Raw genomic sequence first — 45,882 nt, 5'->3', positions numbered from 1 at the left:
CAACTTTCGTTCGTGTGCCCGGGGCTTAAAGAACACATACGAAGCAGAAACGAGATTTACTTGGCAAAATCAGCTCTTCAAGAAATATCATCGCTTTCCAATTTGGAAGCTGTCTGGAAGGAAATGTTTTCGAGCATTCCTAAGAAAAAAAGGCACAGCTCTGGTTTTGATGATATCTCAGCAGAATATTTTGAAAAAAATAAGAAAACCTTTCTAACCAATATTAGCCGTCTTTTACTTACTAAAGATTACAAACCCCTCCCTCTTGTTGCTTATTTCATTCCCAAAAGCAGCGGAAAAGACAGAGTTATCTGCGTACCCACTATAACAGACAGACTAGTCCAGCGAGCGGTCTTGAGCTACCTGAATGAAAAAGGTTACACCCTAGACAATAAAATCAGCTTTGGCTTTATCAAAGGCTCAGAGAATGGCGTGAAGCCCTCCTTAAATAAAGCTATAGAGTTAAGGAATAGCTCACGGTGGGCATACAAAGCGGATATTAGTGCATTCTTCGATACTGTAGATAGAGACTTACTTAAACGGGCTATTACCAAAAAAATAAGAGCAGCTTCGATTCGTGAGCTAATTTGCAGCTTTGTTGATACAGAAGTAAAGGTGAGAAATTCATCTGAAAAGAACAAGCTAAGCAAAAACGGGATCAACGATGGAATAGGGCTTAGACAAGGCATGCCAATTTCGCCTTACTTGGCAAACTTATTCTTAGGGGACTTCGACAAACTTATTATTAAGAAAAGGATTAAAATGGTTCGCTATGCAGACGATCTCATTGCGTTTGCAGAAAGCCGCAAGGACTGCGAAAGCATTCACACCCTTTGCAAAGCGAAGTTGAGTTCACTAGGACTCAAAATACATGATATCGCCCCTGGCAGTAAAACAGAGATTAAGGAGCCAAACGAGACCGTAGAGTTTTTGGGCGTTGGACTAGAAGATACCCCCACGGGGAAATATCACTTAACAATTCCACATTCGAAAAAAAAGCTAATCAAGAACGAACTCTATAAGTACAAAGATATATCTTTCTGTGTAAAGCACGGCTTAAATATATCGAAGCTCCAATCATTAATGTTAAACAAAATTGACGGGTACTTGGAAGCTTACAATCATTGTAAGAACGTCCAGTCACTAGATAACTTTCTGACTGACACCTATCGACAAATTATGCATGCCATATTGCTTGACGAATACGACATCGATCTGAATTCTCTGTCGAAAAAGCAGATAGCCTTCTTAAGATTGACAATCAAGTAGCGCCGAAAAATTGCTACACATTTGCTACATATTTCAAAAAAAGAAATTTTAAAAAGGAAAGAATAAGGCTACAGCCCTTTAAAAAAAGGACACTCAGCAAAATTTGAACACGAGACCCCTGCCTCCGGAGTGAAAAGCCATTGCTCAGCTTTTCATGGGTTACTCTCAATCGCCCTATCAAAGCTTTTAATGTTGTCGAAATAAAGCTGGCTCAGCCGGCTTTTCTTTATTTGGTATGTCGCACTGGCAAAGGCTAGCGCTTTTAAAGCTACTAAACTCTTCGTCAAACACCTCACACTGCGATTTTGCCACCCGCTTTTTTTTAACACGCTAATTATTGGCGCGAATTGAGTTTATAATAGCGGTCAAACAGTTTTAGAATTACATCGACCAACTTGAGTAGAACATGGCCCATAAAGTACGTTATAAGTTTAAAGGTGTGGCAAAAGAGATAAACTTTTCTTACAGCCGCCATCAAAATATGCATGAAGCCGTGGCCGAAGCTGAGGGAATAGACCTTTCCCAGTTCCTGCAAACTGAACAGCAACTTGCCGCTATCAGTAAAGATAAAAAGACCGTAAGAAACTTCAGAGATACCGAATTTGCAAAAATGGGGTTTTCTGATTTGTATTTTTTAAAAAACGGGCAAGAATGATGGTTGCGCCCTTTCAACACATACTAGGCCTTTGAACTACTTTGCTTTTGGGGATTAACGGCCAAACCTTAAAAAATGGAGGGCTTTATAGTGTTCGAACCTCTGACTCCGAAGTGCAAAGCCACCAATCAGCGCTTTATGGGTTACCCTCAACTAGCCCATGAAAAGCCTCAATCGCCCTATCAAAGCTTTCGTCATTATCGAAATAAAGCTGACTTAGTCGGCTTTTCTTGATTTTGTAGGTAGCGCTGGCAAAGGCTAGCGCTTCTCTAAAGCTGCTAAACTCTTCGTCGAACACTTTAAACACCTCGCGCTGAGGTTTTGCCACCCGCGTAATACTCCCATTCACTTCATAATCGAACCCTGCAAATTGAAGACGGGAAAGGGTTTCTTTGCCTAATCGCAAGCCGCCTTTTAGGCTTATTTGAAATGCCGCGTCCATTTCTTCAATTTCTTCTATGCTCCAGTGGTTAAACACCCGAATGGCCTTTTTGTACTTTTCCGCCAACCGCTTTTTTAACACGGTTATTCTGGGTTCTAGCGTGGCGTTGTTTTCATTTTTTAAAAGATCAGTGCATTCGTTGCATGCAGGCACGGAAATAAAATCGGCCTGTAGGTGTCCGTCTTGCCAGTCGTGAATGAATTTTATGGGTGGAATAAAGTCTTGCCGTGCAGCTTCGCAGCCGCAGTAAATGCAGCGATTAAAATTAGCCGAATGTACCGCGTTTAGTGGCTGATAGAATTTCTGATAATTCTTAACTGACATTCTGCTACATACGTAAAGTTGAAAGGGTGCAAACGGTGATTACAGTACCACAGTCGCTTTTTTAGGGTACGCTAATTGTGCTCAGCTAATACAAACGCATACAAACGCCGCCCTTGTGCGGCGTTTGTTTCATTCAGATACGATAAAAGCTACAACCGCGACGGTCTACTGTGCGGGTCGCCCTCAACGTGGCCTTTTGGCGGTCTTTGTTTAGGCTTTGCAGCAATAGGTGTTTCGCCATCACTCTCTTCGCCCTCTTCATCAATATCCCATGTACCTTCTTCGCTCCACGGGTCGTCGTCGGGGAATTCCCCTATATTGATTTCTTTTACCGAGTAATCGGGCTGATAACGCATGTCGTAATTGGCCGCCCGCACTATGGCAATACATAACATTAAGGCCACAGCTAATAGCGGAACGCCCCCGATTATCGACGCCGTTTGAAGCGTTTCTAACCCACCAACAAACATAAGCACTATAGGCATAAACGATAGCGCGAATGCCCAGAACAAACGGTTCCAGCGCAATGGCTCTTCGTCTACTTCTTTTTGCACTACAGCTGCCAGAATGTAAGAAATGGAGTCGAAGGTAGTTGCGGTAAATATTAGCGCTAACAAGGTGAATACAAAAATGACTATGTAGTCCAATGGCAGCGTGTGTAGCATGGCGAAAATAGCGGCCGTAGGGCTTTCTTGGTTAAGAATACTCACCACGTCTAGTTCACCCGAAAGCTGCAAATACAAGCCATAATTCCCCATTACCATGAAGAATAAAAAGCAGCCCATGGTGCCGAAGAACATGGAGCCCGCCACCATAGTGCGAATGGTGCGCCCCCTTGAAATGCGCGCGATAAAAAGCCCTACGCTTGGTGCAAATACCAGCCACCATGCCCAGTAGAATATGGTCCAGTCTTGAGGGAAATGCGTGTTTTGAAAGCCATTAAATTCAGCAAAAGGCTCTAGCCAGGTAGCCATTTTAATGATGTTGCTAAGTACTCGGCCCAAAGCATCTAGGCCGGTATTGGCCATAAACAACGTAGGTCCCACAACAAATATAAATAGTAGCAATCCTATGGCCAGCCAAAAGTTAATGTCTGACAGCAGCTTAATGCCCTTCTTTAAACCTACATACGCGCTGTAGCCAAAGATAGCTGTACAGGTTACTAGCACCAGAACTTGGGTGGTAAGTGATTTAGGCACGCCGAATAGTTCGTGCACCCCTTCGTTGATCATAGGCGCAGCCAAACCTAACGTGGTCGCCCCGCCGCCTAACATTCCGAAGATAAAGCTGATGTCGATAATTTTACCCAGCCAGCCGTGAGCCATTTTCTCGCCAATAACCGGCATGAGTGCTTCAGATATTTTAAGAACGCTGTGATTGCGCACATAGTAGAAGTACGCAATAGGTACGGCGGGAATGAGGTAAATTGCCCAGGCAAGCGGGCCCCAGTGGAAGATACCGTAGGCTGCAGCCCATTTTGCGGCTTCGGGGGTTTCACCTTCTATGTGAAACGGTGGCGCTTGGTAGTAGTACACCCATTCAATCATGGACCAATACAAAATAGACGCGCCTATGCCTGCACAAAACAGCATGGCAGCCCATGATACTGGCGAGAACTCGGGTTTCTCTTCCGGGTCGCCTAGTTTTATTTGTCCAATGTCGCTGAACATGATGTAAACCATGAACCCACCAGCGCCAACGCCAAGCAAGAGATATAAAACACCTAGTTTACTGGTTACGAAGTCTTTTGCGGCTGCCACCCACTGTGCGCCTTGGTCCGGCCAAATAATTAGGGGAATGGTGACAGAGAGAAGAAGAATAAGAGAGCCAAAAAAAGTGGGCTTGTCGATTACGCTAAACGCGCCTTCCTGTTTAATAATGGCCTTGGAGGAGGCCGCATCTCGGGTATTACTACTCATACACGATCCTTTGTTTTGTTTTTATAGATGCCCTATACGTTTGGCTTTAAACGGGCGATCTTAAAAAACAGTTTATCAAAATTGTGTTAGCTATTGGGCTGCTTCAAATCGGTGTGCGTTTATTCATTCGTGCTTTGGTTGTTAGCATGCCCATGCCCAATGCGGCCATGGATACCGCAATAACGCCGTTTAGATAGTTGAAGAACGCGTAGGGCACGTAATCGAGCACGTTAACGCCCAGGGTGGCAGAGTAAAACGCACCCGCCGTTGTCCACGGAATAAGGCCTGTGGTCATAGTGGCACCTTCTTCTACCGACCGAGATAGCACAGCGGGGTCAAGGTTCTGCTGTTCATATTTCGGTTTAAACAGCTGGCAATTCAAAATGATAGAGATATAGGCCTCGCTCATGGCCACATTGCCTAGAAAACCAGACGCAATGGTCACGGCAATTAGGGTTGCTGTGCGTTTTACCCGTTCAATAATGCCTGTCAGTAACGCAGCTAGAAAGCCTGCACCGTGCAGTATGCCACCCAATGCGATTGCCATTAAGGCGAGGAGCAACGTCCAGCTCATACTGCTGATGCCGCCTCGTCCTAGTAAGGCATCTAAATTTGCGATACCCGTATTTTGAGGGGTGTTTTCCCACAATGCGTTAAGCACGCTAATGGTATTGGTGTCTTGGTAGAAAATAGCAATGATAACGGCAAGCAGAATACTGCACGACATGGTTACTTCAGCCGGCACTTTTTTAATGCTTAGTACTGTAAGCAATACTAGAGGTAACAGTGTTACATAGGGTGCAAGGTTATAGTGGTTGGCAAGCGCTTGTTTAATTTGAACTATCTGTTCAACATCTATATTCTGGTTTGCGTAGCCGAACCCTATTAATAAGAAAATAACGAAGGTGAGAAGAAAGCTAGGCAGTGTAGTTAGCAGCATGGCGTACATATGTCGATACAGGTTGGTACCCGCGCTCATGGATGCGAGGTTGGTGGTATCAGACACCGGGGACATTTTATCGCCAAACGTCGCACCACATACCACCATGCCCGCCACAATGGGGAGTGGTATGTTCATGGCAGCACCAATACCCATCAGCACTACACCCATAGTGCCCACCGTACCCCACGATGTGCCTGTAGCCACCGACATTACCGCACACAAAATTAATCCCACCGCCAGGAAGATACTGGGGTTTAGCCAACTTAAACCGTAATAAATTAGCGTTGAGATAGTGCCGCTTTGCATAAAGCTGGCGATAACCATACCAATGAGAATAAAAATATAGATTGCAGGCATGGCCCGGGTTAATGCGCTGGTCATTAAATCGCGGATTTGCAGGTACTTGTACCCCAAGCTAAAGGCATTGATACCAGCCCATAGCAAACACAGAAATAGTAATGCATGCAGGCTAATGCCCAGACCAAATAATCCGCCTGCTATCAGTGCGACAATAACACCAAAACAAAGTAGTGACTGAGGAAAGCTCGGGCGTTGAATAGACTGTGGCGACATTATTGGCACGTTGATACGCTTAAAAATGAACTAGTAAAAAACAGTATAACGACTTTGCTATGCGTTGGAATGACTTTGATGTTGCATTGGATTGGGCGTTAGAGTTGCAGCCACGTCTAAGGTAGGCGTGCCCGATTCTGATATAGAAAGGCTGAAGGGGATTATTCCTTCATAGATCACTAAAAAAGGAAATGGCCCGCCCTAGAGGATTCGAACCTCTGACCTCGGCCTCCGGAGGGCCGCGCTCTATCCAGCTGAGCTAAGGGCGGATCGTGCTACGGTTGTAATAACCGTGTACGTTCGCAAAGGAAAAATACGCAGTTAAATGTACGCTGCAAACGGGGCGTAATAATACTTACGCGGTGGGTTGGCTTCAACTCATTTATTAAAATCTCTTTAGGTGGCTTGGAACAAGTGTTAAAAATCCTTACTTTTTATGGGTAATTGGCTTCAAATAGTTGTTCAACACCAATTAACCGTTATAATCTGGCCAGTTATATTTTAAACAAATTCATCATTGCCTGGAGACAGATGTGAAATTAAAGACTTGGTTAACTGTTGCTGCTACTGCGCTAACTGTTTTTGCAGCACAAGCACAAGAAATGAGTAACGATGAAATTGCCGATCGCATTAAGCCGGTAGGTCAGGTACACGTTGCAGGCGCAGCGGCTGAAGGAAGTGCTGGCGCAGCTGGCGGTGCAAAGTCTGGTGAAGACGTTTACAACTCTGCATGTGTTGCATGTCACTCAGCAGGCGTTTTAGGAGCTCCTAAAGTTCACGTTGCAGCAGACTGGCAACCACGTCTAGACGAGCGCGGTCTTGATGGCGTATGGCAAAACGCATTAAACGGTATTAACGCTATGCCTCCTCGTGGTACATGCGGTAACTGTTCTGATGACGAAATTAAAGCTGCAATTGAGTATATGATTGAAGGTATCTAATACCCGCTAAATCGTAACAACTTGATGGAAAAAGTAGCGTTTTACCCTCTAATCGGGTAATTTAACCCTTTGGGGAAACGTTACTTTTTTACTGGCGAGCGGGATGTCACAAGATTCGACGCAACATGAGTTGACGGAAGAAGAACTGCGCGAACTTATACCGCAGCTTCAGCAACTCACTGACAAGTACAAGCGCGCTGAACGTGTTCAGAAGGCGCTTTTCGACATTTCTGAACTTGCCAGTTCTGTAAGTCACCTTAATCGCCTTTATTCCGCTATTCATGAAATCATTGCCGATTTTATGAATGCCGATAACTTCTTTGTCGCCTTTTACGAACCCGACAGTAACGTTGTCGATTTCGCTTACTTCATTGACGAATTCGACGAACAAACCGTTCGCCAGCTCCCCGCTGAATCGTTAATGGACGGCATGACCGGTTACATTCTCAAAACCGGCGATCATCTATTTTACAAACGTGACGACGAAGAAAACTTTGCCTCTCAGCATGATATAAAGCTAGTTGGCTCACAGCCGTTTGAGCTGCTGGGCGTGCCCCTTAAACGAGGAAGCCAAGTCATAGGTGCCATGGTAGTGCAAACTTATGATGAGGGTGTGCACTATACGCAAGAAGATTTAGAAGTACTGCTGTTCGTTTCTCAACACATTGTTACCACGGTTGATAGAGTAAAAAACCGTGAGCTCACTGAACGCACCATCCGCGAACGCACCCGCCAACTGCGAAAAATTAACGACGACCTTCAAGAAGAAATATTAGAGCGCCAAAAAGTAGAGTCGCTACAGCAGGCTTTATTCGAGATATCTGAGCTGGCGGCTAACCTTGAAGGCGATATGGATGTGTTTTACTCCAGTCTGCACGAAATTTTAGCCAGGCTAATTAGCGCACCTAACTGTTACATTGCCATTCTTGACAAGGAAAAAGAGCTACTCGCATTCCCGTATTTTAGTGACGCACAAGAAAAGAACATAAGTTCAAGGCCTTTGGGGCTTGGTCTAACTGAATTCGTATTGCGAACGGGGCAAGCTGAGCTGGTTAACCCGCCCAGAGTATTGGAGCTTGCAGAGTCTGGCGATTTGGATGTGTCTGTTGCGCAAACTATGCTAAACAGTGCGAACTCGTGGTTAGGTTCGCCGCTTGTTGTAGATGGAGAAATTGCAGGTGTTATTGCCGTACAAACTTACGGTAAACACGCTAAATATAATTCTCGCGACCAAGAGCTTTTGCGCTTTGTATCACACCATATCGCGGTAGCCATTGAGCGTAAGCGCAATACCGAGTCGATGCAGCGCTATAACGTTGAGCTTGAAGAGCGCGTTAAAGAACGCACAGCCGAGCTAAACCGTGCTAATAAGTTCTTAAAGCAACAAATTGAAGAGCGTAAAGAGATTGAGCTTAAGCTTATTCACGATGCGCATCACGACTCGTTAACTGATTTGCCTAACCGCGCCATGTTCACTAGTCGCCTAGAGCTGGCTATAGCCAGTAAGCAGCGTTACAGCGAAAACATGTTTGCGGTGCTGTTTATCGACCTAGACCGCTTCAAAGTTATTAACGATACCCTAGGTCATCACGCCGGCGATGAGTTCTTAATTGAAGTAGCTAGACGTATTGCGCTGTGTATTCGTGGTCACGACCTGTTAGCGCGCTTAGGCGGCGATGAGTTTGTTGTACTGCTTGATAACTTTGAAGATGAAGCAGACGTAGAAGAAGTAGCTAGCCGTATAATTTCATCTATTTCCGAGCCGTTCTTGCTTGATGGTCGGGAGATGTATTCAGGTGCAAGTATCGGTATTGCGCACTTAGAAACCTACTATCGCGCCGCAGATGAAGTGCTTCGTGATGCCGATGCCGCTATGTATCAAGCGAAAACGCTAGGCCGCGGACGCTTTGTTATGTTCGACAAGAGCATGCGCGACAGGCTTATTGAAGAACTTGAGCTTGAAAATGAGTTCAGACGTGCACTGCGTGAAGAAGAGTTCGATTACTTCCTACAGCCCGTTATAAAGCTTAATGACGACAGCACACTGTATAAAGAGATGTATATTCGCTGGTCGCACCCTGCCTACGGCAAGATTGCCAGAGAGCAGTTTAGACAAGTGGCAGAACATAGTGGCCTTACGCTAGATTTAGACCTATTCCAGCTAACCAAAGCCTGCGAGCTGTTAAACCATTATAAAAACACCGACGACCCGATAAATAAAATAGCGGTTAACGTTTCAATTAATCATCTACTACAGGCTTCTATGGTGAACCAGATGATTAATGTGATTGAAACATCAGGTATTACGCCTAGCCAGCTGGTATTTGAGTTTGATGAAAACGACTTAAATCGCCGCTCTCAGTTCATTCTTCCTGCTATTAAGAAGTTAAAACGTGCGGGCGTAACTTTGGTACTGGATAACTTTGGAAGCGGATTGGCTTCATTAAGTTATTTGTTTGCCTACCCCTTCGACTTCATCAAAATTGATCATCGCTTTGTTAAGTCACTGCCTCGCTCTCAACGAAACTTAAAGCTTATTCAGTCTGTCATGCTTATTTCAGAACATTTGAAGTTTCAGGTTATTGCTGAAGGCGTAGACTCACAGGCGCAGCTAGATGCACTTAATGAAATTGAATGCATTTATGGCCAAGGCAAAGTATTGAAGCACGCCAAAGTGCTGGATATGACGTCGCTAGCAAGCTGATAATTAGTACTTACTTGCTAGCATAAGCTCGTCTCAAATAGCAGGCTACTTTTTCCCTAGAATATCTCGTAGATTAGCAATTCCCACCTGCGCCTTTTGCTGGCGCTCTTCTTTTGTCGCCTTCGGTTTCTGATTTTCCCACTGTACATCGTCAGGCGGCAGTTCGAACAGAAAGCGGCTTGGCTCTGGGTTAATCACTTCACCAAATTGTCGACGCTCTTTAGCAAGGCTGAATATAAGCTCGCGCTGGGCGCGAGTAATTCCCACATAAGCAAGTCGGCGCTCTTCTTCTACGTTGTCTTCGTCAATGCTGCTTTGGTGCGGCAATAAGCCTTCTTCCATGCCCACTAAAAATACAATAGGAAATTCCAAACCTTTTGAAGCGTGTAGCGTCATTAATTGAACTTGATCCCCTTCCCCGTCGTCTTCGCCGCGCTCCATCATGTCGCGCAATATCAGACGGTTCACCACTTCGGTTAAGGTCATGGGTTGGTCTAGGTCATTGCCTTCCAGCATATCGTTAACCCAACCGAATAAGGTACTTACGTTGGCCATGGCCATTTCGGCGGCTTTGGGGCTGGCGCTAGTTTCATATAGCCATTCTTCATAGCCCATAGTGCGGATCATGGTACGAACCGCGTCAGCGGTATTGCCACGCTCGGCATTGTCCGACAACTCCACTACCCAGCGGGCAAAGGTGGAAACAGAGTGAAAAGCTTTGTCGGGCAGCACGCTGTTTAAGTTAGGGTGCGTTGCCGCTTCGAACATAGACACGCCCAAACTATTAGCAAAGTTACCCAGTTTTTCCAGCGTAGCGCGGCCTATACCGCGCCCTGGCGTATTAATAATGCGAAGCAAAGCGTTATCGTCGTCCTGGTTCACTAACAACCGTAAATACGCCATGATGTCCTTCACTTCAGCACGGCCAAAGAACGACATACCGCCGCTAATTTTGTACGGAATGCGGTTACTCATTAACAGCTTTTCAAAAATACGGCTTTGGTGATTCCCACGATACAATATGGCGTAGTCTTTAAACTGGGTGCGGTTCATGAACTTATGCGCCAGCAGTTCGGCCACCACGCGCTCACCTTCATGCTCTTCGTTCTTCGCCTCTATTACTTTTAGCGGCTCGCCGTACTGCAGCTCTGAGAACAGGGTTTTATCGAACAAATGCGGATTGTTCTGAATAAGAATATTCGCGCAATGCAGAATACGGCCTGACGAGCGGTAATTTTGCTGTAGCTTAATGACGTTTAAGCGCGGAAAGTCTTGCTGTAACAGGTGCAAATTCTGCGGCTTAGCGCCACGCCATGAATAGATAGACTGGTCATCGTCGCCCACCACGGTAAAGCGCGCACGCTCACCTACTAATAGCTTTACCAACTCGTACTGACTGGTATTGGTATCTTGGTACTCATCCACCAGCAAGTAGCGAATCTTGCTCTGCCATTTGGCTCTTATTGCTTCGCTACTTTTTAAAAGCAATGTAGGTAATAAAATTAGGTCGTCGAAGTCTAGCGCGTTATATGCCTTAAGGTTGTCTTGGTAACGCTTGTAGGCTTCTGCAAACTCTCTCTCGCCCGTGCTGGTTGCTGATTTTAATAAAGCATCAGGCAAGATAAGGTCGTTTTTCCAATTCGATATGCAGCTTTGTAAAAGCTGAAGCTGATCTTTATCGCCATCGAGGGTGTCGGACGTCAAATCGTTCAGCAACGCGAACGAGTCTTTATCGTCGAATAACGAGAAACCTGGCTTTAAGCCAAGATCTTTCACATGCGCTTTAATAATGGTTAAGCCCATGGTGTGGAAGGTCGACACTTTTAGCCCGCGCGCCTCTGGCTTGCCCAAGGTCTGCGCTACACGTTCTTTCATTTCACGTGCTGCTTTGTTGGTAAAGGTTACCGCTGCAATGTAGCGAGCTGGCATATCGCAGTTTCTAACTAAATGAGCAATCTTATTGGTAATTACGCGCGTTTTACCACTACCCGCCCCAGCCAGCACCAAACATGGGCCAGACACAAAGGTTACGGCAGACTCTTGAGCTTCATTTAGTTTCATTTAATACCTAGAACAACGTACATTTTTGGCGCGACACAGTTTTCATTGCATGTCGTGTCGATACCGATAGAATAGCTTTCATAACTTGAGCTGCGCATTATAAGGGAATTCCATGTTGGATCCGAAGAAACTCGAAGATTTAGCGAAACAAATTGCTGATGCCGTTCCACCTGGCGTTAAAAACATGGCTGAAGAAGCCGAAGGTCGAGTAAAGGCGGTATTGCAGTCGCAGCTGTCTAAGCTTGATTTAGTGACTCGCGAAGAGTTCGATATTCAAAGCCAAGTGCTTATTCGCACTCGTGAAAAGCTAGACGCTATGGAAAGCCGCATTGCTGAACTTGAAGTGAAGCTAGCGGAAAAGTAGGCGTTCAAAGCTTATAGAAACTCAAAAAGCGTCTTTATGGCGCTTTTTTTGTGGCTGAATACCGTTAACAATGGTTTGTATTGGGCTAGTTACTTTTACTGTTACACCAAATAAAAATGTAGTGCCGTTCCTAGCGTGATGGCTAAACCAATGTAGTGATTTTCAATAAACGCGGTGAAGCAGCCTTCACGCTGACGGCGTTTAATAAGCTGATACTGGCGCACGCATAGCAGAGCCGAAAACAGCACGGCTAAGTAGTAAGGCCACGTTGCGTTAATAGCACAGCCTATACACCACAAAATGGCAAGGGCAGCGGCCTGTAGCAGCATGACTATGAGTACGTCGTTTTTTCCAAACAATATGGCCGTAGACTTAATGCCTATTTGTAAGTCGTCATCGCGGTCTACCATGGCGTACATGGTGTCGTAAGCTACCGTCCATAGTAAGTTAGCAATAAACAACCACCAGCCGTACGCTGGTACTGTTTCTATCACAGCCATAAACGCCATAGGAATGGCCCAACCGAACGCGGCACCCAATACCACCTGCGGTAAATTGGTGTAACGCTTCATGAAGGGGTAGCTTGCTGCTAGGAGTAAGGCTACCACCGACAACGCAATGGTTTGCCAGTTGAGGAATAACACTAAGACAAATGCTAAAGCGATAAGCGCAGCAAAAAGTTGTAGCGCTTGTTTGGCCGACACTTCTCCGGTTGCAAGCGGACGCTGGGCAGTGCGCTTTACGCTACCGTCTACTTTTCTGTCTGCATAATCGTTAATCACACACCCGGCTGAACGCATGACAACTACGCCTGCCACAAAAATGAGCGTAATGCCTAAAGGCGGTAAACCTTGTGCAGCCATAAGAAGCGCCCACAGCGTAGGCCACAGCAGCAAGTAAATACCGACTGGTTTATCAAGGCGCATCAGTCGCGCATAGGCGTTCCAATTGTGCTTCATAATTGCTTTTCGCTTTCCTTTTCGTTTTTAGCAGAGCGGCTATACGCCGGTGAGGACGGAAGAAATACCTCTGCTACTATCATGCTGTAGTTGCCTAACGTAAACAACGAGCGCCTGCCCCACAAGGTTTGATTACTGTTAATACCAAACTGCGAAGCTGGCACTGTACACAGTTGAAACTCCGAGCGTGTAAAGCGCTTATCGTTAAACAAACGTTTTCCTAAAGGCTCTCGACCAAGGTCTGAAAGCTCGCTGTCAACAAAGGCTTGAGGGATGATAGAACGTGCAAACACCCATGGCTTATGATCGCCGCATAAGAGAATTTCTCGCGCTTGATAATGGGTTTCACCGTTGTCGAGTAACAACGACAGTTCATTGTCGTGAGGGATCTGCTCGTGCTGGCCAATAAGCTCTAGAGAAAAGTGGTTGCTTAAAGACTGTACTCGCTCGGTTAACGACCCAGTGTCTAACAGCCAGTTTTTTAGCTGTGCATTAGGAATTGTGATGCCAGAAGGTGCTTGCCAGTCAACCGCCAAACCCACTGGAAAAGTGGCATTAAAACTCACACGAAAAGCCCGAATAATGAATCTGTTAGTATGATAACACGTCATGTTCAATTATTTTCACTCGGTTAAACTTTTGCAGTAGTGTGTTTAATCAGAGTTTTGCTACACTACCAAGTGAATTTATTACTTTGGTGTTTCGGACTTCACTATGCTTAAGTCTTTAGTTTTACGCGTATTTGCGGTTAGTTTTTTGGTCCTTGGTTGTAACGCAGCAGTGGCGCAAGACAAGGCCAACTATGCTTATTTGGGCTTAGAGCCAGAGATTGTTACCAACTACATTAGCGATAGCGCACAAAAGCTAGGCTATGTACGCGTGTCAGTTGAATTGATGATCCACGATGTCAACCAGCTTGAAATTGCTGAACACCATATGCCGTTACTGCGCTCTACTGCCATTGAAATATTCGGCCAGCAACCGGCAGAGAAGGTTAAATCACTAACTGGTCGTGAAGACATTCGCCGCGCTATTCTTAAAGCGTTGCAAGAGCACATGAAGCAAGAGACAGGCGGCGAAGTGGTGAAGAACGTTATCTTCACCAAATACTTATACCAAGGCGGTTAAAAGTTGATAACGGGCTAAAAGGCTAACGTACGCCTTTTAGCTACATAAAACGCCACTAGCGTTTACCCGACCCAAGACTTAAGACCCCGGCGAGCAAACATCCAGAAATAAGCCCCGCTGTATGTGCAGCATTTGCCATGTTTACCCACAAAATATCGGCATAACCTAGTACCAACCACACCAACATAAAGCCTACAATTGAATTTGGCAGCGACAAGCCCCAACTTGGTCGCAACCAGCCTAGCCACCACACAAAGCCCATTACGGCATACACCACACCAGACAAGCCGCCAAACAAGAACAGGTTGCCTTGCACAGGGTCACTAAATAAGGCTTGTGCGGCGTTCGAAATAGTGGCCGACACTAAGAACACAATAAGTAGCATGCTCATGCCAAGGGTGCGTTCAATTTTAGCTCCCAGCATGCCCCACCACAGTAGGTTAAATATAATGTGCAGCGCCGAAAAATGAATGAACGCAGGGCCTAGTAATCGCCACCATTCGTGATTTTGCGACAAAATGGAAAATGGCTGCATCAATAAATGCTGTGCGATAGGGGCAAACAGTCCAAACAATGACAGTAAATAAACCGCAACACACAGAATAAATACCACCGAGGTAAAAGGCGCTTTCACGGCATCGGCAATGATATTACCCACGGAAAAGCCATTACCCGAAGGCGCCAGCCGTACGTTCTTGCCATTATCCCATGCGGCTTGCTGGTACTTCGGATCGGTAGGGTTTGCCAAAAAGCCATCCGCAATAATTTTTGCACGGTCGAGATGGTCGTGATTATCTAATACCACCACGAACTCTTTATCGTGCTGTATTACAGCGGCCTGAATGTGCTGACTGGTTAAATAATTGGCGAGAAGATGTGCAGGACTTTGCTGATTGAACGCAATTAAAGGATGAGCCATAAGCTAGTTGTTACCCCGAAGCAGAAGAATATGAATGCGATATGACATATACCAAGGGCGCGGTATATAACCTCTTTATACTGAAATACTGCAGTAGCTGCAAAAAATAAAGGTGCACATTGTGCACCTTTATTAAATCGCTATGCCGTGACTACCGGATTTGCCAGTCGCCATGCTTCGAAGCCACCGTCCATACTATAAACGGTTTCAAAGCCTTGCTGTGCAATCACTTGGGCCGCCTGCTGGCTGCTTACGCCGTGGTAGCACACTACAACCACTGGGATATCTTTGGGCGTTTGGTCGATAAACGCTGCAAAGTTGTCGTTGGTCAGCTGCGCTGCGTTAGGCATGTGTCCATTAGCAAACGATTGAGGATCGCGAATATCCACAATGGTTACGTCACCTTGAAAGTTTGCAACGTCGTTTACGCTAATGTGTGAGAATGTTGTCATTATTGCCAGTCCAGAATAACTTTACCTGAGTGTCCAGACCCCATGGTATCAAACCCTTTCTGAAAGTCATCAATAGAAAAGGTGTGTGTGATGATAGGCGATAGATCTAAGCCACTCTGCAGCAAGCTCGCCATTTTGTACCACGTTTCGAACATTTCACGGCCGTAAATACCTTTTATCACCAAGCCTTTGAAAATAACCTGGTTCCAATCGATGGCAACATCTTGTGGAGGTATTCCCAGCATGGCAATTTTGCCGCCATGGTTCATTTTGTTCAGCATGTCTCTGAAAGCCACCGGCACACCAGACATTTCCAGACCCACATCGAAGCCTTCTGTCATGCCAAGTTCGTTCATTACGTCTTTCAAGTCTTCCTTGCTTACGTCAACGGCACGGGTTGCACCCATTTTTTTAGCAAGCTCAAGACGGTAAGGATTAATGTCGGTAACCACGACATGACGAGCACCTACATGCTTTGCAACTGCAGCAGCCATAATACCTATTGGGCCGGCACCGGTTATCAGCACGTCTTCACCCACCAAGTCGAAACTTAGTGCAGTGTGAACAGCGTTGCCAAACGGGTCAAAGATAGACGCAAGGTCGTCACTAATGTTGTCTGGAATTTTAAACGCGTTAAATGCAGGAATTACCAAGTATTCAGCAAAAGCGCCCGGGCGGTTTACCCCTACGCCTTCAGTGTTGCGACACAAATGTACACGACCTGCACGACAGTTACGGCAATGGCCACAGGTAATATGGCCTTCGCCCGAAACACGGTCGCCAACCTTAAACCCTTTCACTTCTTGGCCCATACCTACGACTTCGCCCACATACTCGTGGCCTACAACCATAGGTACCGGAATGGTTTTCTGTGACCATTCGTCCCAGTTGTAAATGTGCATGTCGGTGCCGCAAATGGCGGTTTTGCGAATTTTAATCAGTAGGTCATTGTGTCCTACTTCAGGCTCTGGCGTGTCTTGTAGCCAAATACCTTTTTCTGCCTTCGCTTTAACTAGCGACTTCATGAAATTACTCCCAATTCACGGCCAACTTCAATAAATGCATCTACCGCTTTATCAACATGTTCAAGGCTATGACCTGCTGACATTTGCGTACGAATGCGGGCCTGACCTTTCGGCACAACAGGGTAAGAGAAACCGATAACATAAATGCCTTTCTCAAGCATCTTGTCTGCCATTTCGCTAGCTAAACGGGCATCGCCTAGCATAACAGGAATAATAGCGTGATCTTTACCAGCTAATGTGAAGCCCGCTTCTTCCATACGCGTACGGAAGTGATTGGCGTTGCGCCATAGATTAGCGCGAAGCTCGTCACCTTCTTTCATCATTTCAAACACTTTAAGCGATGCTGAAACGATAGGTGGCGCAACCGAGTTTGAGAAAAGATAAGGACGCGAGCGTTGACGTAACCACTCTACGACTTCTTTTTTGCCCGAGGTGTAACCGCCAGACGCGCCGCCTAGAGCTTTACCTAGAGTACCGGTGATGATGTCTACACGACCCATAACGCCACAATACTCATGGCTGCCTTTGCCGTTTTCGCCAAGGAAGCCCGTTGCGTGACAATCGTCTACCATTACCATGGCGTCATACTTGTCGGCCAGGTCGCAAATAGAGGCTAAGTCGGCGATCACGCCGTCCATTGAAAACACACCGTCGGTGGCAATAATTTTGAAACGCGCGCCATCGGCATCAGCTTGCTTTAACTGCTCTTCTAATGCTGCCATATCGTTATTGGCGTAGCGATAACGCTTAGCTTTACACAGGCGCACACCGTCAATGATACTGGCGTGGTTTAACGCATCAGAAATAATGGCATCTTCAGGGCCCAATAGCGTTTCAAATAAACCGCCATTCGCGTCGAAGCACGATGGGTACAAAATGGTGTCTTCTGTACCGAGGAAGTCGCTGATAGAGGCTTCCAGCTGCTTGTGAATGTCTTGTGTACCGCAAATGAATCGTACAGATGCTACACCAAAACCATGGCTATCCAGGCCTTTCTTTGCTGCTTCAATCAAGCTTTCATTGTTTGCAAGACCAAGGTAGTTGTTGGCACAAAAGTTAATTACGTGCTCGCCGTTAGCAACACCGATATCCGCTTGTTGTTGCGACGTGATAACACGCTCTTTTTTGTACAAACCATCTTCTTTCGTGGCTTCAATTTGCGATTGCAAATGAGAAGTAAATGCCGCAGACATGCCATTCTCCGAGTGTAGGTATATTAAAACCGTTAGTGTAATGAAAGCGCGGTAAAGGGTACACACCCTTGCGCTGTATTTAATGGGTTTGTCGACTAAGTTTGTAAATTATTCAGCACACTACATTGATGAAGCGTGCACCTTTTGAAACGGTAAAGTCGCCCTAGGCGGATTCTTTCCAAAAACCAAACTCTACTTTGTCGCTTAACACGTCCCAAATGTTAACCTCAGGAATAGGTCTGCTGATAAGGTAGCCTTGACCCAGGTTGCAGTCGAAATGACACAGCAACTCGTACTGTTCACTGGTTTCAATTCCTTCTGCCACCACTTGCATTCCCATGTTGCGCACCATAGAAATCGTAGAGTGAACAATGTTTCTATCGTCAGCACTGCTGGCGATATTTGCCACAAACGAGCGGTCAATTTTGATGTAGTCGGCGGGTAACGATTTAAGATAACTCAACGACGAATAGCCCGTGCCGAAATCGTCGATAGCCAGCATGCACCCCATGTCGCGAATATTTTGCATGATGGTAGTTGCACGCTTGATGTCTGATACCAATACCGTTTCGGTTAACTCTAAGCAAACTTGGTCGGGCGCTATGTCATTTTTGATAATTTGCTGCTGCAAGAATTCAGGCAAACTCGGGTCTAAGAACTGACCCGCTGACAAATTAATCGCCATCTTCACGTCGGGGTAGCCGCTATTTTTAAGCTCTCTGATTAAATAAGTTGAGCGCGTAATTACCCAGTAATCAAGCTCAAGCATGAATGACGTGTTTTCAAGAAGCGGTATAAAATCGGCCGGGGAAATATTGCCCTTTTTAGGGTGATGCCAACGCAATAGCGCTTCAAAGCCCACCAGCCTTCCCGTGTGCATCTCAATTTGGGGCTGAAGCGCTAAGCTAAACTGATTGTCTCTAAGGGCTTCACGCGCCTCTGACTCTAGCTCAACCTTCTGCATTACTTTAAGGTTCATGGTAGCGTCATACACGCGATACTCCGCCCCTTTTTTGGCTTTGGCTTCGTACATCGCAATATCAGCATGACGCAGCAGTTCTACTGGCGTGGCGCGAGAGTGGTTGGTAATAGCAATACCGATACTAATAGAAACGTAAAAGGTTACGCCATCTACAATGATTGGCTCTTTAAACTCTTCTATCAGCTTTTTGGCTACCGTATCTACGTGCTTTTTGCTTTCGATATTTGAAAGTAAAATAACAAACTCATCACCGCCAAATCGAGATGCAATATCCGACTCTCTGATCGGCTTAGAAATACGCATAGCAGCAGCTTTTAAGAGCTTATCACCGACGTCATGACCGTGACTGTCGTTAACCTTTTTAAAGTCATCAAGGTCCATGAACATCAGTGCCACTAACCTATCGTCGCGAATTGAACTAGCTAGCTGCTTTTCTATTTGAAACGTCAGCATATTACGGTTGGGAAGTCCGGTTAACACATCGAACATCGCCATTTTTTCAAGCTTTGCTGTGTTAATAGCCATTTGTCCGTCAAAGCTTTCTAGCTGGCGCGCCAGATTATTTGCCGCGTCTTCAACAACGTCCAATTCATCTGTGAATTTGAAAATAGGCGACTTCCTTCGTTTAGCTGCTATGGTGTAAAACTCGCTAAACTTGTGTTCGGCCAGCATAGGCAAACGTTCGCTTACATCTAACAAGCGTATTCTGTATTGATTTAGGAAAAGGTAAAGCAGCGAAGAGAAAATAAAAAATAGCGCAACAGCGCTAGAAATAACTATGTACTGGTATTGTTCGTTTTGACGTACCATGGCCGACACGTCTTGCACAATGAGCAAGTAAGGATGATCACCTGATGCGTGATTAAAAGGCAGTAAACTAACCAGCAACTGCTGATTTTCCAGCGCAACGTTCATGCCTCTAATAACTAAATCGTCAATTCGCCAATTATCGGGTAACGCATCAAATAGAGATTGAAAGTATTGTCGATTAGCCGCAGACACTTGGCTTGCCACCCTTAATTCTGACAACTCAGATGAGGTTTCTTTGTGCTGGACGACAGCAACTTTGTGCACATCGGTAGCGCGACTAAACAGGTATAGCAGTTCTCTCATCGACGTGGACACAACGATGACAGGCAAGGTTTCACCGTTTGCCATAATTGGAATTGAAATGTAGTGTGTGCATACCGAGTCACAGGACAATAGTGAGCGGCTTTCAAACGACGCCCGAGTGGTATTCACTAGCTTTTCAATGGTTTTATTTACTGGCTGTATCGGGTTACCAACAACACCGTGTTCGTCAAACAAGTACAGCGATTCAACTTGAAAGTTAAGGGTCAGGTATTCACTAAGACCGCTAAGCGTTTGTTGTAGCGATTCAAGGCTATCTGCGTTGCCTCCACTCTTATGGCTGATGATATCAATAAGCGTGATCATTCTGCCGTGCAGAATGTCTTCAAAAAGCTGAACCCGTCGTTGATTACTGACTTGGTTTTCCCGTTGCTGGAGCAGAATTCGAGCGTCAGACTCCTGAATAAGAACCGTTGATATAACCACAGCCACAGTTAATACCATAGCCAACAAAATTGTGATGGTTTTAGTGGTGAAAGATACCTGAACCTTCATCTAATGCCCTTAAAACCAATACATCAATTGCACTGACCACATTTCCCAATGCTTATCGGCATGAGACGCTACATCTAAGTTCAGTAAGCTCACTACCCTTGTCGCACCTTCAACCCAATGATACTCACCTTGAAGTCGCCACTTCGGTGCAATGTCCCAACGCAAGCCTAGGGTATATGTATCTTGGTAGCCAAAGTAGGCGGGGATCACGCCGCCTGTCATAGCCTCTAACTGCCTTCCGTCTCGATCTGACCTGTCGTTAATGTATGTGTCGTAGCCAATAAGACCACTTACATTGTTATTAAACAAATACCTAAACTGAACAAAACCGCCTTCGCCCGTGCGTTTAAAAGCAAAACCAGGGAAGAATAGCCCTTTGCTATCCTGGACTTCTCGAATTAGCTCAGCCGACACTTCCCAGTTTTCTGCAAAGTATTGCGCAGACAACATAATACGTTCTATGTCTGCATTACCTGCAATACGGTTGTCATTCTGAGAAGGTGTGTATCTGAAATCAGAATTCAACCAACTGGCACCTAGTTTCCATGTCATGGTAGCCGGTTGCCAGAATACGCTGGCTTGATGAACAAAGTCTTGCTTGATGTTGCCTTTTGCTTCGTCACCGAGTAAAAAATCTCGCTGGGAGTCGTTAATATTAGAGCGACCGTAACTCCAGTTTAGTTCCCAGATATTCTGAGCACCATAGTGTGAGAAACTGGTTTGGATACCGTTGCTTCCTAAAGCAACGTCGCGAAACCCGTCAAAGTACACAGACTGGGGAAGAACAGACGTGTAACGTGTTTGTGGCACATCTCTGGTCACTGAGTACAGCCAGTGGCGGTTTTTGAAGCGACCAATGTGGACTTGTCCTTGCCATTTACCGGGCAAGTCAGGCAATTTCCAGTCAATAAACAAATAATCTAAACGAGCGCCCTGCTCAAAACGATTCCCGCCGTCTAAATAATTAATTTGCCCGGCAACAGAGATGTTTTCCGCTATTCGATAGTAACCATTTAGCCCAACTTCGGTGAGCTCACCTGTTATTGCGTTATCGTCAGTTATAAAGTTACTTCCATGTGACTGAGTTACACCTTGAGAGACATAACCGTGCCACGAAAAATCTCCCTGTGAAGCAAGGACAGGCATGCTTATCATGCCAAACGCGAGAGCGATGTATTTATTCATTCTGTTCCTACCTCTACGCGTCTTAATTTCACAATTTCGGTATGTTCAACATAGCCGATAGCGCCTGTGGTACTTTCTAACGCCTCTATCAACGCTTGGTAAGACGTGACCCTAACGGGTGTAACGCCCTGCCCAGAATAGGTGATTTGATCCCATAAGCGAGATAATTGATAAGGGAACATCTGAAGTACTTCACGACAAAACTGCTTGTGGAGCTCATCGTTATCTTGCAATACAAATACCGTGATTTTAGTACCATCGCTCCAATATTGACGATGGCCGGTAAATATCTGGCGAAGCTCAGAGCGGTTTAGCTCTGAAACCATGACACTCTCATTAACCATGACGTTTAGTTCTGCTGCGTGTGCGGCAGGCACGCCTGAAAACAGTGCAATATTCAGTAATAGCACCAGTCTAAATTGAGTATAAGCAAGAACAGTGGATAGCCATCGCAAAGCGGGCTTTTTCATTCAGTAACGACTCCCTGTTATTTCAAAGGAACACTTCGCAACGCTAAGTGTAGATAATAGTTGATAGTTTTACCTTACAATTAAGTAAATTAAGCGACAATTAGCTTGTGATGGTGCCCTGGTCTATCAACAGTATTTTTTCCTATTGTTCGTATCTTTTGGCATGCGCTAGGTGAAGCCTATTTGCTCGAGTATTACCTATTCGCGCCAAATAAATGCTTATTTTTCAGATAGAACTCTCCGGGCCGCCGCAATTTAACATGCTCATTCCAAAATGATGAATATGGTCAACGATACTCGCGTATGAGCATAACGACTTAGGTTTTTATACTTAAGACGTTGAATTAGATTCATTATTTCAACAAATAATCTTAGTACGTAAAAACTATGAGCGCGTAAACAGACTTTTTTACCTCTGAAACGCGGTCGTTGCTGAAAAACCAAAATAAATCATTAGAATAAAGAATTTACCATAAGTTGTGGGCGACATGGCGACAATACGACGAGACATAGGTGCTGGGCACCACTTTATTTTCGACGACACTTTAGTCAGTCACCCCAACGCGGAGATGTTTACCCCCGACTTTTGGCAGCTTCAAGACAAAATAACAGGTCAAGCCAAGGGACGTGGTACAACCATTTTCATTGAGCATGAGGGTCAGCGCTGGGTTTTACGCCATTTCAAACGTGGAGGCCTGGTGGGCAAAGTGCTGAGCGACCAATATCTGTTTATTGGGGTTGAGCGTTCTCGTCCGTTTGAAGAATTCAGGCTGCTCGAATATATGCGAACACAAGGTCTTCTTGTGCCTGTTCCTGTTGCGGCGCGTATACACCGCCGAGGCCTGATTTACCGCGGCGATTTAATTACTTTAAGTATTCCAAATAGCAAAGATTTACACCACGCACTGTGCGACAAACCACTGGATAAAGATGAGTGGTATGAGGTTGGCCGAGCGCTGGCAGCTATGCACAATTGTCAGGTGTACCATCATGATGCCAACGTTCGAAACATCATGATTGATAGCGATAAGCAAATATGGCTTATTGATTTCGATCGCTGCGAGCAGCGTCAAGGTAACAGCTGGAAACAAGGTAATTTAGACCGTCTGCTGCGCTCTTTACATAAAGAGAAAGCGAAGAACCCTGTCTTTCACTGGCAAGAGTGCGACTGGTCAGCGTGTATGAATGGTTACCGCGAGGCAGTGAAGTAATAAAAGCACATATGGTAAGCGGATTGGTATAAGCTAATAATGTGTTACATTAGCCACGTTGAACACATAAACCCTCTACAACGAAAAGATTCGACTTTATGCACACTAGAGCACTTTACCCTGGTACTTTCGACCCGATCACTAACGGTCATGCCGACCTTATTGAACGCGCATCTCAGTTATTTTCTCATGTGATTGTAGCGATTGCTTCTAACCCAAGTAAAAAGCCACTGTTTACGTTAGAAGAGCGCGTAGAAATGATAAAAAAAGTCACTGCTGACTTACCAAATGTTGAGGTAGTGGGGTTTACTGGTTTATTGGCTGATTTTGCTGACGAACAAAATGCCACGATTCTCATTCGTGGTTTACGCGCAGTTTCTGATTTCGAATACGAGTTTCAACTCGCAAATATGAATCGCCGTTTAAACCCAAAGCTAGAAAGTGTTTTTCTTACTCCTGCTGAAGAGAATTCTTTTATCTCTTCCACCCTAGTAAAAGAAGTCGCTCTTCACCGCGGTGCAGTGAGTGGCTTTTGCCACCCAGTAGTTGAGAAAGCTTTAAAGGACCGGCTGAGCAAGAAAGGTTAAGCACCAATAGTAAGTATATTAGCGTTGGCAGTGAGTACAGAAAAAGGTATTTCGCTGCCCAATAATCTTACTTTCGATGGCTTTTCCACACACTTCACAAGGCTCACCTTTTCTCCCATACACATTCAAGTGCTGTGCAAAATACCCAGGCTTACCGTCGGTTTGCGCAAAGTCTTTTAATGTTGTGCCGCCTTGTTCAATGGCTTTGGCCAATACTTGCTTAATGGTTGCAGTTAGCGACTGATAGCGGGCAGCGCTAATGTTTCCTGCCGCTCTTCGCGGATCTATACCAGCTAAAAACAGTGCTTCGTTCGCGTAGATGTTTCCTACACCTACCACAATGGCGTTATCCATGATGAAGTTTTTGACGGGGCCTTTTCTATTGCGCGATAGTTTAAATAAACGCTTATCGTCAAAGTCGTCTGTAAGCGGCTCTGGGCCCAAGTTATCAAGCATGGCTATTTGCATATCAGGGGCCTGAAATAACACTGCACCAAAGCGCCTTGGGTCGTTGAAACGTAAGCACTTACCTGTGTTTAAAACAATGTCTACGTGGTCATGCTTAATAATTGGTGTCGACGCATCGATAACGCGTAATTTACCCGACATACCTAAATGTAAAATTAACGTGCCTTTAGCTGTTTCAATAAGTAGATATTTAGCGCGGCGTTTTACAGCAATAACGCTCTGCCCTTCAACGTTCGCTACCTCTTGTGGAATGGGCCAGCGCATTCTTCGCTCTCGCACCACCACCTGCGTAATGGTATTGCCAATAAGGTGTGGAGAAACGCCCAAACGGCTTACTTCAACTTCTGGTAGTTCAGGCATTTACAGTATCCAAGGTAAAAGATTATCAAGTTCGGTGTTGGTTAATGTGTACCAATTATTTTCAAATTTGATCACAACAGGTGATGTATTCGGATAGATGGCGTAAACATTGCCGTTATTATTGCCTGCGAGCCATACTACGACGATGTAAGGCTGTACGTTGGTAATCGCTTCGGGTACGTCAGTGGCCGGCTCAAGCCTTGCCCGTTGCCAATGGGAAAACTGAACATCCGGCTTGATGGCGAGGACTGTATTTTGACCTGACTGGCGCCACTGCTGCCCAACTCGCTCTAAGCTATGGCCATCGTGCTCTATTTTTAACACATAAGCGTCTTCAGGTAGCAGGCTGCGAGATTGAACAACGTCCTTCTTAGGTACAAGACTGTCTAAGTTGAACAATGCAATCATGATAAGCATGGCAATAATGACCACGTTATTCATTGCTCGCTGAGAAATTCTAGCCACCTGACTTTCCGTTAAATATGAGTCCTGAAATTAGGAATATAGTAATACCTAGCCAATATATAAGCTAATTCAATTCAAAGAAAACCTAGGACCTGCTGGAAAAAAGTAAGTGGGAGAAAGCAGTGATCGCAAGACAAACACAAGGGATCGTGGTTCGTCGAATATGGGATCCGGTGGGATCGTGACGTGATGAAGTAGAAATATTTTCTTCAAAAAGCAAAAAACCCAGCAAGGGCTGGGTTTTCGTGGAGACAAAAGCAAGCTAATTACTTGATTTTGGCCTCTTTGAACATAACGTGCTTACGCACAACGGGATCATACTTTTTGATCTCCATTTTGCCAGGCATGTTACGCTTGTTTTTATCAGTAGTGTAGAAGAAACCTGTACCTGCTGAAGAAACTAGTTTAATTTTATCACGCATTGTCGGCTTCCTTAGATTTTCTCACCACGGGTACGGATGTCAGTTAGTACTGAATCAATACCTTTCTTGTCGATGATACGCATGCCTTTTGCAGACAAACGTAGTTTTACAAAACGGTTTTCGCTCTCAACCCAAAAACGGTGTGTTTGAAGGTTTGGCAAAAAGCGACGACGAGTCGCATTTCTTGCGTGTGAACGGTTATTACCAACCGTTGGACGCTTACCTGTTACTTGGCATACTCTTGACATTGTATTTGTCTCCAGAACAACGATAACTGTCGCGTCAGTTAATCCCAAGCGCTCAAACAGTGGTTGGGTCAAATGACGTATTACTATAAATTAGAGGGCGCATTTTATACAGCAAAGGCAGGATCATTTCAATAAGAAAGTACAAAAAGGTTACTTTTTGGCTTTTTTTTGCTCGAAAAACTACCAGCTCTCATTTTTCACGGCCCGTATTGTACTTTTCCCTAAGCGGTTAGGCTATGAATAAATACGCAATCTACGCTTTAATTTTATATTCGCATTGCAGCATCTAAGATATCCGCACGCGAATAAACGCCACGCGAACGCGGCGTATTTCTATTTAATCAAAAAATGGTGACCTTATTTCAGTCATGTCAATCAAACGAGTTGGTCGACGCAGCATTTGACCGCCATCACGAGAAATTGGCACCCATGGGAATAATCCGCGACCTTTGGTAGGTTCTAACAAGAACAGATCTGTAGGTATGGAAATGTAGAAGCCTTTGGTGAAGCTTCCCTCGCCGTATTCTTCTGACGATACATCAGTGAATGCCGCATATGCACCAACAATGATACCGCTATCGAAACGCTTCGCATAATCGATATTCACGCCTTTATCTTTGGCTAAGAATTGTCCAGCACTTACGGTAATTTGCGTGTCGTCTAAGAATTCTGGCTGCCAATAGACACTAGCGTGTCCAGTGACCGCTGTGTAGTCTTCCAAACCTGTTTGACTGTAAGGATCGCGCTGTTTTACGTAAGCGATATCAAGTCCGTAAGCCAAGTTACTATCAACGGGACGATACAGTATTTCACCGCCTACACCAGCAAACATGGTTTCTAGATAACCCGCGTACGCTTGAGCATAGAGGTCTTCTGCAATGGTGTCTTTGTAATGTAAGAATGTTGTATCTAGCCATACATCGTTTGCTGACACATATTCACGAACTCGAGTACGCACGCGAGGTAGCGACACTTCTTCGTTATCTACCAAGTAGTTAAACTTGTCGAAGTTATCTAGAAGCGTAACCCTGGCACTGCTCATGATTGCAAAGTTTTCGTTAAAAGCATAACCGCCGTTTAGCAATAATCCGGTTTGATACAGATAGAAATCTTCTGGGTTACCGAATGATTGGGTAAAGAAGAAATCTGCGCTGTAGTAGAAGCCAGATGTATTGGCAGGATCATAGGCGTCGAGCACTTCTTTTGAGGGTGATGTTCTGACGTAGGTTTCAGTGATATCTGCGTCAACAGATTCGTAACGCGCTGCAGCAATAAAGGCCTCGGCATCCACCTGCGTGTCTACTAAAGGAAGACCTGCGCGATTGTCTACTACATGATAGGTTTTTACGGAATCTGGAAGCTCTGAGGCCGCCACGCGACCAATTCGCTCAATGGCTTCATCCTGGTCACGATAGGCAACCTGTGTACCGTAAAACGTAGCGCTGTCCTCTTTAATTTCAGCATCAGACAGTACAAAGCCCCCCGACCGGTAAAGGTCATTGTAAAGACGGGATTTATCAACATCTTTCACGTCTTGTGGCACCTTTCTACCCATCAGGTTCTTAGGTGGTTCATCGAACTTTATTTGCGAAGCCGTATTCATATTAAAGCGATAAGTAACGCCGAAACCAACAGTATTACCTCGTTGATAGTTCAACGTGAAATCGAAGTCTTTATAACGATACACTGCACCAACATTCCAACGAGAATCTTGCTCTAGCTGTCCAGCTCTGTCACGAGAATAATCATTCCCTTCGAACTCAAGCTTTAGCGTTAGCGGCTCCCATGGTGTTTGGTATTCCACACCACCGAAAAATGCGGTTGTTCCTTTAAAAAACTGGTCGTAGTCTACCTTACCACCGCGACCAGAGAAGCCCCCTGGGCGTTCACAGAAGCTGTCTTTAAGCTCGCAAAACGGGTTGCTGATGTCATCGGCTGTACCGAGATATCCCCAGCCTAAGCCAAGGTGAAAGTCGAATGGACCGATAGATTTACTGGCGTTGACGTATTCACTTTCAAAAAAGCCTGTTCCACCAAAGTCTCTGAAGCCGACACTGATATCTGGCAGATAGTAGCTTTCTTTCCATAATCTGAATTTAACGTCTAAGCCTTTATCTTTCAGCGTTTGATCACCACTGAATGATTCAACTTGACTGTAAAGTCTTGTGCGCACGTCAGTATAACGGGCTGTTGCTTCCATCCAATCATAAAGCTGAATGTTAACAGACCAGAAGCGATATTCGCCGTTGTCGGTATAGTTAATGGCCATTCCACCTTCGTCTCGCATACGAGCCGTTGGTGTTTGAATAAGACCATTTCCGCCCTGCACCATCTGCGAAGGAGTAACGCGAACTTGAGTATCAGCAAAAGCGGTAGAAGAAAGCGCGCTGCCAATTACAAGCGCGAGTGTTTTTTTCTTAGAAAGTAGTGGCGCACTCATTGAGGTAAAACCCTATGTACTGCTAAAGCGGCTACGCGCTCATTTAATTGCTTAAGTTTATTGCTAAAGAGTTCTGATGAGATAGGAACATAGACTTGGCTGCCCGGCATAAGCTGCCCAAAATCTAAATTCCAATAAGCAATACCCTTTTCTTCAATATTTCCCATTGGATCAATTACGTAGACATGACTTCTGTCGGCATCAACCGCTTTTTTCACCGTTTGAACAGCCGTATAAACCGACGTATCGCTTTGATGCTTGTACGCACCAGGCTTTACAACAGCGCCAGAGAAATGCACAACGTCAGGTCTTCCATTTAGTCGAATCCAGTATTTACCTGGCTGAAACATAGGGTTGTCTTCAAAAAACAACCTCGCTCGATTGTAGGAAATTGGCATGTCTATGCGTGTAGACACCGTCCATGAGCTTACCTGATCATAGAGATTTTGAAGGGCTTTATGTGTTTCAGAATCGGCATCAAATTGATTGAGCAGTCCGCTAATTTGAGATAGCGCTATCTCTTTCTCTTCTTCAGCTTTAGGATTAGCTAAATCAAAGGCTGAAGCTGAAGGCCAGTACCAATCACCATTATCAGCGACAATGGACAGTACGCTTGATAGTCGTATCGGCCTGTCGAACTGATAGGTTTGCTTGTTTATCATGACACTAACAAGGTTATCATTTGCATATAACTTGGTAGCTGCAGTAAGGCCTAGGGCAATAAAAAGCGTATAGATATACTTCATTATTGCGTTGCTCCTTGTGTCTTCATCTCACGTACTACTCGGCTTAAATAAACCATATCGTAAACGTCTCCTTCAGGGCTGAACTGCTGCTTTGAGGCCAGAAGTTCCTTCGAGTATTTGTGCAAGAAATACGTGTTTTCCCACGACAACCCTACGTCGATAAATGGCGTGTATTCAGAAAACTCTACGGTTTCGATAACCTTAATTACCGGAACAGAAAAACCTAAATATTCGCGAGTTTCTTCCCCTTCTATTCGCCAAGATGAGTCAACCGGCACACCGTAACCTATGGAAGCAATATCAACTTTGCGTTTCCAATTGAATGGCAGAACATTGTTGGTGGCAAGCGGGTTGTGCTGAAGATTTCCCGTGTAGTATAGGTCGTGATCCAAACCTTCAGTTTTAACGATAATGCCATGGTGCATGGTGAAGATGACTTTATCACCAGATACCCACCGGTACTTTTCACCATCGATATACGCAAGGGCAAGCGAGGCTGCATCTCTTCCGCCCGCTTTAATTTGCATAAGATCAGCTTTACTAGCAGCAATCTCTTCAACGGTATAACTAACTGTTCTATCTTTTAGCGCGAGCTTCAGCGTGTTGTAATACGCTAGTGACGTGGTGGAACATCCGGAAAGAAAAAGGCAAACAACACCCGAAAGGGCAAATAAAGTGTGTAGTTTCATTAAAATGCGCCGACAAAAACTAAAAACAAATGAACTTTGCTATAAAAATAAAAAAAGCCGCTAAAAAAAGCGGCTTTTTCGAATACTCTTAAATTTACTGTACGGTCGGTGCGTAAGTAAATGTAACAGGTACGGTGATGGTTTTTGTTACAGAACCAGAGGTAGTTACAGTAACAGTTTCGGTTGTACCTACGCACACACCATCAACGATTTGGTCGTCACCTTCACAAGTAGGTTGACCTGGAGTAGTGCCGCCATTTCCTGGTGCATCAGCAGAGTTGTTGTTTACAACACCCGCAACGATACCCGCAACAACAACACCAGACGCGATCACACCGCCGCTTACGCCGCCGATGCCAGTAGTACCACTACCACCTTCACCTTCTTGTGCGTTAACGCCTGCAACCATAGTTGCAGCTGCAAATAATGCAATGATTGACTTCTTCATAACAGTCCTTTAATAAAATAACCCACTAAATCCTATGCTAAATCATTTTCAACCATTTGACTAGATTATAATCGACAAATGACTTAGATTTCTTATCTTAACAAGCCTCGCTGTGCGAATGAAACAGTTTCTTTATCACCAACCACAAAATGATCTAAAACTGGCACATCGATCGACGCCATTGCGCTTTTGATCTCTGCGGTTAATCTTATATCCGCATGACTAGGCTCAGCAACGCCTGAAGGATGATTATGAACCAAAATGATCGCGGCTGCATTATCGATCATTACTTGTTTGATCAATTCTCTTGGATAGACCGCTGCACTGTTGATCGTACCGTTAAACATAGTGCGAAAAGCAATAAGCTGATGTTGGCTATCAAGCATTAAAAGCGCGAACTTCTCACGTTCACAGTCTCTTAGCTTTGCCTGTAGATAACGTTTAGTATCATCTACATTATTAAAAACGTCCTGACGCTTCAGCTTTATTTCCAAATTGCGTTTAAATATTTCAAAGCCCGCCTGAAACTGCGCATACTTGCACGGTCCAACTCCCGTTATTTTGGCAAACCGTTCTTTCGTTGCTGTTACCACACCCCGTAAGCAGCCTAGCTCGTTGAGAAGTTCATGTGCTACAGACACAGCGCTTTTTCCTTTCACACCTTTTCCCAGCAAGACAGCGATGAGTTCAGCATCACTTAAGCTTTCAGCCCCGTGCTGCAATAATTTTTCTCTTGGCCTTTCATTCTTTGGCCATACTTTTATCGACATTCATCTAGCCCGACTATTCTATAAAAGGTTGTTTATAGATGAATGGTGACAAAGAAACGACTGTATAAAAGGCGGGTTTATTATTGATTTTTGACACCTGTAGGCACTGTTTACATGCCACTGTCGAAACAAGACCTACTTTCGTTCAGCTATCCGATTTTTTGTCACCATGGTAGGCTAACGCTAATTTCGAGATTTTGTGTTCTTCTATGTCTATTGCTAATAAAAATATTTTGCTAGGTGTTACCGGCGGGATTGCCGCTTATAAAGCACCTGATCTTGTGCGCAAGCTTACTGCGTTAGGCGCAAACGTGCGTGTGGTTCTAACAGACTCTGCCGCAGAGTTCGTTAGTTCATTATCACTTCAGGCTGTGTCAGGAAACCCTGTGCATCGCCAGCTGCTTGACCCTGCTGCTGAAGCCGCGATGGGACATATTGAATTGGCAAAGTGGGCTGATATCTTACTTGTTGCCCCCGCAACCGCAAACACCATCGCTAAGCTTGCTCACGGTATGGCAGACGACTTGCTGACTACACTGTACCTTGCAACAACAGCGAAACTCTTTATTGCTCCTGCCATGAATCAACAAATGTGGAAAGCGGTAGCAACAAAGCGCAACATCGATATTTTAAAAGAGCACGGCGTAACCTTTATTGGCCCGGCAAGTGGTGAACAAGCCTGTGGCGATGTGGGTTCAGGTCGAATGGTTGAGCCTGTTGATATTGCCAATGTAATAAATGACGCAGAGAGAGACGCTTTATCCCTTTCTTCGTCGCTAAAGGCGTTATCGGGAAAGAATATTACGATAACAGCGGGACCAACCAGAGAACCTTTGGACCCTGTACGATATATTTCAAATCACAGCTCAGGAAAGATGGGGTTTGCCATCGCTCAGGCAGCAGCACTCGCGGGGGCAAATGTAACCTTAGTGGCAGGACCTGTGTCGCTTGAAACGCCCGAACGCTGTGACCGTATTAATGTCACTACCGCAGAGGAAATGCTTAATACTTGTCAAACACTTAAAGCCTCCACAGATATATTTATTAGTACGGCTGCTGTAGCAGATTACAAGGCCGTGAGCGTTGCCGACAATAAAATTAAGAAAACTGGTGATGAGTTAACACTTACTTTTGTTAAAAACCCTGATATTCTAGCAACCATATCCACCAGCCAAGACAGACCATTTTGTGTGGGCTTTGCGGCCGAAAGCCAAAATGTAGAAGATTATGCACGCTCGAAGCTAGCCAAAAAGAAGCTAGACATGATTGCAGCTAACGATATTACTGCCGAGGGTCTGGGGTTTAACAGTGATAAAAATGCACTGCACGTAATATGGCAAGATGGTGATAAACGATTACCTGCAACCAGTAAAAACGAGTTAGCGGGTCAATTACTTGCACTTGTTGCAGAGCGCTACGCTTTAAACAATAAAAACTAACAGATGCTTATTAAGTGTCGATAATAAAAACGATAAATATAAACGCTTTGATGTAAGCCAACTTAACATGGAGCCCGAGTTGCTATAACTCGGTAGCGGAGGAAATACTTTCGTCATGCCTGCTGTCAAAAAAACAAATCGCAGAGCTCAAATTCTGCAAGCACTTGCTGGAATGTTAGAAACCAGCCCAGGTCAACGTATCACTACTGCTAAATTAGCGGAAAAAGTGGGAGTGTCTGAAGCGGCACTTTACCGTCACTTTCCAAGTAAAGCGCGAATGTTTGAAGGGCTTATCGAGTTTATTGAAGAAACACTTTTCACGCGCATCAATAAGATTGTGAATGAAGAGAAAGACTCGCTTACGCGTTGTCAGCTTATTCTTCATCTTATTTTGGGCTTTGCTGAGAAGAACCCGGGTATTACTCGAATATTAAATGGTGATGCGTTAATGGGCGAACAAGACCGGTTGCGCGCGCGCATAGCAAAGCTTTTCGAGCGTTTAGAAACGCAGCTTAAACAAGTGCTAAGAGAGCGCAAGCTACGCGAAGGTAAAACCCTTTCTGCAGATGAAGCGATTATCGCCAACATGATGATTTGCTACACCGATGGCCGTATTAATGGCTTTATCCGCAGTGGATTTACGCGTAAGCCAACCGAGCAGTTCAATGAACAATGGGCTGCTTTCAAGCAAATGTTTGTTTAGAACCCAATTAAGTTACGACTAAGGCGCTTTCAAGCGCCTTTTTTATTGCTTGTTTCCCATTCTATATTGCATTGATACTTTTCAAAATTAATATGGAAAGTGCAATTAAATCAATAGCTGCCGAGCACAGCTCTCAGCGTTCCAACATGCACATAATTCATTACTTCACTTACTATTCGTAAGCTACAGGCACAAAAAAAGCAGCATAAAAATGCTGCTTTTTAACGTTTAATAAATATGGACTTACTTGCTAAACGTGTTTCCAAAGAAATCGCCATCGTTCCACTTAGGCTTGTTCTTTTGGTTTGCTAGTGTCCAACCAATTTGCGCGTTAACCTTGGTGAAAGTCTCTGCCGCATTCCAGTTGAATGGTTGGTTAATGTCGTCACTAGGCTTATGGTAGTGCGTAGATAAGAACTGACCAAACACCTTGCTGCCATCTACGTTAGGATCTTTAGACTTCAGACCCGGCACCATAAACACTGAAGGCACACCTTGCTTTACAAACGCATAGTGATCTGAGCGAGTGAATAACGCTTGCTCAGGCCATGGGTCAGGGCTTAGTTCAATGTTGGCATTCGCCGCCGCTTTTTCCACTGACTCTTGCAAATCACTGTGGTTCGCGCCAAACGCAATAACGTCTGCAAACTCGTAAGTCAAAATTGGCATATCTAGATTTACGTTCGCCACCATTGAAGTAACCGGTACAGTTGGATTACGAGCAAAATAGTCTGCACCTAGCAGGCCCTTCTCTTCACCCGTTACCGATACGAACAGAATTGAGCGCTTTGGCTTTTCTTCCATTTCGCTAAACAGGCGTGCAGTTTCTAACATCACTGACGTACCAGACGCATTGTCCATGGCACCATTGTTAATGTTGTCTTTCTTCACGGTCTTGGCAAAACCAATATGGTCAGAGTGAGCAGAGAAAACCACATACTCGTTTTTAAGCTCTGGGTCAGAACCTTCAAGTACACCCACAACATTTGGGCTAGTGATGGTGTCGTGTACGCTCGTCTTACTGATATCAACCACACCGTTTAACGCAAAGCCTTGTGGTACTTTGTCGGCTTCAAGCTGTGCATAAACGTCATCAAGACTCTTTTCTGCGCCTTCAAATAACTTACGCGCAGCGCCTTCACTCATGTAAGCGCCACCTTTAAGCTGAGAAAAGCTGTTTGCAGGCTGACCACTGTCGTCTAACCATGCCATACGCGGCGTATGGATGTAGTTCAAACGGCTTTGATAAGGGCGTACCTTTTCATTTTTAGGCGTTGTGATAGTGATCATGCCAATAGCGCCATTGTCTACCGCATACTTTTGCTTTTGATAGCCAGACGCAAAGTGAGCGCCCTCTTCTGATGGAAAGTCACTTGGCTTACCAGCAAGCGCTACAACAACCTTACCTTTTACATCTAAGTCTTTGTAATCGTTGTGAGATAGCTCGTCTGCCACAATGCCGTAGCCCACAAAGACCATTTCACCTTTTACATTAGCCTCGGTGCTAAGCAAGCTCGGGCTAGCTAGATATTCTTTCGGATAGTCAAAATCGACGGTTTCGCCGTTTTGCGTGAAAGTAAACTTGGGAGACTCTTGAACCAGATTCGCTTTGCGAAACGCTACGTTTTGCATGTAGCCGTCTGTACCCGCTGGCTTCAAACCATATTTAGCAAATTCGGTCGCAATATATAGCGCCGCAATTTCATGGCCACGAGAGCCCGTGTCACGACCTTCAAGCAAATCATCTGCTAGGAAAAACAGGTGCGATTTGATTCGCTGTGTATCAGGGTTAAAAGCATTGTCTGTCGATGCGTGGTTATGGGCAGTAGCAGCAAAGGTCATTGCTGTCATTGCACTACCTATAAGGAGTTTTTTTATCATTCTAATTTCACCATATAACTAAGTGTGCATCATGGTAACGCAGTTAATAGGCGGAATACCATTAAACTGCTTATGTTTACCATGTGTTTCCTACCGTTGCTCGCATTTTATGAGCAAGGTAAAATTGTCAGTCGCATGCCGGCTCCGTTTCCGGATATTGTTATGTTTTTTTAGTGAAGAGCAGCATCTATGTCGAAAGACGATATTCTTTACCGCGTTCAGTTCATCAGCAATGGAGAACGTTACGAACTTTACGTTAGAACCCTTACTCAGGGCGCTTTGTTTGGCTTTATCGAGATAGGTGACTTTGTGTGGGACACCCACACAAGTGTTGTTGTAGACCCTAGCCATGAAAGGTTAAAAGCCGAATTTTCTGAAGTAACAAAAACTTATGTTCCGATGCACAACATTTTGCGCATTGACGCTGTAAATAAAAAAGGTTCGGCCAAAATTACTAAATTAGAAAATAAATCTGATAAAGTAACTGCTTTCCCTAGTCCAATATATACACCAACGAAAGAGTAACCGCCGGGTCATTCCGGTGAAGGTTGCCGGAGACCCTTATGTATCGCTATGTTTTAGCAGCATTATTATTTATTTGCAGCGTTAGCTCATCTGCAAAGGACCTTAACGATGAAAGCTTGTATCAACTACTTGATGACATTTGGCAATACGAGCTTTCGGTTTCCCCACTTCTAGCTTCTCGCGAAGGCGATGCTTCACTTGCCCACGTATTACCGGATATTTCTCCCAAGGCTCTGAAAGCACAAGATGAACAATGGCGTGCTTTTCAAAAGGCCTTAAGCCAGTATAAAAAAGAAGATATCTCTACTGATGCCTATATTGCCTTGCTGATGCAACAATATCGTTTGGCTAACTATGTGGACGAGTATACGTACCGCGCGCATTTAGTACCGATCAATTCAGAATATGGCTTTCACGGTGCAATGGCCTCGCTTCCTAATTTATCCACCTTTAAGCGCGTAGAAGATTATCAGGCCTACATTAGCCGCCTAAACGCGCTGAAACCTTATTTTGACCAACAAATTGCGTATATGAAACAAGCGCTAAAAGAAGGCTACACGCAGCCTAAAGTAGTGTTAAAAGGGTTTGAGAACTCGGTAGCGTCGTACATTGTTGAAAAGGCTGAGGACAGTGGTTTTTATTCTCCATTTACCCGCTTTCCAGAGTACTTTACTGCCGAGCAGAAATCAGCGCTAACGGAACAAGGCAAGGCTGCTATAAACAGCAGCGTGTTGCCTGCGTATCAAATGTTCTACGACTTCATGGTAGATGAATACATTCCTAATGCCCGTGAAGATATTGCCGCGAATAACTGGCCTGATGGCGTTGCGTATTACGCCAATAGAGCCAAGCATTACACCACCACGGATATGACGCCTCAGGAAATCCATGATTTAGGGTTGTCTGAAGTAAAACGCATTCGCGCGCAAATGCGGCAAATTGTGGATGAGCTTGGCTTTGATGGCGACATTAACGACTTCATTGCGTTTTTACGCGAAGACCTGCAATTCTATGCCACCAGCGCTGAAGATTTACTAAAAGAGGCGTCGTTCATTGCAAAGAAAATGGACGCAAAGCTTCCTTCGCTCTTTGAGTATCTGCCAAGAACGCCTTACGGTGTAGCGCCTGTACCAGACGCTATCGCGCCCAAATATACAACGGGCCGTTACATTCATCCTAGCCGCGATGATCAGCCAGGATATTACTGGGTAAACACGTATGCCCTCGATAAGCGCCCTTTGTATGCATTGCCTGCACTGACCTTGCACGAAGCAGTGCCTGGCCACCATCTTCAAATATCGTTGGCAGCAGAGCTTGAAGACTTACCTATGGTACGTCGTAACACCTATATTTCAGCGTTTGGTGAAGGCTGGGGTCTGTACTCTGAGTTTTTAGGTATTGAAGCAGGTATTTACGAAACGCCGTACGACAACTTCGGTCGCTTAAGCTACGAAATGTGGCGTGCGTGTCGCTTGGTTGTGGATACCGGTATGCACACGATGGGCTGGAGTCGTCAACAAGCGGTTGATTATATGATGGAAAACACCGCGCTTTCAGAACACAACGTAAATACTGAAATAGACCGCTATATCTCTTGGCCAGCGCAAGCCTTGTCTTACAAGATTGGTGAAATCAAAATTAAAGGCCTTCGCAAGAAGGCAGAGAAAGCATTAGGCGAGCGTTTTGATGTGCGTAAATTCCACCGCGCCGTGTTAGAAAACGGCTCAGTTCCATTGTTTATCTTGGAGCAAAACATCAATACGTTTATAGAAGAACAAAAGGCACAATAGACATGATCGTTGCATTTGGTGTTATTGGATTACTTATCCTGTTTTTAATTTACTTTGTGCTGCGAGCGCAGAATTTACAGAAAGAGCTGGCGCTATTGCGCCACTCGAATAAACAGACCAACAACAAGGTTACGTATGCTTATCGCAACCTTGTTCTTGTTACAGATGCGTTAGAGAAAAATCTTACTGCGCGTATTGAAAGTGCCTATAAAAGCCGCCTTATCGACCAAACTCAATACAATGCGCTGCACCCGCTTATGCGCAACTTTTCGACTATCGTCATGGCCTGTTGTGAGAAAGGCATGTCATTTGAGGAGTCACTGAATAAGGTGCTGCTTAATGAAGAAGTGACGCTTGAGGAAATTCGTGAGGTGGTAAAGGCTCTACCTAGCAACGTTCGCATGGTGTGGGCAAAAAATACCGCAGACGGATTTATTGCTTTTTGCCAAACCGTTACAGCAACAGTAAGCGGCACGACTGCAAAGGCTCAAAAAGAACCATCTGAAGAGTAACATTTTACTCTGTGTCCCTCGTTAGCGCTTATACAGCGCTAACTTTATGACAGGGTCGCCCGCTTTGCTATGCAGTAAGCTCAGCGCCCCTGGCCCCCCTAAGCTACGCTTTTAAAAGTTTAATCTTTTTACCTTTCCAAACTAATCAGTAAGTTAGCGCTTAAAACAACAAGTCAAAAACCTTTTGTCTTGAAAAGGGTTATTGCTGCACTATAATACTGTATAAAAATACAGTTTATTTTGAGTGCCATGAATAAATCGTTATCTGTGCTTAATAACCACCCGCATATTTGGCGGGCCAGAGATCAGAAGCAAAGTGAAGCCAAGTTTTCGCTGGGCTTTCCGCGTCTGGATAAAGCGCTTAACGGTGGCGTTGCATCTACAGGCCTTGTCCGTATCTCCTCGTTAACCGGGGTGGGTGAGCTTTCACTCTTTAAACGAGTTATTTGCCAGCATCGTACGCACAAACTGGTGGTGTTTATTAACCCTCCCGGGCTACTACAGTCGCCATGGTTAGAAAATCTGGGGCTTAAAGCGCAACAAGTGCTGGTAGTAAAAACACGTTCTGAACAAGAGTCATTGTGGGCTGCTGAGCAATGTTTAAAAAGTACGGCTTGCCATTGCGTAGTGCTGTGGAGTAATGCTGTAAATCAAAAAGAAGCGCGACGCCTACAGGTAGCAGCAACGCATAATGATGCGCTGTGCTTGCTGTATACTCCACCGCAACAGCAGGCCTCACAGTTAGGTTACCCAAAGGCCGACATGGGGAGCGATTCACAAGTCAACCTGTCGAATGAAAGCGACAGTGCATTACCCATCACGTTGGATATTGCGCTAAAAGGCAACCCCCACGCTTTGGCGGTGAACATACGCAAGCAGCGTCATGGCTGGCCCAAAGATAACATTGTTATTTCCCATCGGTGGACCCCCGACAATCACGCCATTAAATGGGCCATGGCACACAACACGCTTTCCGATCAGGCATTACACTCTGTGAGCTAATGATGCTGTGGGCTTATATTTACTGCTATCAACTAACTTTAGACAGCCATATCAAAGCGGCTAGAAGTAAGCGTGCACATAGCCAGTTGTCGAAGCACGAAACTAACAACCAGTATTCAGCGTTAGCGTCGAATACTCCCGTTGCGGTGTACTGCAGTAAAACAAACAAAATTACGCAGTGTAATGATATTGCGAAAAAAGAAGGTATTGAAATTGGGCATGGGCTAGCTCAAGCGGCGGCGCTATGCCCTTACGTACATATTCTGCCTTTCAGTGAAGAAGCTGAAAAGCATATGCTGACGCAGTTAGCCCATCGGCTTTATCCACTGGCTTCTGACATCGTATTAGACAACCACATTCACTCAAATAGTGTAAACGGTCTGGCAGTAAGGCTAGATAACCTAACTCATTACTATGGCGGTCATACGCCACTGTGGAAAACTTTAACCCAAGCACTTGCTGAAGCAGATATTCGCTATCATTTTGCTAGCGCATGGACAATTGAGGCCGCAAAAGTATTAGCGCTTCATAAATTTAATACCTACTTGCATACATCCGATGACATAAAAAAAGCGCTAAGTACGTGCCCGCTTTCTATTACGGCTCTATCACCTAAAGTCATTGACTCGTTGGCAAGGGTGGGCGTTTCCTGCGTACAACAGCTGTTGGCAATGCCGGTACAAGAACTGGGTCGGCGCTTTGACAATAACACTATTATGTATCTTACTGCGTTAAGGGGAGAAACCTTTCCACGCGTTACGTTATTTAGGCCTTTGGAGCACTTCGATAACTTTATCCTATTGCCTTTTGATATTGAAAACACGCAGCATCTAACCCCTTTTGTCAGCCAGCAGTTTGAGCATTTGTCTCACTATTTACGGGCAAGAAACTTATATACATCCAGCATCAGTGTACATATTCATTTCAGAGAAGCACCTGTAATGGATATTAATATACGTTCGGCACTGCCTCAGTCTTCAGTACAAAGTTGGCTGCCCTTGTTTAGTCTTAAAACTGAGAATCTAGAGCTGCCTGAACCAGCCACAGCCATTGCGCTTACCTGTCAGCAATTTGAAGAAATGGATACGCAGAATGGCGACTTTTTTAGCGACAGATTTAACGATATTGCACAAAAGCAATTAATTGGGCGCTTAAACGCGAAGCTAGGCGATAACAGTACGTTTCAACCTCTCGCTGCCGACAGCCATCAGTTTGAATATATGACGGTGACGGAGTCGAGCACCGGTAACTGCACCCGTAATTATGCTTATAGCAGTGACATTACGCCCACCTTCACTTTTGATGTACCTAAACCGCTTATTCAGGCTACCCAAATTTGCTTTGGCCCCGTGCGTTTACACAGCGAGTGGTGGCATGACAGCCCAACAAAGCGTGATTATTTCATCGCCCAAACTGAGCAATGCGTAAGGCTTTTAGTGTTTAAAGACGAAGAGAGCCGCTGGTGGGTGCAGGGCCTTTTTTGCTAGCGGTATACGGTTAAAGAAAAAGGTAAAGGCAATATCATGAAATACAGTGAGCTCTTTTGCCAAAGCAATTATAGCTTTCTTTGCGGCGCCTCTTCCCCCGCAGAGCTTGTTACCACGGCTTCTTTCCTTGGTTACGACGCACTTGCCATTACCGATGAATGTTCAGTAGCAGGTGTGGTACGGGCTTTCGATGAAATTAAGCATCAGGGTCTACCGATTACGCTTATTGTGGGTAGTTACTTTGTATTTGATGACACTTTATCTTTTGTGCTGTTGTGCCCGAACAAAGCGGCCTATAGCGAACTGTGCCGAATTATTACTAACGCGAGGCGTCGCTCTGATAAAGGTGAATACCAACTAGCTGAGTGGGACTTGCGTACCATTCGCCATTGCAAATTCATTTGGTTACCAAGCGGCAAAGAAGCTAAAGACAAACATTGGGCTGAATGGCTGCAAAAACACCCTAGTATTGATGCCTATATTGGCGCTCAGCGCCTATTAGACGGACGGGATCACCACAGGTTTGCGCATTACAATCATCTGCAGTCTGCCTATCCTTTTCCTGTTATTGCCTGTACAGGTGTACTCATGCATCACGCCGACAGACTGCCGCTTCAACATGTATTGCATGCTACTAACGTGCATACCAGTGTAGACAAAATAGGTCGGGATGCGTTGAGTAATGCAGAGCGTAGTCTGCGAACCGTACAAAAAATTAAGAAGCTTTACCCTGAGAAATGGATTGCCAATACCAATGCCCTTGCCCATGTATTCACGTTTTCCTTAGAAGAGCTGCGCTACCACTATCCAGCGGAGCTTGTACCTGAAGGGTATACGCCCACTTCGTATTTACGGGAACGTGTAGAGGCCGGTATAAAAGTGCGTTTCCCTGAAGGTATCACCCCTGATATTCGCCAAATCATAGAAAAAGAACTGACGCTTATTGCCGAACAAGAGTATGAGTATTTCTTTTTAACCATTTACGACATTGTTCAGTTTGCCAAACGACAACGCATTTTGTATCAAGGGCGCGGCTCTGCGGCCAACTCGGTAGTGTGCTATTGCTTGGAAATAACCGCGGTAGACCCCAGGCAAATAAGTGTGCTGTTCGAACGCTTTATTTCTAAAGAACGTAACGAACCACCCGATATTGATGTGGATTTTGAGCATCAGCGTCGTGAAGAGATCATCCAATACATTTACAAAAAATATGGCAGAGAAAGAACCGCTATCGCAGCTACGGTTATTTGCTATCGCTTTAAGTCAGCGTTTAAAGATGTGGGCAAGGCGCTGGGCTTCAGCGAATCACAGCTTGATTTTGTGGTAAAGCAGATTAATCGCCGAGACAGCGTTATTCCGTGGAAATCCCAGCTGGCAGGGCTTGGGCTAAACCCTGAAGAGCCTAGGGTGCAGCAGTTAATTACCCTTACCGAAGCTTTACTGGGCACGCCCCGACATTTGTCGCAACATGTAGGCGGTTTTGTTATTAGCGCAGGGCCGCTCTACGATCTTGTTCCTGTTGAGAACGCCGCGATGGAAGAACGTACTATTATTCAGTGGGATAAGGACGACATTGAAACCTTAGGCCTATTAAAAGTCGATGTGTTAGCACTTGGGATGTTAAGCGCTATACGTCGCGCATTCTCTCTTATCAATAAACAGTATCCCGTTGAAACCAGTATTCCGTTCATTACTAAGCTTGGAGATGACAAACAAGTTTTCGATATGATTTGTCGGGCCGATACGGTAGGCGTTTTTCAAATAGAATCACGGGCTCAGATGTCTATGCTGCCAAGGCTCAAACCTCGTCGCTATTACGATTTGGTCGTACAAATAGCCATTGTACGGCCGGGTCCGATTCAGGGTGATATGGTCCACCCTTATTTGATACGCCGACACGGTAACGAAACCATTAGCTACCCATCTAAAGATGTGGAGAAAGTTCTGTCTCGCACTATGGGCGTGCCTATCTTTCAAGAGCAAGTGATTCAGCTTGCCATGGTTGCAGCTGGCTTCAGTGGCGGAGAAGCCGATCAACTGCGTCGCGCCATGGCGAGCTGGAAAAAAGACGGTAGAATTTTTGAATTCAGAGACAAGCTTATTAGAGGCATGACGGATAAAGGCTATGACAGTACGTTCGCCCACAACTTATTTGAACAAATAAAAGGCTTTGCAGGTTACGGCTTTCCTGAATCGCACTCAGCATCTTTTGCCGTATTAGCTTATGTGTCTTGCTGGTTGAAGTTTTACTTTCCCGTTGAGTTTTACGTAGCGCTGTTAAATAGCTGGCCCATGGGGTTTTATTCTCCGTCTCAGTTAGTTCAAGACGCTAAGCGTCACCACATAGGGGTAGAAGCGCCTTGTGTTAACCAGTCTGACGTTGAGCATTCTCTGGTGGTACAAGGCCAGGAAAAACACATTCAGCTTGGTCTTAAGCTTATTAAAGGCTTAAGTGAAGCATCGTCTCAGCTTATCGTGGAAAACCGTTCAGACAAAAGCTACACCAATGTTGAACAATTGCAGCAGTTATCGCTTAAAAGTCACGAACTAGAGGCACTGGCCAGCGCCGATGCCCTTCGCACTATTTCAGGCAATCGATATGAAACTCGCTGGCGAATTATGGATACTCAAACGCGTTTACCACTGTTTGATACTGACGATTTTTATGCAGATAAAAATGCCACACCGCTGGGTGCTGCACCGACCGAGGCAGAAAACTTACTTGAAGACTATGCCTCAACCGGCTTATCAGTAAATAACCACCCTATTTCTTTACTCAAAAAGCAACATAAGCTTAAAGACATAAGCTGGTCCAATTCGCTTAAAGACAAGACCAATAAATCTGTTGTAAAAGTACTCGGCGCAGTAACAGGTCGACAGGCCCCGGGTACAGCCGCAGGCGTTACCTTTCTGACTTTGGAAGATGATATAGGCAATATGAACGTTGTGGTATGGCAAGCCACCGCTCGTGCTCAGCAACAAACATTCTTAAAGGCTAAACTACTACAGGTAAATGGTATTATCGAACGCTCCAAAGAAGGAGTTATCCATATTATTGCAGGTAAGCTTATTGATCGGACGCCGTGGCTCGAAAAGCTGTCATTAAGTTCAAGAGATTTTCACTGAGTATTTTACACCCGCAAAACGATAAATTATGGTGTATAGATACGCGATTTATTTTTGTATTAAAAATCTTCCTCTCAAGGAAATGCTTCAAAGATAATTTATTTGTATATTGTAAATTGCTGTAGTCATTTTGGAGTTTAGAATGATGCGATGTATTAGGCTTTTCATTGGCTGTTTGTTTAGCCTTAATATTTATGCAGATAAATATGTGATTGGCGCACAAAACTTAGCTTATTTCCCCCATTACGATTTTGCATCATCAACAGATAAAGGGGTTGCCTGGTCAATTTTAGAAGCTTTTTCTGAAGCTTCGGGACACGAGTTTGTGTATTTAAGCTTGCCTATAAGACGGCTTCAACTCGAGTTAGTTAAAGGTAATGTTGACTTTGTATACCCTGATAATAGAGGCTGGTATAACAGCATTACCACTTCAAATGACAAGTACTTTTCCCTCCCATTAACCAGCGCAGTAACGGGGACAATTGTAAAACGACAGAACGCTGGGAAAGGCATCGAAAAGATAAAAAACCTCGCCATGCCGTTAGGCTTCACACCGGTAAATTGGCAAGAAAGAATAGACACTCAACGTACCCAAATAACTTGGGTTACGGATATTCAACAAGGCTTGGCGCTTTTGTACCAAGAACGTGTAGACGGGTTAGATTTAGAGTATTTCGTTAGCCAGCGATCTGCTCCTCTATCATATGAGCAAGATGCATTTACTTTAGATTTGACGCTTCCACATAATGAAATTCCTTTTTCCCTATCTACGCTTTATCATCAAGACATTATTAGTGAACTTAATAAGTTCATATCCTCAAATCCAGAATTAATTGATAGTATAAAAACAAAATACGGAATAACCCCTTTCGAGCAGTTGTCTCAGAAGCTTTTGATAGAACAAGGATTGAAAATTGAAGAGGTTTGGAAATAGTATTCGTCGCTTTGTGCAAATGGTGGTATTGCCAGTTGCATGCACACTTTCAAGTCCTTTTGTTTCAGCCGACACCTATATCGTAGGCGCTCAAAATATTGAATATTATCCGTATTACAACTTTTCATCGGATCATGAAAAGGGGTTGGGTTGGGCTATTCTTGAAGCATTCTCAAAGCAAAGCGGACATCGCTTTGTATACTTGAGCATGCCAGTTAAACGCCTTCAAATAGAATTGAAAAAAGGCAATGTAGACTTTGTCTTTCCTGATAACGCCAGATGGTATGATCAAATAACCCATAGCCTTAACAAAGTATATTCTGAACCTCTGGCAGAAACATTCGCCGTGACTTTGGTTAAAACAGATAACCTTGGTAAAGGAATTACTCATATAACAAAACTTGCCACGCCAGACGGATTTTCCCCTGTAAAGTGGGAACAGCAAATTAAGAACGGTACCGTTAAGGTAACAGGCGTAAACAGTATTTATGATGGGCTTAACCTTCTACAGAGCGATAAAGTAGATGCTTTAGATGTGGAATATAATGCCGCTAAAAACGTTGCTCGTCGCTTTCCGCAAATGGGACCATTTGCCGCTGATTTAACCCTGCCACACAACGTTGTCTCATTTTCGCTATCAACCTTAAGACACCCCGAGATCATTGCCGAGCTCAATACATTCATACTTTCAGAATCTGAAAGCATAAATAAAATTAAAGCGAAGTATGGTATTGAAGATACAAAGCAACTGATCGAGCGTCTGATGGAAGAGCAACATGTAAGTGCAGATACACGCTGGACACCTTTGTAAAAACTTCAACAGTGTCAGTAAATTACACTACTCGCGTGGAATAGTTCGGCATTTAGTTTTTATTATCCCTTTGAAATTAAAATAATTTTTAATTGGAAAAAATTTTGCTTGTTGATTATCAGATCAAGGAGCAATTATGAAACAGGCATCACTACTTCTATTTTCTTTTTTCATTATTTTCACCGCAAGTAGCGTACAAGCGAAACAAACCGTGAGTGTAGATTATATGCACGGCTTTGACGATATCGATGGTATGCGCTTCGCGTACAGGCCACTTGAACAAACGCTTACTACTGATTGGTTTGGCGACCTAAAGCTATACTGGGAAGTGAGTGCCGTAGTGTGGGAGTATGGTGAAAACGATACACATAGTACTAGCTACGGCGCGTCATTAACTCCTGTATTTATGAAACAGGTTTCAACGCTCTATGACAAATATCCCGTATATATAGAAGCGGGGATAGGAGCGAGTTACATTGGTAGTCAGAAAGTCGCTGGTAAAGATATTGGATCTAACTATCAGTTCGAAGACAGATTAGGTGTTTTTGTAGAGATCGATAAGAAACAACATGTCGCACTGCGCTATATGCACTTTTCAAACGGCGGCTTTAACAACGACAACCCCGGATTAGACTTCCTGAACCTATCCTACGCCTACCACTTTTAAAGAAATGGGGTCAGAGT

42 protein-coding genes and 1 tRNA gene are annotated in these 45,882 nt (G+C 44.7%); 19 read left to right on the top strand and 24 right to left on the bottom strand.

Translation table 11 applies throughout. The features are described from left to right. Together KUL49_RS19145 and KUL49_RS19140 are read left to right on the top strand one after the other, a co-directional pair. A partial coding sequence (locus KUL49_RS19145) for a reverse transcriptase domain-containing protein (protein WP_207308468.1) occupies positions 1–1,269 on the top strand: 1,269 nt, incomplete at its 5' end. A 406-nt stretch (positions 1,270–1,675) separates the two neighbouring features. Beyond that, positions 1,676–1,924, top strand: coding sequence for a DUF2960 family protein (locus KUL49_RS19140; RefSeq protein ID WP_014947779.1), 249 nt, complete (start codon positions 1,676–1,678; stop codon positions 1,922–1,924). A 136-nt stretch (positions 1,925–2,060) separates the two neighbouring features. Here KUL49_RS19140 and KUL49_RS19135 read toward each other — a convergent pair whose 3' ends face one another. The 4 genes from KUL49_RS19135 to KUL49_RS19120 all read right to left on the bottom strand — a co-directional run bounded on the left by KUL49_RS19135 (position 2,061) and on the right by KUL49_RS19120 (position 6,394). Continuing rightward, positions 2,061–2,690, bottom strand: coding sequence for a hypothetical protein (locus KUL49_RS19135; protein ID WP_131138295.1), 630 nt, complete (start codon positions 2,688–2,690; stop codon positions 2,061–2,063). 149 nt (positions 2,691–2,839) lie between these two features. Continuing rightward, positions 2,840–4,609 (bottom strand): BCCT family transporter, encoded by a 1,770-nt coding sequence (locus KUL49_RS19130; RefSeq protein ID WP_014947777.1) that lies wholly within the window; start codon positions 4,607–4,609, stop codon positions 2,840–2,842. A gap of 103 nt (positions 4,610–4,712) precedes the next feature. Continuing rightward, positions 4,713–6,125: a Na+/H+ antiporter NhaC gene (gene nhaC / locus KUL49_RS19125; RefSeq protein WP_131138294.1), complete on the bottom strand. Its 1,413-nt coding sequence runs from the start codon at positions 6,123–6,125 to the stop codon at positions 4,713–4,715. 192 nt (positions 6,126–6,317) lie between these two features. Next, a tRNA-Arg gene (locus tag KUL49_RS19120) sits at positions 6,318–6,394 on the bottom strand. A gap of 264 nt (positions 6,395–6,658) precedes the next feature. On the opposite strand from KUL49_RS19120, the gene KUL49_RS19115 reads away from it, so the two are divergent. Together KUL49_RS19115 and KUL49_RS19110 are read left to right on the top strand one after the other, a co-directional pair. Continuing rightward, positions 6,659–7,066: a cytochrome c5 family protein gene (locus KUL49_RS19115; protein WP_014947775.1), complete on the top strand. Its 408-nt coding sequence runs from the start codon at positions 6,659–6,661 to the stop codon at positions 7,064–7,066. Positions 7,067–7,169: 103 nt separating this feature from the next. Then, positions 7,170–9,770 carry an EAL domain-containing protein gene (locus KUL49_RS19110; protein ID WP_014947774.1) on the top strand — a complete coding sequence of 867 codons (2,601 nt, stop codon included), beginning with the start codon at positions 7,170–7,172 and terminating at the stop codon, positions 9,768–9,770. 45 nt (positions 9,771–9,815) lie between these two features. Here KUL49_RS19110 and rep read toward each other — a convergent pair whose 3' ends face one another. After that, positions 9,816–11,831, bottom strand: coding sequence for a DNA helicase Rep (gene rep, locus KUL49_RS19105; protein ID WP_039226949.1), 2,016 nt, complete (start codon positions 11,829–11,831; stop codon positions 9,816–9,818). Positions 11,832–11,943: 112 nt separating this feature from the next. Between rep and KUL49_RS19100 the strand changes: the two genes are divergently transcribed. Further along, the gene (locus KUL49_RS19100; protein ID WP_014947772.1) at positions 11,944–12,195 is read left to right on the top strand and encodes an accessory factor UbiK family protein; all 252 of its coding nucleotides are present in this window, start codon (positions 11,944–11,946) and stop codon (positions 12,193–12,195) included. Between the two features lie 101 nt (positions 12,196–12,296). Here KUL49_RS19100 and ubiA read toward each other — a convergent pair whose 3' ends face one another. Both ubiA and KUL49_RS19090 read right to left on the bottom strand, forming a co-directional pair. Next, positions 12,297–13,154 carry a 4-hydroxybenzoate octaprenyltransferase gene (ubiA, locus tag KUL49_RS19095; protein WP_039226953.1) on the bottom strand — a complete coding sequence of 286 codons (858 nt, stop codon included), beginning with the start codon at positions 13,152–13,154 and terminating at the stop codon, positions 12,297–12,299. After that, on the bottom strand, positions 13,151–13,720 hold the full coding sequence (locus KUL49_RS19090) for a chorismate lyase (protein WP_014975276.1): 570 nt from the start codon (positions 13,718–13,720) through the stop codon (positions 13,151–13,153). The genes ubiA and KUL49_RS19090 overlap by 4 nt, the downstream gene beginning before the upstream one ends. A 148-nt stretch (positions 13,721–13,868) precedes the next feature. Between KUL49_RS19090 and KUL49_RS19085 the strand changes: the two genes are divergently transcribed. Continuing rightward, positions 13,869–14,282, top strand: coding sequence for a flagellar basal body-associated protein FliL (locus KUL49_RS19085; RefSeq protein WP_131138293.1), 414 nt, complete (start codon positions 13,869–13,871; stop codon positions 14,280–14,282). Between the two features lie 55 nt (positions 14,283–14,337). On the opposite strand, the gene glpG is transcribed toward KUL49_RS19085, so the two are convergent. From glpG to KUL49_RS19050, 7 genes are all read right to left on the bottom strand, one after another. After that, positions 14,338–15,201, bottom strand: coding sequence for a rhomboid family intramembrane serine protease GlpG (gene glpG / locus KUL49_RS19080; protein ID WP_131138292.1), 864 nt, complete (start codon positions 15,199–15,201; stop codon positions 14,338–14,340). Between the two features lie 140 nt (positions 15,202–15,341). Beyond that, entirely contained in the window at positions 15,342–15,653 is a 312-nt protein-coding gene (glpE, locus tag KUL49_RS19075; RefSeq protein ID WP_131138291.1) for a thiosulfate sulfurtransferase GlpE, read from the bottom strand. Continuing rightward, positions 15,653–16,678, bottom strand: coding sequence for an L-threonine 3-dehydrogenase (tdh, locus tag KUL49_RS19070; protein WP_014947766.1), 1,026 nt, complete (start codon positions 16,676–16,678; stop codon positions 15,653–15,655). Before tdh ends, glpE begins: the two co-directional genes overlap by 1 nt. Then, entirely contained in the window at positions 16,675–17,871 is a 1,197-nt protein-coding gene (locus tag KUL49_RS19065; protein ID WP_131138290.1) for a glycine C-acetyltransferase, read from the bottom strand. The genes tdh and KUL49_RS19065 overlap by 4 nt, the downstream gene beginning before the upstream one ends. A gap of 163 nt (positions 17,872–18,034) precedes the next feature. After that, a complete protein-coding gene (locus tag KUL49_RS19060; RefSeq protein WP_131138289.1) occupies positions 18,035–20,479 on the bottom strand; it encodes a bifunctional diguanylate cyclase/phosphodiesterase in 2,445 nt (814 codons plus the stop codon). A 9-nt stretch (positions 20,480–20,488) separates the two neighbouring features. Further along, the gene (locus KUL49_RS19055; RefSeq protein WP_131138288.1) at positions 20,489–21,664 is read right to left on the bottom strand and encodes a hypothetical protein; all 1,176 of its coding nucleotides are present in this window, start codon (positions 21,662–21,664) and stop codon (positions 20,489–20,491) included. Further along, positions 21,661–22,134, bottom strand: coding sequence for a hypothetical protein (locus KUL49_RS19050; protein WP_039226966.1), 474 nt, complete (start codon positions 22,132–22,134; stop codon positions 21,661–21,663). The genes KUL49_RS19055 and KUL49_RS19050 overlap by 4 nt, the downstream gene beginning before the upstream one ends. A gap of 479 nt (positions 22,135–22,613) precedes the next feature. Here KUL49_RS19050 and KUL49_RS19045 point away from each other — a divergent pair, with 479 nt between their 5' ends. Next, positions 22,614–23,345, top strand: a complete 732-nt coding sequence (locus KUL49_RS19045) for a 3-deoxy-D-manno-octulosonic acid kinase (RefSeq protein ID WP_131138287.1) — start codon at positions 22,614–22,616, stop codon at positions 23,343–23,345. 98 nt (positions 23,346–23,443) lie between these two features. Continuing rightward, positions 23,444–23,932 carry a pantetheine-phosphate adenylyltransferase gene (gene coaD, locus KUL49_RS19040; RefSeq protein WP_131138286.1) on the top strand — a complete coding sequence of 163 codons (489 nt, stop codon included), beginning with the start codon at positions 23,444–23,446 and terminating at the stop codon, positions 23,930–23,932. An 18-nt stretch (positions 23,933–23,950) separates the two neighbouring features. Here coaD and mutM read toward each other — a convergent pair whose 3' ends face one another. The 9 genes from mutM to radC form a co-directional block, all read right to left on the bottom strand. Beyond that, positions 23,951–24,760 (bottom strand): bifunctional DNA-formamidopyrimidine glycosylase/DNA-(apurinic or apyrimidinic site) lyase, encoded by an 810-nt coding sequence (gene mutM, locus KUL49_RS19035; protein ID WP_131138285.1) that lies wholly within the window; start codon positions 24,758–24,760, stop codon positions 23,951–23,953. Continuing rightward, positions 24,761–25,225: a hypothetical protein gene (locus KUL49_RS19030; RefSeq protein WP_039226967.1), complete on the bottom strand. Its 465-nt coding sequence runs from the start codon at positions 25,223–25,225 to the stop codon at positions 24,761–24,763. 266 nt (positions 25,226–25,491) lie between these two features. Next, positions 25,492–25,647 carry a 50S ribosomal protein L33 gene (gene rpmG / locus KUL49_RS19025; RefSeq protein ID WP_012516577.1) on the bottom strand — a complete coding sequence of 52 codons (156 nt, stop codon included), beginning with the start codon at positions 25,645–25,647 and terminating at the stop codon, positions 25,492–25,494. An 11-nt stretch (positions 25,648–25,658) separates the two neighbouring features. Further along, positions 25,659–25,895 carry a 50S ribosomal protein L28 gene (gene rpmB, locus KUL49_RS19020; RefSeq protein WP_014947757.1) on the bottom strand — a complete coding sequence of 79 codons (237 nt, stop codon included), beginning with the start codon at positions 25,893–25,895 and terminating at the stop codon, positions 25,659–25,661. Between the two features lie 337 nt (positions 25,896–26,232). Then, positions 26,233–28,335 carry a YjbH domain-containing protein gene (locus KUL49_RS19015; protein WP_014977887.1) on the bottom strand — a complete coding sequence of 701 codons (2,103 nt, stop codon included), beginning with the start codon at positions 28,333–28,335 and terminating at the stop codon, positions 26,233–26,235. Continuing rightward, entirely contained in the window at positions 28,332–29,081 is a 750-nt protein-coding gene (locus KUL49_RS19010; protein ID WP_131138284.1) for a capsule biosynthesis GfcC family protein, read from the bottom strand. Before KUL49_RS19010 ends, KUL49_RS19015 begins: the two co-directional genes overlap by 4 nt. After that, the gene (locus KUL49_RS19005) at positions 29,081–29,770 is read right to left on the bottom strand and encodes a YjbF family lipoprotein (protein ID WP_014947754.1); all 690 of its coding nucleotides are present in this window, start codon (positions 29,768–29,770) and stop codon (positions 29,081–29,083) included. The genes KUL49_RS19010 and KUL49_RS19005 overlap by 1 nt, the downstream gene beginning before the upstream one ends. A gap of 94 nt (positions 29,771–29,864) precedes the next feature. After that, complete coding sequence (locus tag KUL49_RS19000; protein WP_131138283.1) at positions 29,865–30,218, bottom strand: hypothetical protein; 354 nt, start codon at positions 30,216–30,218, stop codon at positions 29,865–29,867. Positions 30,219–30,310: 92 nt separating this feature from the next. Further along, positions 30,311–30,988 carry a DNA repair protein RadC gene (gene radC, locus KUL49_RS18995; RefSeq protein WP_014947752.1) on the bottom strand — a complete coding sequence of 226 codons (678 nt, stop codon included), beginning with the start codon at positions 30,986–30,988 and terminating at the stop codon, positions 30,311–30,313. 209 nt (positions 30,989–31,197) lie between these two features. Between radC and coaBC the strand changes: the two genes are divergently transcribed. Next, positions 31,198–32,427 carry a bifunctional phosphopantothenoylcysteine decarboxylase/phosphopantothenate--cysteine ligase CoaBC gene (gene coaBC / locus KUL49_RS18990; RefSeq protein ID WP_131138282.1) on the top strand — a complete coding sequence of 410 codons (1,230 nt, stop codon included), beginning with the start codon at positions 31,198–31,200 and terminating at the stop codon, positions 32,425–32,427. Positions 32,428–32,542: 115 nt separating this feature from the next. Then, positions 32,543–33,130 carry a nucleoid occlusion factor SlmA gene (slmA, locus tag KUL49_RS18985; RefSeq protein ID WP_012516568.1) on the top strand — a complete coding sequence of 196 codons (588 nt, stop codon included), beginning with the start codon at positions 32,543–32,545 and terminating at the stop codon, positions 33,128–33,130. A 243-nt stretch (positions 33,131–33,373) separates the two neighbouring features. Here slmA and KUL49_RS18980 read toward each other — a convergent pair whose 3' ends face one another. After that, complete coding sequence (locus KUL49_RS18980; RefSeq protein ID WP_014947750.1) at positions 33,374–35,011, bottom strand: M28 family metallopeptidase; 1,638 nt, start codon at positions 35,009–35,011, stop codon at positions 33,374–33,376. Positions 35,012–35,200: 189 nt separating this feature from the next. On the opposite strand from KUL49_RS18980, the gene KUL49_RS18975 reads away from it, so the two are divergent. From KUL49_RS18975 to KUL49_RS18935, 9 genes are all read left to right on the top strand, one after another. Then, entirely contained in the window at positions 35,201–35,536 is a 336-nt protein-coding gene (locus KUL49_RS18975; protein ID WP_039226976.1) for a DUF1820 family protein, read from the top strand. Positions 35,537–35,574: 38 nt separating this feature from the next. Further along, positions 35,575–37,326 (top strand): DUF885 family protein, encoded by a 1,752-nt coding sequence (locus KUL49_RS18970; protein ID WP_131138281.1) that lies wholly within the window; start codon positions 35,575–35,577, stop codon positions 37,324–37,326. A 2-nt stretch (positions 37,327–37,328) separates the two neighbouring features. Further along, a complete protein-coding gene (locus KUL49_RS18965; RefSeq protein ID WP_131138280.1) occupies positions 37,329–37,838 on the top strand; it encodes a hypothetical protein in 510 nt (169 codons plus the stop codon). Between the two features lie 249 nt (positions 37,839–38,087). Then, positions 38,088–38,840: a recombinase RecA gene (locus KUL49_RS18960; RefSeq protein ID WP_131138279.1), complete on the top strand. Its 753-nt coding sequence runs from the start codon at positions 38,088–38,090 to the stop codon at positions 38,838–38,840. Next, entirely contained in the window at positions 38,840–40,327 is a 1,488-nt protein-coding gene (locus KUL49_RS18955) for a DNA polymerase Y family protein (protein ID WP_131138278.1), read from the top strand. The genes KUL49_RS18960 and KUL49_RS18955 overlap by 1 nt, the downstream gene beginning before the upstream one ends. Positions 40,328–40,363: 36 nt before the next feature. Further along, positions 40,364–43,453 (top strand): error-prone DNA polymerase, encoded by a 3,090-nt coding sequence (locus tag KUL49_RS18950; protein ID WP_131138277.1) that lies wholly within the window; start codon positions 40,364–40,366, stop codon positions 43,451–43,453. Between the two features lie 175 nt (positions 43,454–43,628). Continuing rightward, the gene (locus tag KUL49_RS18945; RefSeq protein WP_242633896.1) at positions 43,629–44,387 is read left to right on the top strand and encodes a hypothetical protein; all 759 of its coding nucleotides are present in this window, start codon (positions 43,629–43,631) and stop codon (positions 44,385–44,387) included. Then, a complete protein-coding gene (locus KUL49_RS18940; protein WP_014947742.1) occupies positions 44,368–45,198 on the top strand; it encodes an ABC transporter substrate-binding protein in 831 nt (276 codons plus the stop codon). The genes KUL49_RS18945 and KUL49_RS18940 overlap by 20 nt, the downstream gene beginning before the upstream one ends. Positions 45,199–45,334: 136 nt before the next feature. Then, a complete protein-coding gene (locus KUL49_RS18935; RefSeq protein ID WP_039226989.1) occupies positions 45,335–45,865 on the top strand; it encodes an acyloxyacyl hydrolase in 531 nt (176 codons plus the stop codon). Positions 45,866–45,882 lie beyond the last annotated feature (17 nt).

This window comes from Alteromonas sp. KUL17 (assembly GCF_006538305.1).
Lineage (GTDB): Bacteria > Pseudomonadota > Gammaproteobacteria > Enterobacterales > Alteromonadaceae > Alteromonas > Alteromonas macleodii.
Note: the sequence above shows the minus strand (reverse complement) of the source record. Positions and strands in the feature narration are given on the sequence as shown.

Excerpts from the sequence above, each read along its gene's own strand:
- KUL49_RS19140 (WP_014947779.1), top strand. The coding sequence starts at position 1,676 with ATGGCCCATAAAGTACGTTATAAGTTTAAAGGTGTGGCAAAAGAGATA.
- KUL49_RS19135 (WP_131138295.1), bottom strand. The coding sequence starts at position 2,690 with ATGTCAGTTAAGAATTATCAGAAATTCTATCAGCCACTAAACGCGGTA.
- KUL49_RS19130 (WP_014947777.1), bottom strand. The coding sequence starts at position 4,609 with ATGAGTAGTAATACCCGAGATGCGGCCTCCTCCAAGGCCATTATTAAA.
- nhaC (WP_131138294.1), bottom strand. The coding sequence starts at position 6,125 with ATGTCGCCACAGTCTATTCAACGCCCGAGCTTTCCTCAGTCACTACTT.
- KUL49_RS19110 (WP_014947774.1), top strand. The coding sequence starts at position 7,170 with ATGTCACAAGATTCGACGCAACATGAGTTGACGGAAGAAGAACTGCGC.
- rep (WP_039226949.1), bottom strand. The coding sequence starts at position 11,831 with ATGAAACTAAATGAAGCTCAAGAGTCTGCCGTAACCTTTGTGTCTGGC.
- KUL49_RS19100 (WP_014947772.1), top strand. The coding sequence starts at position 11,944 with ATGTTGGATCCGAAGAAACTCGAAGATTTAGCGAAACAAATTGCTGAT.
- ubiA (WP_039226953.1), bottom strand. The coding sequence starts at position 13,154 with ATGAAGCACAATTGGAACGCCTATGCGCGACTGATGCGCCTTGATAAA.
- KUL49_RS19085 (WP_131138293.1), top strand. The coding sequence starts at position 13,869 with ATGCTTAAGTCTTTAGTTTTACGCGTATTTGCGGTTAGTTTTTTGGTC.
- glpG (WP_131138292.1), bottom strand. The coding sequence starts at position 15,201 with ATGGCTCATCCTTTAATTGCGTTCAATCAGCAAAGTCCTGCACATCTT.
- glpE (WP_131138291.1), bottom strand. The coding sequence starts at position 15,653 with ATGACAACATTCTCACACATTAGCGTAAACGACGTTGCAAACTTTCAA.
- tdh (WP_014947766.1), bottom strand. The coding sequence starts at position 16,678 with ATGAAGTCGCTAGTTAAAGCGAAGGCAGAAAAAGGTATTTGGCTACAA.
- KUL49_RS19065 (WP_131138290.1), bottom strand. The coding sequence starts at position 17,871 with ATGTCTGCGGCATTTACTTCTCATTTGCAATCGCAAATTGAAGCCACG.
- KUL49_RS19060 (WP_131138289.1), bottom strand. The coding sequence starts at position 20,479 with ATGAAGGTTCAGGTATCTTTCACCACTAAAACCATCACAATTTTGTTG.
- KUL49_RS19055 (WP_131138288.1), bottom strand. The coding sequence starts at position 21,664 with ATGAATAAATACATCGCTCTCGCGTTTGGCATGATAAGCATGCCTGTC.
- KUL49_RS19050 (WP_039226966.1), bottom strand. The coding sequence starts at position 22,134 with ATGAAAAAGCCCGCTTTGCGATGGCTATCCACTGTTCTTGCTTATACT.
- coaD (WP_131138286.1), top strand. The coding sequence starts at position 23,444 with ATGCACACTAGAGCACTTTACCCTGGTACTTTCGACCCGATCACTAAC.
- mutM (WP_131138285.1), bottom strand. The coding sequence starts at position 24,760 with ATGCCTGAACTACCAGAAGTTGAAGTAAGCCGTTTGGGCGTTTCTCCA.
- rpmG (WP_012516577.1), bottom strand. The coding sequence starts at position 25,647 with ATGCGTGATAAAATTAAACTAGTTTCTTCAGCAGGTACAGGTTTCTTC.
- rpmB (WP_014947757.1), bottom strand. The coding sequence starts at position 25,895 with ATGTCAAGAGTATGCCAAGTAACAGGTAAGCGTCCAACGGTTGGTAAT.
- KUL49_RS19015 (WP_014977887.1), bottom strand. The coding sequence starts at position 28,335 with ATGAGTGCGCCACTACTTTCTAAGAAAAAAACACTCGCGCTTGTAATT.
- KUL49_RS19010 (WP_131138284.1), bottom strand. The coding sequence starts at position 29,081 with ATGAAGTATATCTATACGCTTTTTATTGCCCTAGGCCTTACTGCAGCT.
- KUL49_RS19005 (WP_014947754.1), bottom strand. The coding sequence starts at position 29,770 with ATGAAACTACACACTTTATTTGCCCTTTCGGGTGTTGTTTGCCTTTTT.
- KUL49_RS19000 (WP_131138283.1), bottom strand. The coding sequence starts at position 30,218 with ATGAAGAAGTCAATCATTGCATTATTTGCAGCTGCAACTATGGTTGCA.
- radC (WP_014947752.1), bottom strand. The coding sequence starts at position 30,988 with ATGTCGATAAAAGTATGGCCAAAGAATGAAAGGCCAAGAGAAAAATTA.
- coaBC (WP_131138282.1), top strand. The coding sequence starts at position 31,198 with ATGTCTATTGCTAATAAAAATATTTTGCTAGGTGTTACCGGCGGGATT.
- slmA (WP_012516568.1), top strand. The coding sequence starts at position 32,543 with ATGCCTGCTGTCAAAAAAACAAATCGCAGAGCTCAAATTCTGCAAGCA.
- KUL49_RS18980 (WP_014947750.1), bottom strand. The coding sequence starts at position 35,011 with ATGATAAAAAAACTCCTTATAGGTAGTGCAATGACAGCAATGACCTTT.
- KUL49_RS18975 (WP_039226976.1), top strand. The coding sequence starts at position 35,201 with ATGTCGAAAGACGATATTCTTTACCGCGTTCAGTTCATCAGCAATGGA.
- KUL49_RS18970 (WP_131138281.1), top strand. The coding sequence starts at position 35,575 with ATGTATCGCTATGTTTTAGCAGCATTATTATTTATTTGCAGCGTTAGC.
- KUL49_RS18965 (WP_131138280.1), top strand. The coding sequence starts at position 37,329 with ATGATCGTTGCATTTGGTGTTATTGGATTACTTATCCTGTTTTTAATT.
- KUL49_RS18960 (WP_131138279.1), top strand. The coding sequence starts at position 38,088 with ATGAATAAATCGTTATCTGTGCTTAATAACCACCCGCATATTTGGCGG.
- KUL49_RS18955 (WP_131138278.1), top strand. The coding sequence starts at position 38,840 with ATGATGCTGTGGGCTTATATTTACTGCTATCAACTAACTTTAGACAGC.
- KUL49_RS18950 (WP_131138277.1), top strand. The coding sequence starts at position 40,364 with ATGAAATACAGTGAGCTCTTTTGCCAAAGCAATTATAGCTTTCTTTGC.
- KUL49_RS18935 (WP_039226989.1), top strand. The coding sequence starts at position 45,335 with ATGAAACAGGCATCACTACTTCTATTTTCTTTTTTCATTATTTTCACC.